General features: G+C 73.5%; 46 protein-coding genes, 1 tRNA gene and 1 riboswitch. Of the genes, 22 read left to right on the forward strand and 25 right to left on the reverse strand.

What is annotated here, in order from left to right:
• Both ACFVU9_RS21435 and ACFVU9_RS21440 read left to right on the forward strand, forming a co-directional pair.
• Positions 1–786 (forward strand): class E sortase (locus ACFVU9_RS21435; RefSeq protein WP_387595442.1); only part of this gene is annotated, 786 nt, incomplete at its 5' end.
• A gap of 34 nt (positions 787–820) precedes the next feature.
• On the forward strand, positions 821–1,618 hold the full coding sequence (locus ACFVU9_RS21440; protein WP_387595445.1) for a class E sortase: 798 nt from the start codon (positions 821–823) through the stop codon (positions 1,616–1,618).
• Between the two features lie 121 nt (positions 1,619–1,739).
• Here the strand turns inward: ACFVU9_RS21440 and pknB are convergent, their stop codons facing one another.
• From pknB to ACFVU9_RS21470, 6 genes are all read right to left on the reverse strand, one after another.
• The gene (gene pknB / locus ACFVU9_RS21445) at positions 1,740–3,860 is read right to left on the reverse strand and encodes a Stk1 family PASTA domain-containing Ser/Thr kinase (protein ID WP_380448649.1); all 2,121 of its coding nucleotides are present in this window, start codon (positions 3,858–3,860) and stop codon (positions 1,740–1,742) included.
• 260 nt (positions 3,861–4,120) lie between these two features.
• Positions 4,121–5,578 (reverse strand): peptidoglycan D,D-transpeptidase FtsI family protein, encoded by a 1,458-nt coding sequence (locus tag ACFVU9_RS21450; RefSeq protein ID WP_387595448.1) that lies wholly within the window; start codon positions 5,576–5,578, stop codon positions 4,121–4,123.
• On the reverse strand, positions 5,575–6,951 hold the full coding sequence (locus ACFVU9_RS21455; protein WP_380448659.1) for an FtsW/RodA/SpoVE family cell cycle protein: 1,377 nt from the start codon (positions 6,949–6,951) through the stop codon (positions 5,575–5,577). The genes ACFVU9_RS21450 and ACFVU9_RS21455 overlap by 4 nt, the downstream gene beginning before the upstream one ends.
• A gap of 160 nt (positions 6,952–7,111) precedes the next feature.
• Positions 7,112–8,770, reverse strand: a complete 1,659-nt coding sequence (locus tag ACFVU9_RS21460; RefSeq protein ID WP_387595451.1) for a PP2C family protein-serine/threonine phosphatase — start codon at positions 8,768–8,770, stop codon at positions 7,112–7,114.
• Between the two features lie 53 nt (positions 8,771–8,823).
• A complete protein-coding gene (locus tag ACFVU9_RS21465) occupies positions 8,824–9,375 on the reverse strand; it encodes an FHA domain-containing protein (RefSeq protein WP_387595454.1) in 552 nt (183 codons plus the stop codon).
• Between the two features lie 46 nt (positions 9,376–9,421).
• The gene (locus tag ACFVU9_RS21470; protein WP_387595457.1) at positions 9,422–10,276 is read right to left on the reverse strand and encodes an FhaA domain-containing protein; all 855 of its coding nucleotides are present in this window, start codon (positions 10,274–10,276) and stop codon (positions 9,422–9,424) included.
• Between the two features lie 435 nt (positions 10,277–10,711).
• On the opposite strand from ACFVU9_RS21470, the gene ACFVU9_RS21475 reads away from it, so the two are divergent.
• Positions 10,712–10,795, forward strand: a tRNA-Leu gene (locus ACFVU9_RS21475).
• A gap of 92 nt (positions 10,796–10,887) precedes the next feature.
• On the opposite strand, the gene ACFVU9_RS21480 is transcribed toward ACFVU9_RS21475, so the two are convergent.
• Both ACFVU9_RS21480 and ACFVU9_RS21485 read right to left on the reverse strand, forming a co-directional pair.
• Positions 10,888–12,045, reverse strand: coding sequence for a sensor histidine kinase (locus ACFVU9_RS21480; protein WP_380439725.1), 1,158 nt, complete (start codon positions 12,043–12,045; stop codon positions 10,888–10,890).
• Positions 12,042–12,695, reverse strand: a complete 654-nt coding sequence (locus tag ACFVU9_RS21485) for a response regulator (protein WP_380439735.1) — start codon at positions 12,693–12,695, stop codon at positions 12,042–12,044. The genes ACFVU9_RS21480 and ACFVU9_RS21485 overlap by 4 nt, the downstream gene beginning before the upstream one ends.
• 339 nt (positions 12,696–13,034) lie before the next feature.
• On the opposite strand from ACFVU9_RS21485, the gene ACFVU9_RS21490 reads away from it, so the two are divergent.
• Both ACFVU9_RS21490 and ACFVU9_RS21495 read left to right on the forward strand, forming a co-directional pair.
• Entirely contained in the window at positions 13,035–14,864 is a 1,830-nt protein-coding gene (locus tag ACFVU9_RS21490) for a phosphatidylglycerol lysyltransferase domain-containing protein (RefSeq protein WP_380439723.1), read from the forward strand.
• A gap of 281 nt (positions 14,865–15,145) precedes the next feature.
• The gene (locus tag ACFVU9_RS21495) at positions 15,146–15,859 is read left to right on the forward strand and encodes a hypothetical protein (protein ID WP_380497454.1); all 714 of its coding nucleotides are present in this window, start codon (positions 15,146–15,148) and stop codon (positions 15,857–15,859) included.
• Between the two features lie 60 nt (positions 15,860–15,919).
• Here the strand turns inward: ACFVU9_RS21495 and ACFVU9_RS21500 are convergent, their stop codons facing one another.
• Positions 15,920–18,706, reverse strand: a complete 2,787-nt coding sequence (locus tag ACFVU9_RS21500; RefSeq protein ID WP_387595461.1) for a SpoIIE family protein phosphatase — start codon at positions 18,704–18,706, stop codon at positions 15,920–15,922.
• 265 nt (positions 18,707–18,971) lie between these two features.
• On the opposite strand from ACFVU9_RS21500, the gene ACFVU9_RS21505 reads away from it, so the two are divergent.
• The 5 genes from ACFVU9_RS21505 (at position 18,972) to ACFVU9_RS21525 (ending at position 25,247) form a co-directional block, all read left to right on the forward strand.
• Positions 18,972–20,165, forward strand: a complete 1,194-nt coding sequence (locus ACFVU9_RS21505) for a rhodanese-like domain-containing protein (RefSeq protein ID WP_380439719.1) — start codon at positions 18,972–18,974, stop codon at positions 20,163–20,165.
• 104 nt (positions 20,166–20,269) lie between these two features.
• The gene (locus tag ACFVU9_RS21510; protein ID WP_380439717.1) at positions 20,270–20,929 is read left to right on the forward strand and encodes a DUF5819 family protein; all 660 of its coding nucleotides are present in this window, start codon (positions 20,270–20,272) and stop codon (positions 20,927–20,929) included.
• A 140-nt stretch (positions 20,930–21,069) separates the two neighbouring features.
• Entirely contained in the window at positions 21,070–22,278 is a 1,209-nt protein-coding gene (locus tag ACFVU9_RS21515; protein WP_387595465.1) for an HTTM domain-containing protein, read from the forward strand.
• Positions 22,279–22,287: 9 nt separating this feature from the next.
• The gene (locus ACFVU9_RS21520; protein ID WP_387595468.1) at positions 22,288–24,465 is read left to right on the forward strand and encodes an FUSC family protein; all 2,178 of its coding nucleotides are present in this window, start codon (positions 22,288–22,290) and stop codon (positions 24,463–24,465) included.
• Entirely contained in the window at positions 24,462–25,247 is a 786-nt protein-coding gene (locus ACFVU9_RS21525; RefSeq protein WP_380497461.1) for a TrmH family RNA methyltransferase, read from the forward strand. The genes ACFVU9_RS21520 and ACFVU9_RS21525 overlap by 4 nt, the downstream gene beginning before the upstream one ends.
• 19 nt (positions 25,248–25,266) lie before the next feature.
• On the opposite strand, the gene ACFVU9_RS21530 is transcribed toward ACFVU9_RS21525, so the two are convergent.
• From ACFVU9_RS21530 to ACFVU9_RS21550, 5 genes are all read right to left on the reverse strand, one after another.
• The gene (locus ACFVU9_RS21530) at positions 25,267–26,589 is read right to left on the reverse strand and encodes a peptidoglycan-binding protein (RefSeq protein ID WP_387595471.1); all 1,323 of its coding nucleotides are present in this window, start codon (positions 26,587–26,589) and stop codon (positions 25,267–25,269) included.
• A 219-nt stretch (positions 26,590–26,808) separates the two neighbouring features.
• Positions 26,809–27,741 carry a pyridoxamine 5'-phosphate oxidase family protein gene (locus ACFVU9_RS21535; protein WP_387595474.1) on the reverse strand — a complete coding sequence of 311 codons (933 nt, stop codon included), beginning with the start codon at positions 27,739–27,741 and terminating at the stop codon, positions 26,809–26,811.
• 13 nt (positions 27,742–27,754) lie between these two features.
• Positions 27,755–28,225 (reverse strand): VOC family protein, encoded by a 471-nt coding sequence (locus tag ACFVU9_RS21540; protein WP_387595477.1) that lies wholly within the window; start codon positions 28,223–28,225, stop codon positions 27,755–27,757.
• A gap of 218 nt (positions 28,226–28,443) precedes the next feature.
• Positions 28,444–29,481, reverse strand: coding sequence for a hypothetical protein (locus tag ACFVU9_RS21545; RefSeq protein ID WP_380439703.1), 1,038 nt, complete (start codon positions 29,479–29,481; stop codon positions 28,444–28,446).
• 275 nt (positions 29,482–29,756) lie between these two features.
• Positions 29,757–31,922: a protease pro-enzyme activation domain-containing protein gene (locus tag ACFVU9_RS21550; protein WP_380497466.1), complete on the reverse strand. Its 2,166-nt coding sequence runs from the start codon at positions 31,920–31,922 to the stop codon at positions 29,757–29,759.
• Between the two features lie 255 nt (positions 31,923–32,177).
• On the opposite strand from ACFVU9_RS21550, the gene ACFVU9_RS21555 reads away from it, so the two are divergent.
• A complete protein-coding gene (locus ACFVU9_RS21555; RefSeq protein ID WP_380503704.1) occupies positions 32,178–32,744 on the forward strand; it encodes a CGNR zinc finger domain-containing protein in 567 nt (188 codons plus the stop codon).
• A gap of 49 nt (positions 32,745–32,793) precedes the next feature.
• On the opposite strand, the gene ACFVU9_RS21560 is transcribed toward ACFVU9_RS21555, so the two are convergent.
• The 3 genes from ACFVU9_RS21560 to ACFVU9_RS21570 form a co-directional block, all read right to left on the reverse strand.
• Positions 32,794–34,287 carry an FAD-dependent monooxygenase gene (locus ACFVU9_RS21560; protein WP_380503707.1) on the reverse strand — a complete coding sequence of 498 codons (1,494 nt, stop codon included), beginning with the start codon at positions 34,285–34,287 and terminating at the stop codon, positions 32,794–32,796.
• A gap of 146 nt (positions 34,288–34,433) precedes the next feature.
• A complete protein-coding gene (gene paaN / locus ACFVU9_RS21565) occupies positions 34,434–36,131 on the reverse strand; it encodes a phenylacetic acid degradation protein PaaN (protein WP_380503710.1) in 1,698 nt (565 codons plus the stop codon).
• 160 nt (positions 36,132–36,291) lie between these two features.
• Entirely contained in the window at positions 36,292–37,557 is a 1,266-nt protein-coding gene (locus ACFVU9_RS21570) for a glycosyltransferase family 39 protein (RefSeq protein WP_380497470.1), read from the reverse strand.
• A gap of 349 nt (positions 37,558–37,906) precedes the next feature.
• Here ACFVU9_RS21570 and ACFVU9_RS21575 point away from each other — a divergent pair, with 349 nt between their 5' ends.
• Positions 37,907–38,491 (forward strand): TetR/AcrR family transcriptional regulator, encoded by a 585-nt coding sequence (locus ACFVU9_RS21575; protein ID WP_380497471.1) that lies wholly within the window; start codon positions 37,907–37,909, stop codon positions 38,489–38,491.
• Positions 38,492–38,546: 55 nt separating this feature from the next.
• Here ACFVU9_RS21575 and ACFVU9_RS21580 read toward each other — a convergent pair whose 3' ends face one another.
• Entirely contained in the window at positions 38,547–38,993 is a 447-nt protein-coding gene (locus ACFVU9_RS21580; protein ID WP_078859968.1) for an Lrp/AsnC family transcriptional regulator, read from the reverse strand.
• A gap of 163 nt (positions 38,994–39,156) precedes the next feature.
• On the opposite strand from ACFVU9_RS21580, the gene pdhA reads away from it, so the two are divergent.
• The 4 genes from pdhA to ACFVU9_RS21600 all read left to right on the forward strand — a co-directional run bounded on the left by pdhA (position 39,157) and on the right by ACFVU9_RS21600 (position 44,443).
• Positions 39,157–40,296: a pyruvate dehydrogenase (acetyl-transferring) E1 component subunit alpha gene (gene pdhA / locus ACFVU9_RS21585; protein WP_380439689.1), complete on the forward strand. Its 1,140-nt coding sequence runs from the start codon at positions 39,157–39,159 to the stop codon at positions 40,294–40,296.
• An 80-nt stretch (positions 40,297–40,376) separates the two neighbouring features.
• Entirely contained in the window at positions 40,377–41,339 is a 963-nt protein-coding gene (locus tag ACFVU9_RS21590; RefSeq protein ID WP_387595525.1) for an alpha-ketoacid dehydrogenase subunit beta, read from the forward strand.
• 5 nt (positions 41,340–41,344) lie between these two features.
• Positions 41,345–42,640: a dihydrolipoamide acetyltransferase family protein gene (locus ACFVU9_RS21595; protein WP_387595528.1), complete on the forward strand. Its 1,296-nt coding sequence runs from the start codon at positions 41,345–41,347 to the stop codon at positions 42,638–42,640.
• A 231-nt stretch (positions 42,641–42,871) separates the two neighbouring features.
• Positions 42,872–44,443 (forward strand): globin domain-containing protein, encoded by a 1,572-nt coding sequence (locus ACFVU9_RS21600; protein ID WP_387595485.1) that lies wholly within the window; start codon positions 42,872–42,874, stop codon positions 44,441–44,443.
• Positions 44,444–44,460: 17 nt separating this feature from the next.
• On the opposite strand, the gene ACFVU9_RS21605 is transcribed toward ACFVU9_RS21600, so the two are convergent.
• Positions 44,461–45,003 carry an NUDIX domain-containing protein gene (locus ACFVU9_RS21605; RefSeq protein WP_380439685.1) on the reverse strand — a complete coding sequence of 181 codons (543 nt, stop codon included), beginning with the start codon at positions 45,001–45,003 and terminating at the stop codon, positions 44,461–44,463.
• A 184-nt stretch (positions 45,004–45,187) separates the two neighbouring features.
• On the reverse strand, positions 45,188–45,568 hold the full coding sequence (locus ACFVU9_RS21610; RefSeq protein ID WP_380439683.1) for a phage holin family protein: 381 nt from the start codon (positions 45,566–45,568) through the stop codon (positions 45,188–45,190).
• 108 nt (positions 45,569–45,676) lie between these two features.
• Here ACFVU9_RS21610 and ACFVU9_RS21615 point away from each other — a divergent pair, with 108 nt between their 5' ends.
• The 3 genes from ACFVU9_RS21615 to ACFVU9_RS21625 all read left to right on the forward strand — a co-directional run bounded on the left by ACFVU9_RS21615 (position 45,677) and on the right by ACFVU9_RS21625 (position 47,062).
• On the forward strand, positions 45,677–45,994 hold the full coding sequence (locus tag ACFVU9_RS21615; RefSeq protein WP_380497488.1) for a cupin domain-containing protein: 318 nt from the start codon (positions 45,677–45,679) through the stop codon (positions 45,992–45,994).
• A 24-nt stretch (positions 45,995–46,018) separates the two neighbouring features.
• The gene (tenA, locus tag ACFVU9_RS21620; protein ID WP_380439681.1) at positions 46,019–46,681 is read left to right on the forward strand and encodes a thiaminase II; all 663 of its coding nucleotides are present in this window, start codon (positions 46,019–46,021) and stop codon (positions 46,679–46,681) included.
• Between the two features lie 180 nt (positions 46,682–46,861).
• A complete protein-coding gene (locus ACFVU9_RS21625) occupies positions 46,862–47,062 on the forward strand; it encodes a DUF5326 family protein (protein WP_380439679.1) in 201 nt (66 codons plus the stop codon).
• A gap of 85 nt (positions 47,063–47,147) precedes the next feature.
• Here the strand turns inward: ACFVU9_RS21625 and ACFVU9_RS21630 are convergent, their stop codons facing one another.
• A complete protein-coding gene (locus tag ACFVU9_RS21630) occupies positions 47,148–48,590 on the reverse strand; it encodes an SPFH domain-containing protein (RefSeq protein WP_380439678.1) in 1,443 nt (480 codons plus the stop codon).
• A gap of 174 nt (positions 48,591–48,764) precedes the next feature.
• Positions 48,765–48,965, reverse strand: a complete 201-nt coding sequence (locus ACFVU9_RS21635) for a hypothetical protein (protein ID WP_387595491.1) — start codon at positions 48,963–48,965, stop codon at positions 48,765–48,767.
• A 97-nt stretch (positions 48,966–49,062) separates the two neighbouring features.
• Positions 49,063–49,198: riboswitch (TPP riboswitch) on the forward strand.
• On the opposite strand from ACFVU9_RS21635, the gene thiC reads away from it, so the two are divergent.
• Positions 49,193–51,007 carry a phosphomethylpyrimidine synthase ThiC gene (gene thiC / locus ACFVU9_RS21640; protein ID WP_380439674.1) on the forward strand — a complete coding sequence of 605 codons (1,815 nt, stop codon included), beginning with the start codon at positions 49,193–49,195 and terminating at the stop codon, positions 51,005–51,007. (Overlaps the previous riboswitch by 6 nt.)
• 166 nt (positions 51,008–51,173) lie before the next feature.
• The gene (locus ACFVU9_RS21645) at positions 51,174–51,389 is read left to right on the forward strand and encodes a hypothetical protein (RefSeq protein ID WP_359964259.1); all 216 of its coding nucleotides are present in this window, start codon (positions 51,174–51,176) and stop codon (positions 51,387–51,389) included.
• Between the two features lie 55 nt (positions 51,390–51,444).
• Here ACFVU9_RS21645 and ACFVU9_RS21650 read toward each other — a convergent pair whose 3' ends face one another.
• The 3 genes from ACFVU9_RS21650 to ACFVU9_RS21660 all read right to left on the reverse strand — a co-directional run bounded on the left by ACFVU9_RS21650 (position 51,445) and on the right by ACFVU9_RS21660 (position 55,055).
• Positions 51,445–52,266, reverse strand: coding sequence for a hypothetical protein (locus ACFVU9_RS21650; protein WP_387595496.1), 822 nt, complete (start codon positions 52,264–52,266; stop codon positions 51,445–51,447).
• A 242-nt stretch (positions 52,267–52,508) separates the two neighbouring features.
• On the reverse strand, positions 52,509–53,783 hold the full coding sequence (locus ACFVU9_RS21655) for a metallophosphoesterase (protein WP_380439670.1): 1,275 nt from the start codon (positions 53,781–53,783) through the stop codon (positions 52,509–52,511).
• Between the two features lie 114 nt (positions 53,784–53,897).
• On the reverse strand, positions 53,898–55,055 hold the full coding sequence (locus tag ACFVU9_RS21660) for a LacI family DNA-binding transcriptional regulator (RefSeq protein WP_078859964.1): 1,158 nt from the start codon (positions 55,053–55,055) through the stop codon (positions 53,898–53,900).
• Between the two features lie 348 nt (positions 55,056–55,403).
• Between ACFVU9_RS21660 and hisC the strand changes: the two genes are divergently transcribed.
• Complete coding sequence (hisC, locus tag ACFVU9_RS21665) at positions 55,404–56,480, forward strand: histidinol-phosphate transaminase (RefSeq protein WP_380439666.1); 1,077 nt, start codon at positions 55,404–55,406, stop codon at positions 56,478–56,480.
• Positions 56,481–56,652 lie beyond the last annotated feature (172 nt).

The following is a 56,652-nucleotide window of genomic DNA, read 5'->3' on the forward strand; positions in this document are numbered from 1 at the left end:
CGGGCCGCCCAGGGGCGCACCTCGGTGCGCCCGGGCGGCGGGCGGCGCCGGGCCTCCGGCAAGGGCGCGGGGCCGCGGGCGCGGCCCAAGGAGTCCCCGGTCGTGATCGCGGCGCGCCTGGTCGGCGAGCTGTGCATCACGCTCGGCGTCGTCATGCTGCTCTTCGTCTCGTACCAGTTGTGGTGGACCAACGTGCAGGCCGACGCGGCCGCCGACGGCGCCCGCAGCCAGCTGGAGAAGCAGTTCGACGCCGCCCAGCCCGGCCAGCCGGGACAGCCGGCACCGGATCCGGCGAAACCCGAGACGTTCGAGCCCGGCAAGGGCTTCGCGATCATCTACCTGCCCAAGCTCGGGCTGAAGTTCCCGATCGCCGAGGGCACCTCCAAGTCGGCGGTGCTCGACAACGGCCTGGTCGGCCACTACACCGGCACCGGCATGCCGGCCGACAAGGCCGGCAACTTCGCGCTCGCCGCGCACCGCAACACCCACGGCGAGCCGTTCCGGTACATCAACAAGCTCGGCAAGGGCGACCAGGTCGTGGTGGAGACCGCCACCGCGTACTACACGTACGAGATCACCGGCGGCATCCCGGAGACCTCCCCCAGCAACGTCAGCGTGATCAAGGCCGTCCCGAACGGTTCCGGCTACACCGGCCCCGGCCGGTACATCACCCTCACCACCTGCACCCCGGAGTTCACCTCCAAGTTCCGCCTCATCCTGTTTGGCAAGATGACCGAGGAACGGCCGCGCAGCCAGGGCAAGCCGGCCGCGATCGCGGGCGGGTAGCCACCCGGCCGCAGGCGACGGAGGGGGAGCACCGGTGACGCAGGACGAGACGGCCGTGGAGGCCTTCCCGGAACCCGGTCCGGGCGGTGCGCCCGGACCGGAGCCGGCGCGGCGCGGGAGGGGCCGGGCGCCGGCCGTCCTCGGGGTCCTCGGCGAGCTCCTGATCACCCTGGGCCTGGTGCTCGGCCTGTTCGTCGCCTACTCGCTCTGGTGGACCAACGTCGAGGCGGACCGCTCGGCGTCCGAGGCCTCCGACAAGCTGCGCAGCGCCTGGGCCGCGGGCCCCACCGGCACGCCCTCGCCGACGCCCGGAGCGACGGCCGCCGCGCCCGCCTACGCGGCCGGGGACGGGGTCGGCTTCCTGCACGTCCCGGCGATGGGCAAGGACTACCAGGTGCTGATCCGGATGGGCGCCGACACCGACACCCTGGCCGAGGGCGTCGCCGGGGTGTACGAGCAGCCGTACCGCGCCGCGATGCCCTGGGACGCGACCGGCAACTTCGCGCTGGCCGCGCACCGGGACGGCCACGGCGCCAAGTTCCACGACCTGGACGCGGTCCGCAGGGGCGACGCGATCGTCGTCGAGACCAAGGACAAGTGGTACGTCTACAAGGTCGACAACACCCTGCCGGAGACGTCCAAGTACGACACCGGCATCGTCGCGCCCGTCCCGACCGGCTCCGGCTACACCGCCCCGGGCCGGTACATCACGCTGACCACCTGCACGCCGGTCTACACCTCGCGCTACCGGATGGCGGTGTGGGGGAGCCTGGTCCGGGTGGATCCCGTGGACGCCGGGCGGACCCCGCCGCCCGAGCTGCGGCACTCCTGAGCCGCTCCTGCCCGCCGGAGAACGCCCGAGGGCCCGCCGCAGTCGCTGCGACGGGCCCTCGGTGCTGTCGTGACAACCCCCACCAAGCCTCAGGACCCCTCAGAAGAAGGGGAAGAAGGGCTTAGGGGTTGTTCCCCCCTTTGGGGTTGGAGGGTGAGGGGCCGGGGTCCCCCCCTTTGGGCGGATCGGCCGGCCTCGTGACCAGGTTGACCTGGGTGTTCGGGTCCAGCATGGTGCCGGCCGGCGGGTTGGTCATGATGACCACGGCGTTCGGGTCCGACGGGCCGGTCACGGCGTAGCCGAGGCCGAGCTTCTGGAGCTGGCTGACGGCGTCCGACAGCTTGACGTTCTGCAGCGGCGGGACCTGGGCCTTGTCCGGCGCCTTGAAGACGACCAGCTGGATCTTCGTGTTGGCCGGGGCCTTGGTGTTGGCCGCGGGCGTCTGCGACGCGACCGTGTCGACCTTGGTCGGGTCGGTCGTCGCCACCGTCTTCGACATGTCGACCTGGAAGCCCGCGCCCTGCAGCTGGGCCGCCGCGGCGTCCTTCTGCATGCCGAGCACGGACGGAACGGCGATCTTGCTCTTGCCCTGCGAGATCGTCAGCTTGATCGGCGCGCTCGGGTCGGCCGGGCTGTTGGCGGCCGGGTCCTGGGCGGTGACGGTGTCCTGCGGGGCGGTGTCGTCGTCCTTGTACTCGGTGGTGACGTTGGTGAAGCCGGCCGCGCTGAGGGCCTGCGTCGCCTGGTCCTTGGTCTTGCCGGTCACCGGCGGGACGTTCGCCTTGGCCGGGCCGGAGGAGACCTGCACGGTGATCGTGCCGTTCTCCGCGACCTGGGTGCCGGCCGCCGGGTTCTGGGTGCAGACCTGGTCCTTCTTCACGTTGGCGTCCGGGCAGGCGATCTTGTCGCCCTCGGTCACCACGAGCTTGGGACCGGCCTGCGCGGCCGCCGTCTTCGCGTCGGCCAGGCTCTTGCCGACCAGGCTCGGCGCGGCGAGCTTCGCGGGCTCCTTGCTGCCGCCACCGCCGTTGAACATCGCCTGGGCGACGAAGAAGGTGCCGACCAGGACCAGTACGGCGGCGACCGCCAGCACGATCCAGGAGGTGTTGCTCTTCTTCGGCCGGTCCCCGCGCCGGCCGCCCTCGGAGCCGTAGCCGTCGTCGTGGCCGCCGCCCGCCGGGGCGCCGGCGTAGGTCTGGCCGTAGCCGTCGTCCGGGTAGCCGCCCTGCTGTCCGTAGCCGGGCTGGCCGACCTGCGGCAGGACGGTGGTCGGACCGCCGGGCTGCTGCGGCAGCACGTTGGTCTGGCCGTACGGGTCGTGCTGCGGGTAGCCGTTCTGGTCGTAGCCGTACCCGGCGGCGCCCATGCCGTAGGCGGCCGCCTGCTGGGCGGCGGCGACCGGGAGGCCGTCGAGGAAGCGCTCGATGTCGTCGCGCATCTCGTCGGCGCTCTGGTAGCGGTAGTCGCGCTCCTTGGCGAGGGCCTTCAGCACGATCGCGTCGACCTCGGGGCGCACCTCGGGGTCGAAGACCGACGGCGGCTGCGGCTCCTCCCGGACGTGCTGGTAGGCCACGGCCACCGGGGAGTCGCCGACGAACGGCGGGCGGACGGTCAGCAGCTCGTACAGCAGGCAGCCGGTGGAGTACAGGTCGGACCGGGCGTCGACCTGCTCGCCCTTGGCCTGCTCGGGGGAGAGGTACTGGGCGGTGCCGATGACGGCCGAGGTCTGCGTCATGGTCATCCCGGCGTCGCCCATCGCGCGGGCGATGCCGAAGTCCATGACCTTGACGTTGCCCTGCCGGGTCAGCATCACGTTGGCGGGCTTGATGTCGCGGTGGACGATGCCCGCCCGGTGCGAGTACTCCAGCGCCTGCAGGATGCCGATGGTCATCTCCAGCGCGCGCTCCGGCAGCAGCCGGCGCCCGGAGTGCAGCAGCTCGCGCAGCGTGGACCCCTCGACGTACTCCATCACGATGTACGGGATGGAGATGCCGTCGATGTAGTCCTCGCCGGTGTCGTACACGGCGACGATCGCGGGGTGGTTCAGGGACGCCGCCGACTGCGCCTCGCGGCGGAAGCGGGCCTGGAACGACGGATCCCGGGCCATGTCGGCCCGGAGCGTCTTCACTGCGACGGAACGGCCGAGCCGGGTGTCATGGCCGAGGTACACCTCGGCCATGCCGCCGCGTCCGAGGACGCCGCCGAGCTCGTACCTGCCGCCGAGGCGACGAGGCTCTTCCATAGTTCCGACCCTCTCCCTCACCCGCCGGTGAGGTTGTGACGTAGGTGTCCCCGCACGCTCTGGGTGACGCCGCGCGGCCCGCGACCGGTTCTCCGGCCGGGTCGTGCGCCGCCTCGCGGGCGGCAACGGGCACACCCGCTGCTGGCGGATACGCTACCGGTCGTACCACGTCGGACCGGAGTCACCCGTAGGCCGATACCAGACCGGTATCCGAACGGGGGTGCCGATCGTGACATTCCACTCACCCGCGGCCCTGCCCGTCACTTGCCGAGCACGGCCTGCATCACCGCCTTGGCGATCGGGGCCGCGAGGCGGCCGCCGCTGATGCCGTCGCGGTTCTGGGAGCCGTCCTCGACCACGACCGCGACCGCGACCGACTGGCCGTCCGAGGTCTTGGCCCAGGACGTGAACCAGGCGAACGGCAGGCCCGCGTTGTCCTCGCCGTGCTGGGCGGTGCCGGTCTTGCCGCCGACCTGGATGCCGGGGATCTTGGCGTTGGTGCCGGTGCCGTTCTCGACCACCGAGACCATCAGGTCCTGCATCTTCTGCGCGGTGGCCGGGCTCATGGCCTGGGAGAACTGCTTCTCGGTGTGCTTGGAGATGGTCGTCAGCGAGGCCGAGCGCTCCTGGTCGACCAGGTACGGCGTCATCAGGCTGCCGTTGTTGGCGATGGCCGCGGAGACCATGGCCATCTGCAGCGGGGTGGCGCGGGTGTCGTGCTGGCCGATCGAGTCCTGGGCGGTGCCGTCCAGGCTGGCGCTGTTCGGGAAGATGCTCTTCTCGGAGCGGACCGGGGTGTCGACGGTGCTGTTGAAGCCGAACTTCTCGGCCTGCGCCCGCATCTTGTCCTTGCCGAGGTCGGCGCCCATCTTGGCGAAGACCGTGTTGCAGGACTGGTCCAGGCCGGACTTGATGGTGGCGTTCTCGCACTTCTCGTTCGGGCTCTCGTTCTTGAGAACGGTGGCGGTGCCCGGCAGGGTGTACGGGTCCGGCGTGCTCGTCGCGTCGTCGACGTTCTGGTACAGGCCGTTCTCGAACGCGGCGGTCGCGGTGACCAGCTTGAAGGTCGAGCCGGGCGGATAGGTCTCCTTCAGCGCCCGGTTGAGCATCGGCTTGTTCGGGTCGGCGTTGAGGTCCGTCCAGGACTTGGAGTCCGAGTCCTCGCTGCCGGAGATGGTGCCCGGGTCGTAGGACGGGGTGGAGACCAGGGCGAGGATCGCGCCGGTCTTCGGGTCGAGCGCGACGACCGCGCCCTTCTTGTTGCCGAGTCCGTCCCAGGCGGCCTTCTGGGCCTTGGCGTTGATCGTCGTGACGACGTCGCCGCCCTTCTTCTGCTCACCGGTCAGCATGTCGAGGGTGTTGCGGAAGAACAGCCGGTCGTCGGTGCCGGAGAGGACGCCGTCCTCCAGGTTCTCCAGCCCGTTGGAGCCGTAGACCTGGGAGGAGTAGCCGGTGACCGGGGCGTACATCGGGCCGTCGACCCAGGAGCGCTTGTACTTGTAGCGCAGGCCGTTGACGAAGTCGGACTTCGTGACCGGCTGGCCGCCGACGACGATGTTGCCGCGCGGGTGGGCGTAGCGGTCGAACTGCTGGCGCTTGTTGTTGGCGTTGCTGGCCCAGGCGTCGGCCTGGACGCCCTGCACCCAGTTGGTGCGCAGCATCAGGGCCAGGATCAGCACGAGGCAGAAGATCGAGACCCGGCGGATCGGCTTGTTCATCTGGCGGGTCCTCCCTGGCCCTCGGTGGCGGGGGCGGGTTCGACCCCGGGTCGGCGGGCGCTGTCGCTGATCTTCAGCAGGATCGCGATGAGCGCCCAGTTGGCGACCACTGACGAACCGCCCTGGGCGAGGAACGGCATGGTCATACCGGTCAGCGGGATCAGCCCGGTGACCCCGCCGGCGACGACGAAGACCTGCAGCGCCATGGCGGAGGCGAGGCCGACGGCGAACAGCTTGCCGAACGGGTCGCGGGCGGCGAGCGCGGTGCGCAGGCCGCGCTGCACCAGCAGCGCGTAGAGCAGGAAGATCGCCATCAGGCCGGCGAGGCCGAGCTCCTCGCCGAAGGAGCCCAGGATGAAGTCGCTCTTGGCGGCGAAGTTGATCAGCCAGGACCGCCCCTGGCCGAGGCCGGAGCCGGTCACCCCGCCGGATCCGAGCGCCATCAGCGACTGGCCGATCTGCTCGGTGGAGCCCTTCGGCGGGTGCGGGGCGAAGGCGGCCATCGGGTCGATCCAGGCGTCGATCCGGGTCTTCACGTGGCCGGCGGTCATGGCGACGGCGGTCGCGCCGCCGACCGACATCAGCAGGCCGAACAGGATCCAGCTGGTGCGCTCGGTGGCGACGTAGAGCATCACCACGAACAGGCCGAAGAACAGGAAGGACGTGCCGAGGTCGTTCTCGAAGATCAGGATCAGCAGGCTGAGCAGCCAGATCACCACGATCGGTCCGAGGTCGCGCCCGCGCGGCAGGTAGAGGCCGGCGAAGCGGCGGCTGGCCAGGGCCAGGGCGTCCCGCTTGACCATCAGGTAGCCGGCGAAGAAGACGGTGAGGATGATCTTGGCGAACTCGCCGGGCTGGATGGAGAAGCCGCCCATCCGGATCCAGATCTTGGCGCCGAAGTCCTCCGCGCGGGCCGGGAAGAACGCCGGCGCGGCGAGCAGGACGAGGGCCGCGACCATCGAGATGTAGGTGTAGCGCTGGAGCACGCGGTGGTCCTTGAGGAACACCATGACGCCGATGAACAGCGCGACGCCGAGGCCGGACCACATCAGCTGGTTCTCGGCGGCCTTGAAGTTGCCGCTGAGCAGCTTGCCCGCCTTGTCGAGCCGCCAGATCATGACCACGCCGAGCCCGTTCAGCAGGGTGGCGAGCGGCAGCATCAGCGGGTCCGCGTACGGCGCGAAGCGGCGGACCAGCAGGTGTGCGACGAGGGCGAGCGAGCCCATCCCGAGGCCGTAGCCGAGCATGCCGCCGGGCAGCTCGGAGTCCATGGCGAGGCCCACGTTGGCGTAGGCGAGGACCGGGAGCAGGACGGCGAAGACCAGCAGGGCCAGCTCGGTGTTGCGCCGGTTGGGCGCTTCCTGCGGGGTGATGGTGGTGTTGCCCCGGCGCCGGCCGTCGAGCCGGGCGGCCGGCGTCCGGCGCCGGCCGGGCCGGCCCGCGCCGCTGCTCAGGTCGTAGGTGCTCACTGGTGGGCCGCTCCCTGCCGGCCGGCGGGCCGGCCGGGGGCGGGCCTATGTCGGGTCACGGGGGTCACTGCTTCGGGCAGGACTCGGCGCGCTGCCGGTCCTCGTCGCTCAGGCCGGGCACGTCGCCCGCCGCGCCGGGGGCCGGTGCGGGGGTGGTGACGGGTGGCGGGGTGGCCGGGGCGCTCGGGGTGGCCGAGGAGGTGGCCGTCGGGGTGGGCACCGCGGCCACGGGGGCGCGGTTCTTCTCGCTCGGCTTCTCGCTCGGCGTGGGCGCGGGCGCGGCCACGAACCCGGCGGGGTCGGCGTACGTCGTCTGGGTGGCCTGGGTGCCCGCGGGCTGCCCGGTGGTGCCGGCCTTCGCGTCGCTGACCTTCTTGCAGAGCTTGGCCCAGCCGTCGAGCTCCTTGATGGTCGCGTCGGCGTCGTTCAGGCTGTTCACCGAGATGGTCTTGGTGACGTGCGCCTGCTGGTCCGTCGGCAGGTACTTGAGCGCGATGTCCTTGTACTCGGTGTGCACCGAGGAGAGGCTCAGGCCGGCCAGGTTCTGGTTGATGCCCTGGTAGACGGCGACGTGCCCGTCCTCCGCGCCGACGTAGTACTGGCCCTGGGTCCACTGGTAGCCGAAGTACCCGCCGCCGCCGAGCACGCCGAGGGCGACCAGGACGGCCAGCGAGACCTTGAGCCCCTTGCGCTTGCGCTTCGGCGGCTCCTCCTCGTCGAAGTCCTCGGTGCCGTAGACCGAGGGCTCGGCGCCGTTGTAGCCGCCGTACTCGCCCTCGTAGCCCTCGGCGGGGCCGAAGCCGCCCGACGCGTCGTAGCCGCCGTCGTAGCCCTCGGCGGGGCCGAAGGCGCCCTGGGGCGCGCGGCCGAGGCCGGCGGCGCGGCCGGCCGGGGTGTCGGCGATGGAACGGTCGGTGGCGGCCGAGGACGGCGGGGCGTCGGCGACCGCGCCGACCACCACCGGGACGTCGTTGAACTGGCCGCTCATGGTGTCCGTGGCGCCGACGTCGATGACGTCCGCCACGATGCAGGTGATGTTGTCCGGGCCGCCGCCGCGCAGCGCGAGCTGGATCAGCTCCTGCACGGTCTGCTCGGGCGCGTAGTAGCTGCCGAGGGTGGCTTCGAGCGTCTGGTGGCTGACCGGGCCGGAGAGGCCGTCGGAACAGATCAGGTAGCGGTCGCCGGCCCGGACCTCGCGGATCGACAGGTCGGGCTCGACCTGGCCGCGGCCGTCCAGGGCCCGCATCAGCAGCGAGCGCTGCGGGTGGGTCTCGGCCTCCTCGGGCGTGATCCGGCCCTCGTCGACCAGGCGCTGCACCCAGGTGTGGTCCTGGGTGATCTGCACCAGCGACCCGTCGCGCAGCAGGTAGGCGCGGGAGTCGCCGACGTGCACGAGGCCCATCCGCTGGCCCGTCCAGAGCATGGCGGTGAGCGTGCAGCCCATGCCCTCCAGCTGGGGGTCGTCCTCGACCATCTGCCGGAGCCGGTCGTTGGCGCCCTGGACGGCGTCACCGAGCAGGGTCAGCAGATCGGCGCCCGGCACGTCCTCGTCCAGACGGACGATGGAGCCGAGCACCTCGGAGGACGCGACCTCGCCGGCCGCGGCGCCGCCCATGCCGTCGGCCACGGCCAGCAGCCGCGGCCCGGCGTAGCCGGAGTCCTCGTTCCCCTCCCGGATCAGTCCCTTGTGGGAGCCGGCGGCGAAGCGCAGCACCAGGGTCATGCGACCTGTGCCCCCCTCTGGGTCATGGACGGGATGCTGTCCCTCATGCGCTACTACTTCCGCAGTTCGATGACGGTCCTGCCGATACGGATCGGCATGCCCGGCTGGAGCGGGGTCGGCGCGGTCAGGCGCTGCCGGTCCAGATAGGTGCCGTTGGTGGAGCCTAGATCCTCGACCGTCCACTGCCCAGTCTGGTCGGGATAGATCCTGGCATGCCGGGAGGACGCGTAGTCGTCGTCCAGCACGATGGTGGAGTCGTGCGCCCGGCCCAGGGTGATGGTCTGGCCCTGCAGCGCGACGGTGGTCCCGGCCAGGGAGCCCTGGACCACGACGAGCTGCGTCGGGGCGCCGCGGCGCCGGCCGCCGCCCGCGGTCGGGGCGGCGGTGCCGGCGCCCGGGCCCGGGGTCGGCGCGGGGCGTCCGGCGGCGGGAGCGGTGGCCGCACCGGCTCCGGGCGCGGGCGCGGCACCGCCGCGGCGCGAGGAGCGGGGGTTCACCTTGGTCCCGAAGAGGTCGCTGCGGATCACCTGGATCGCGACGATGACGAACAGCCACAGCACGGCCAGGAAGCCCAGCCGCATCACCGTCAGGGTCAGTTCGGACATGGCCGCCCCGCGTGTGGGTGAGCGAAGCGCGCGAACAAATCGGACACTACCCTTCGACCTGTCGGTAGACGATGGTGGTGGAGCCCACGACGATTCGCGAGCCGTCGCGGAGCGTAGCGCGCTGGGTGTGCTGTCCGTCCACCACGATGCCGTTGGTGGAGCCCAGGTCGAGGACCATCGAAGGGTTGCCGGGGCGGATCTCGGCGTGCTTGCGGGAGACGCCCGGGTCGTCGATCCGGACGTCCGCCTCGGTCGAGCGGCCGAGCACGCACGTGCCGCCGGAGATCTGGTGGCGGGTGCCGTTCACCTCGATCCAGGTGCGGACCGAGGCGCCGTGGCCGGAGCCGGGGAACGCGCGGACGTTGCCGCCCGCGGTCGGCGGGGCCGGGGGCATGGCGGGGGGCGCGGCCGGCGGCGGGGGCGCGCCGTACTGGTCGGCGCCCGGCTGCTGCCACGGCGCGCCGGGGGCCGGGGCGGCCGGCGGGCGGTCGTAGCCGGGCTGCGGCGGCGCGTACTGCTGGGGCTCCTCGGCCGCCAGGGTGCGGCTGCGCACCCGGTACAGGCCGGTGTCGAGGTCGTCGGCCTTCTCCAGGTTCACCTGGAGGGGGCCCATGAAGCTGTACCGCTGGGCCTCGGCGTACTCGCGGACCATGCCGGCGAGCTCGCTGCCGAGCTGCCCGGAGTAGGGGCTCAGGCGTTCGTGGTCGTGCGGGCTCAGCTCGACGATGAAGTCGTTCGGCACGACGGTGCGGTCGCGGTTCCAGATGCTCGCGTTGTTGTCGCACTCGCGCTGCAGCGCACCGGCGATCTCCACGGGCTGGACCTCGGACTTGAACACCTTCGCGAAGGTGCCGTTGACGAGACCCTCAAGTCGCTGCTCGAACTTCTTCAGCACTCCCATGGGGCACCCCCTTCCAGGGTTCGTTCGCCTGCCTGCCGACCGGGCCCCGGAGAGCCGGTCGTGCCTACTTGCGGTACTTCCGTACTGATCGTATCCACGCCGGGCCCATCCGTACGGTTCCCAGAACGCGTCGTGCCCGGGGGTGGGCTCGGACACACAGGGTGACGCATATCGGGTACGGCACGCCAGGTGTGCCCGTCGGAAGGGGGTTCCACGCTTCGCCCGGACGTTCGGGGCGCATCCGTTCGGACGCGCTCGGGTGGCGGACCGGGGGTGGAACCGTCCCGCCGGAACGGATTCGGAGGACTCCCCCAGGTCGTGCTACTGTTTTCCACGTCGGAAGGGCCGCCCGAGAGGGAGGCCGGAACGAAGAACCACGAGGGCCGCGAGGCGCTGGTGGGTCGGGGATCCGGTCGGCACGGAAGACGCACCCATGCGCGGGTGGCGGAATAGGCAGACGCGCTGGATTCAGGTTCCAGTGCCCGAAAGGGCGTGGGGGTTCAACTCCCCCCTCGCGCACAGCGAAGCCCCGCAGATCTTCGGATCTGCGGGGCTTTCTCGTTCTCCGGCAGGACCGTCACCGGGCGGCGTTCCGGCGGTTGGCAGCCGGCTCAGGCGCGGGAGGCGGGGAGTTCGGCGCGGACCTCGAAACCGCCCTCCTGGGTGGGGCCCGCGGTCAGCGTGCCGCCGAGGAGCTGGGCGCGCTCGCGCAGGCCCACCAGCCCGTGACCGCCGCCCGGCAGGGTCAGGGCGTCCGCCCGGGCCGGCCGCACCGGCGGGGGGTCGTTGCGCACCTCGACCCGCAGCCGCCGGCCCTTCGCCCGCACCTTCACGTGCACGGCCGCGTCCGGGGCGTACTTGGTGATGTTGGTGAGCGCCTCCTGGACCGTCCGGTAGGCGGCCCGCTCGACCGCCTCCGGCCACGGGCGGTCGCCGGGCGCCAGCTCGGCGTCGGCGGCCAGGCCGCTCTGCTCGATCAGCCGGGGCAGGTCGGCCAGCCGCGGCTGCGGGGCGAGCGGGGTGTTGTGGCGCGGGTCGCCGGTGCGCAGCACGCCGACCATCTGGCGCAGCTCGTCGAGGGTGCGCACGGACAGCTCGCGGATGGTGCGGGCGGTGGCCACCGCGGCCGGGTCGGGGGTGCTCACCTGGAGCGCGCCGGCCTGGATGCTGATCAGGCTGACCTGGTGCGAGACGACGTCGTGCATCTCGCGGGCGAGCCGGCCGCGCTCGCTGATCAGCACCCGCTCGGCGAGCAGCCTGGTCTCCCGCTCCTGGCCCCGGATCAGCTCCTCGACCCGGGCCGCCAGCTCCCGCCGGGTGCGGGCGAGCAGGCCGGTGGCGGCGGGGCCGGCGGCGAGCATGATCGACTGGATGGCGTAGAGCGCGGTGTCGCGGCTCAGCCAGACGGTCTGGTCGGAGATCGGCCAGTGGAAGAACTCGACGAGGGTGAAGAGGGTGCCGAGGGGGATGACCAGACGGGGGTTGGGGCGTTCGGCCGCCAGCGTGTAGACGGCCGTGATCGGGGCCAGCCAGATGTCGGCGACGTAGCTGCCGGGCATGGTGAGCAGCAGCACCAGGACCGGGAAGCGGCGGCGCCAGAGCAGCGTCACGGCGGCCAGCACCGACAGCGCCACCTGCCACCACGGGGCGTCCCGGGCGACCAGGGCCGCGTCCATCAGGGAGTACAGCGCGGGCAGCAGCAGCATCAGCCAGGGCGCGGTGCACCAGGCCGGCAGCCGTCTCGACGGCAACTGGTCGGCGGCGGTCATGCCCCGTCGCCGGGTTTCGGCCGGACCAGTCCGGCCCGGTGGGCGACCACGGCGGCCTGGACGCGGTTCGCGGCGCCGAGCTTGCCGAGGATCGCGCTGATGTGGTCCTTGACGGTGCCGGTGCCGAGGAACAGCCGGTCGGCGATCTCCGCGTTGGACAGGCCCTCGCCGAGCAGCGCCAGGACGTCCAGCTCCCGGCCGGTGAGGGTGCGGGTGAGCGCGGAGGCCTCGGCGTCCGGGCCGCCGCCGTCCACGTAGCCGCCGATCACGGTGCGGGTGACGGTCGGGGAGAGGATGTTGCCGCCGGCCGCGAGCACCCGGACGGCGTGCACCAGCTGCTCGGGGGCGGTGTCCTTGAGGAGGAAGCCGGAGGCGCCGGCCCGCAGCGCGGTGCCGATGTACTCGTCGGTGTCGAAGGTGGTCAGCATCGCGACGGCCGGCGGGTCGGGCAGGGCGCGGACCCTCCGCAGCACCGAGATGCCGTCGAGGTCGGGCATCCGGATGTCGAGCAGCACGACGTGCGGGCGCAGCCGCTGGACGTGGTCCTCGGCCTGGCCGCCGGAGCAGTCGCCGACCACCTCCAGGTCGTGGGCGGAACCGACGATGAGGCCGAGGCCGGAGCGGACCAGGATCTCGTCGTCCACGATCAGCACGCGGGTGGTGGTGATGGTGCCTCCTCGGTTGGGGCGGCCGGGTGGGGGCGGTCCGCGCGGGTCGATGTCGAGGGTAGGGGTAGCCGGGTCGGGCCGCCGAACGCATGGCGGGTCCGCACCCCCGCCGTTCGGCGGGGGCTGGAATCCGCTACCCGGTTCACGCGATTCTCACGTGAGGTGGGGAACCATGTTGGTGGCTGCCCTTTCGTCGGCCCGCTCCCCGGTGCGGGGGCCGGTGGGCCCGGGGCCGCCGGTCAGTCCGTCGGGCCCGTGCGGGCGCCCGGCGCCGGGCCGTGTGCGGATGCGCCCCACCATCTGATCGTTTGGAATTGAGCTGTGTCGTCCACTGTGAAGTCGGAGCCGTCCGCCACGTCCACCGGGCCCCGGCCCGTCGGCCCGCTCGACCGCTGGCGCCCGCGGGCCGCCGCGGCCTCCGTCTGGTACCTGCGGCTGATCGCGCTGCTGAACGTGGCGACGGTACTCCTGGTGCCGTTCCGTGACCAGGTCAGCGAGCACAACGAGGGCGAGTACTTCACGCCGTACCTGATGACCTCGGGCCTGGCCAGCGCGGTGCTGTCGGTGTTCCTGGCGGTCGCGATGCGGCGGCGCAAGCGGGCCGCGTGGATCTTCAACGCGGCGCTGGCCGGGATGTTCGCCCTGCTCTACCTGGCCGCCATGGTGCTGCCCGACGAGCGCTTCAACCGGCACCCGCTGAACTACATCTCCACGGTGCTGACCTGCCTGTTCGTGCTGGCGCTGCTGATCGGGCGCAAGGAGTTCACCTCCAAGGGCGACCAGTCCAACCCGAAGACCGCCGCCGCGACCTTCGTCGGCGGGCTGCTGTTCGGCGGCGGGGTGGGCGCGTTGCTGGTGTGGCTGACCAACGACCTGGGCGGCGCCGGCTTCTGGGACCTCTTCCGCTACTCCGTCGGCCGGATGATCACCATCACCCCGTCCGAGCACCTGCGCTCCGTGATCAACGCGCCGACCTGGGTGAACGCGGTGATCAACGCGATGGGCGCGGTGCTGTTCCTGCTCGTGCTGTACGTCGCCTTCCGCAGCCCGCGCGGCAAGGAGCTGCTGAACCCCGAGGACGAGGCCAAGCTCCGGACCCTGCTCGACAAGCAGGGCGAGCGGGACTCCCTCGGCTACTTCGCGCTGCGCCGGGACAAGGCCGTGATCTTCTCCCCCAGCGGCAAGGCGGCCGTCACCTACCGGGTGATCGGCGGGGTGTCGCTCGCCTCGGGCGACCCGATCGGCGACCCGGAGGCCTGGCCGGGGGCGATCGACGCCTGGCTCGCCGAGGCCCGCGAGCACGCCTGGGCGCCGGCCGTCATGGGTGCCTCCGAGGAGGCCGGCGTGATCTACGCCCGGCACGGGCTGGACGCGCTGGAGCTGGGTGACGAGGCGATCGTCGAGCTGGACGAGTTCTCGCTGGAGGGCCGGGCCATGCGGGTCGTCCGGCAGGCGTACAACCGGGTCAAGCGGGCCGGGTACACCGTGCGGATCCGCCGCCACGAGGACATCTCCGAGGCGGAGATGGAGCGGCTGGTGGCCAAGGCCGACGAGTGGCGCGACGGCGCGACCGAGCGCGGCTTCTCGATGGCGCTCGGCCGCCTCGGCGACCCGGCCGACGGCCGCTGCGTGATGCTGGAGTGCCACGACGGCGACGGCGAGCTCAAGGCGCTGCTGAGCTTCGTGCCGTGGGGCCCGGACGGGCTCTCGCTGGACCTGATGCGCCGGGCCCGGGACACCGAGAACGGCCTGGTCGAGTTCATGGTGATCGAACTCCTCCAGCGCGCCGACGAGGTGGGGCTCAAGCGGGTTTCGTTGAACTTCGCGATGTTCCGTTCCGTTTTCGAGCGCGGTTCGCGGCTGGGGGCCGGCCCGGTGCTGCGGCTGTGGCGCTCGGTGCTCGGTTTCTTCTCGCGCTGGTGGCAGATCGAGTCGCTGTACCGCGCCAACGCCAAGTACCGGCCGATCTGGGAACCGCGTTACCTGCTCTTCGAGAAGAGCAGCGAGATTCCGCGGATCGGCATCGCGAGCGCCCGTGCCGAGGGCTTCATCGTCGCGCCGAGCATGCCCGCCCTCTTCCGGCGCCGGCACTCCGGGTCCGCCGTGGTGGCGCCCCGCGTGCCCGTGGGCGCGCAGCAGGGCGAGGAGTAGTCCTCCGCCCGCTCTCCGCCGGGGGGCGGGGGGCGGCGGACGGCCGGATGGGGGTGCCCTAGGGGGGATCCCCTCCCCCCTGAGGATGACCCTTATCCCCATCCATGCCGATGTGGATTTGTTAAGAGGCTTCTAATGTTGAGGTAGCTGAGAAAAGACTCAACGGTTCGGGGATTCGGGAGAGGACGGCTGTGATTCACAGGACCCACGCGGGGGGCGTGCGAAAGGGGCCGCTGGCGACAGCCAGAGCGGCCGCTGTCGCCGAGTGGGGGACGTTGTTCGTGACGGTCCGCGACCAGGTGGTGCGCAAGAAGTTCGCCGCCGTTCCGCTGGCCACCACGGCGACGTTTCTGATCCTGCTGTTCAGCATCGTGCAGCACCTGCCCGGCGGCGAGCGCTTCGTCAACCACATCGGTGTGGTGAAGGCCGCGCTGCCGCTGGACGTCTCCCTGCTGCGCACCCCGCTGTCGCTGTACGTCCCGGCGCTGGACCTGCCGGTCTGGGGGGCGCTGGCCCAGGTCTTCCTGGTCTTCGGCATCGCCGAGATCGTGCTCGGCCGCCGGATGACGCTGGTGGTGGCCTACGCCTGCACCCTGGCGGGCACGCTGTTCGCCCGGTTCGGCGTGGCGATCGGGCCGGACCACCTGTTCGGCTTCCCGAAGTGGGTCGCCTACGTGCGGGACACCGGGCCGTCGGCCGCGGTGGTGGCGCTGGCGATCTGCATCGCGTTCCGCTGCCGGGCCTGGTTCACCGCCGGGCTGGTGGTGGTCCTGATGGTCGGCGAGGCGGTCGTCCTGCCGAACCTGGCCGGTCTGGAGCACGTCGTCGCGGTGATCACCGCGCTGCTGATCGCCGTCTCGGTCGAGGTGTTCGGCGACTTCTGGCCGCGGGTGCTGGCCGGGGTCGGGGCCGCCACCTCGGTGGCGACGGCGGCCTCCCGCGAGGTCGCGGTGGAGGCCCGGCGGCGGACCTCGGCGGGCGCCGTCATCCCGTAGGGAGCACGGTTGCGGCCTTGAGCGGCCGGGTACCGGGCAGCGCGCCCGGTGCCCGGCCGCTCAGGCTTTCCGGGGGCCGTGGGGCAGCGGGAGCTCGAACCAGACGACCTTGCCGACCGCCTTGCGGGCGGTGCCCCAGCGCTCGGCGAGCTTGGTCACCAGGGTGAGGCCGCGGCCGGTCTCGCCGAGCTGCTCGGCGGGCTCCAGCGAGGGCAGGTTGTGGTTGTCGTCGCTGACCTCGACCAGGAGCTTGTCCACCCGGATCAGCTGCAGCCGGACCCGGTCCCTGGCCACCCGGACAGCGTTCGTCACCAGCTCGCTGACCAGCAGCTCGGTGGTGTCGCTGAGCGCCTCCAGGTGCCAGGCGGCCAGCTGCTCGCGGACCAGGGCGCGGGCCCGGCGGACCTCGCGGTGGTCGACGGTGAGGTCCCAGGTGGCCACCTCGGACGGGGCGACCCCGTCGAAGCGGGCCACCAGGAGGGCGACGTCGTCCTTGCGGTCGTCCGAGTGCAGGCGTTCCAGCACGACGTCGCAGGCCTGCTCGGGGCTCTGTCGCGGGTCGATCAGGTTGCCGCAGAGCGCGGCCAGGCCCGCTCCTATGTCGCCGCCCCTGACCTCGACCAGCCCGTCGGTGCAGAGCACCAGCATCGAGCCGTCCGACACGTCGATGGTCTTGGCGACGAACGGCACCCCGCCGACCCCGATCGGCGCGCCGGCCGGGATCTCCAGCAGCTCGCCGGTGCCGTCCGGGTGCACCAGGACCGGCGGGACGTGGCCGGCGCTGGCCAGCTCGCAGGTCCGGTTGATCGGGTCGTAGACCGCGTACAGGCAGGTGGCGAGGTGGTCGTCGCCGAGCTTGTGGGCCAGGTTGTCGAGGTGGCGCAGCAGCTGGCCGGGCGGCAGGTCGAGGGCGGCGAGGGTCTGCATCGCGGTGCGGAAGCGGCCCATCGCGGCGGCCGAGTGCAGGCCGTGGCCCATCACGTCGCCGACCACCAGGGCGACCCGGCTGCCGGGCAGCTGGATCGCGTCGAACCAGTCGCCGCCGACCTCGGCCTTCGGGTCGCCGGGCAGATAGCGGTGGGCGATCTGCACGCCGGGGATCTGCGGCGGGCGGGTCGGGATCATCGAGCGCTGCAGCGTGGTGGCGACCCGGGACTCGGCGCGGTGCAGCCTGGCGTTGTCGAGCGACAGGGCGGCGCGGACGGCCAGCTCCTTGAGGGTCGCGGCGTCGCTCTCGTCGAAGGGGGTGCGGTCGGGCAGCCGGAGCAGCTTGAGGATGCCGAGCACGGTGCCCCGGGCGGAGAGCGGGACGACCAGCATCGAGCGGCCGGAGACCACCGGGGCCAGCCGGACGCCGCCGAGCGCGATGGCGTAGTCGACCGCGACGTCGTCGCTGACCACCGGGACGAGGACCGGCTGGTTCAGCTGGAGGGCCATCCCGGGCGGGGTGCGGCGGGGCATGCTGACCAGCGCGCCCTCGGACAGGACGTGGTCCCAGGCGCCGCCGGTCTCGTTGTAGACCAGGGCGACCCGGCGGAGCATCGTGTCGTCGTCCGGCCGGGCGGCGGGCAGCTCCGAGTCGGAGATCAGCCCGTCCACGAGGTCCACGCAGGCGAAGTCGGCGACCCGGGGGACCAGCACCTGGCAGAGCTCGTGGGCGGTGAAGCCGAGGTCCAGGGTGGTGCCGACCTTGCCGCCGACCTCGTTCAGCAGGGCCAGCTGCTCGCCGGCGTGGCCGTTGGTCAGGAACGGGCCGAGGCGGCCGCCGTGGGGCGGGCCGTCGGCGCCGGCGGGGGCCGGGACGGCGGACGCGGTGGTGTCCGGGGCGGTGCCCGGGGACTGGTCGCCGCGGGCGCTCCGCCCGACCGGGGCCGGGGCGAGGGCCTGGTGCCCGTTGGCGGACGATTCGACGGCGGCCGGCTCGATGGCGGCGCCTCCTCCGGTGGGGGACGGGACGGACAGGGCGGCCGGCCTGGCGGCGGGCCGTTCGGCGCAGTCGCGCTGGCCGGGCAGCGGGCCGGCCGGGCGGCCGCGGACGGTCCGGGACGTGCCGGCCTGCTCGGGCTGGGGCGGCGGGCCCACCCGGGCGGCGCGCTGCTGGGCGGTGGGGTAGCGGCGGCCGATCCCGGCGGCGGCGTGCGCGGCGCCGCACTGCGGGTCGGAGGGCAGCACCGGGAGCACGGTGGCCGCGTCCAGCCGCAGGGCGGGCAGCCCGGCGAGCTCCAGCGCCGCCACCAGCGGTGCGCGGTGGGCGGCGGGCAGGAGCCGGGCCAGCGCCGACGCCGCGGCGGAACCGGCGGGTGCTCCGCCGGGCGGGGTGAGCGCGGCGACCAGCCCGTGGAAGCCGCCCCGGGCGGCGGGGGCGGGCGCGAACGGCAGCAGCCGCTCGCCCAGCGCGAGGCGTGGTCCCGAGGTGCGCAGCGGGCGGGCGTCCGCGGCCAGGGCGAGCAGGCCGCCGGACGGGCCGGGCAGCGGGTAGGCCCACCACAGCACGTCGCGCAGGTGGTCCTCGCGGTCGGTGACGGGCATCTGGCCGGCCCAGGGACGGCCGTCGGCGGTCAGCGCGGCCAGGGTGTCGAGGGCGTCGCAGCGGCGGCGGGCACAGGTGGCGCCGGCGGATCCGCGGGGCTCCATGGCGGGCAGCAGGCCCGAGGCGGGGCGGTCGCGGGCGACCTCGGCCCGGTGCCCGAAGAGCTCCTCGGCGGCCCGGCTCCACTGGGCGATCCGTCCGGCCCGGTCGACCAGGACGAGGGCGAGCCGGACCAGGGCGGCGACACCCGCCGGGTGGCCTCCCGGAACGGCCTCGGCGCCCGCCGGACGCGGTGTGGAGTTGGGCTCGTCCACCATGGATTCGGTCTGCTCCCGCCTGGCCGCCACGCCTGGAGGCGGCCGTCTCTCCGGAGGAAGGCACGCTGTGCGGATACCAGCGAAGCACGGACCGGGCCGGGCTCGATAGCGAAACGGGGAGATTCATCAGGATCGGTTGCACGCCACTTGCCTCGCGCCGGTTCGTACCCCCCTTCCGCCCGGTTGACGCTTCCCGCGCGGGGGTAGGGTGGCAGGCCGGGCCGCCCGGCGGCCGAACGCAGTAGGGACGAGACAGAGGCGAGAAGTGACCGCGCAGATCCCCGTCCGCTGGACGGACCCGGAGCAGCAGGAGCTGGAGGAGCGGGTCGCCGCCGCCGAACTCGCCTGGCTGAGCATGGACGTCGACGTGCAGACGCTGCGGGTCGAGATCGACAACTTCGCGCTGATCCACCATCAGCTGCTCGGCCCGCTCTACGCCCGGCTCGACGAGCTGGACGCCCTGGTCGCGGAGGCCGTCGCGGCCACGACCGGGCGCCCCGAGGACGTCCGGCGGGCCGCCGAGGCCAGGCAGCAGGTCGAGGAACTCCCCGACCTGGACGCCCTGTTCGACTCCGTCCAGGCGGTCCGCGAGGAGCGCGGCGGCGAGGAGGAGGCCGTCCCGCCGCCGCCCGCCGCCCCGGCCAAGGTCCGCCCCGGACGGGAGGCCCAGCGGATCTACCGCGACCTCGTGCGCCGCGCCCACCCCGACCTCACCACCGACCCGGCCGAGCAGGAGCGCCGGGCCGCGTTCCTCGTCCGGGTCAACGAGGCCTACGCGTTCGGCGACGCCGGCGCGCTGGCCGGCCTGGCCGCCGAGTGGTCCACCGCGCCCGAGGCGGCCCCCGCGCCGGACGCGCCGGACCGGCTGGAGTGGCTGCGCCGCCGACTGGAATGGCTCACCGCGAAGATCGCCGAGACCGCCGCCGAGCAGGTCCGGCTGGAGCGCACCCCGATGGGGGAGCTCCTCGCGCTCGCGCCGCAGGACCCGGACGGGCTGCTGGAGCAGCTCGCCGAGGAGCTGCTGGCCAAGGCCGCGGACCGGCAGGCCGAGCTGGCCCGGCTGCTCGGCGATCCCCGGCCCCCGGTGGGCGACAATGGCACGGACCCGATCGAGCCCCAGGAGACCCACACGATGTTCCCGCAGATCCCCTCCGCCGACGCCGCCTCCGTGCCCGCCGATGCCGTCCTCCTGGACGTCCGCGAGCAGGACGAGTGGGACGCGGGCCACGTGGACGGCGCCCTGCACATCCCGCTCGGGCAGGTCATCGCCCGGCTCGGCGAGCTGCCGGACGACAAGCTGTACGTGCTGTGCCGCGTCGGCGGCCGCTCGGCGCAGGTCGTCCAGTACCTGGTGCAGCAGGGCCGGGACGCGGTGAACGTGGACGGCGGCATGTACGCCTGGGAGGGCGCCGGCCGGCCCATGGTCAGCAGCACCGGCCAGGACGCGTTCGTCCTCTGAACCCCGCTCCGACCCGTACGCACCCTTTGGCCCGGTAGGGCAGGATGGGCGCGCGACCGACCCGGGACGGGCCCGGCGGCGCCCGTCCGGCAGGGGGAGTGCGCATGGCGGACAGCACGGACACACCGGCCGGCGCGCGGGTCCGGTCGCGGCCCGCGCAGCTCGTTCTGGGCCTGGCCGCCGTGGTGCTGCTCACCGGGACGGGACTGTTCCTCGGCGCGGTGTTCCTGCACGTCGCGCCCGCCAACACGGTGTCCCGGCAGTACCGGGAGCAGATCGACGGGGTGGTCTACCCCGAGTTCGAGCAGAACTGGAAGCTCTTCGCGCCCAACCCGCTCCAGCAGAACGTCAGCCTGGACGCCCGGGTGCGGACCGTCGCCGGCGGCGGCGCCACCGAGACCCGCGACTGGCTCGGGCTGACCGCCCGGGACATCGCCGCGATAAGGGGCAACCCGGCGCCCAGCCACGTCGACCAGAACCTGCTGCGGCGGGCCTGGGACTTCTACGACGGCTCGCACAACCCGCAGGACGAGACGCTGACCAACAGCCGGGGCAAGCTCGCCGAGGAGTACCTGAAGCGCATTGCGCTCCAGCGGATCGGCCGGAGCGTGGACGGCGAGCGGATCCTGGAGATCCAGTTCCGGGTGACCTCGGCGACCGTCCCGCCGCCGTCCTGGAGCGGGGAGGCCCCGCCGCCCGAGCCGAAGACGCGGGAGCTGCCCTGGTGGCCGGTGGACGACGCGGACTACCGGGGGCTCGGGTGAACGAGGTGTCGCAGCCGGAGGTCTCGCCGTCGGGGGTCTCGCCGTCCGGTGTCGAAAAGCCGCGGGAGGTCTCGCCGCCCGGTGTCGAACAGCCGCGGTTGGACGGGATCCCGCGCCAGGGCGGGCAGCAGGTCGTTGCCGTGTCCGCACCCGAGTCCGTGCCCACACCGGCCCCGGGTCCGCTCGCACGCGTCGGCCGGGCGCTGGAGGCGTTCACCGGGCGGGTGCTCGGCCGCCACCAGGCGGCCGTGGTGCGGATCGGCTTCGGGCTGGTCTGGCTCGCCTACCTGCTGCGCGAGTGGCCGAACCGGCGGGTGCTGTACGGCGACCGGTCGCCCTGGTCCCTGGACCTCGCCCGGCAGCTCCTCGCCGACAACGGGGCCTTCACCGTGCTGCCCTGGTTCGACGGGCGGCTCTGGTTCGAGGCGGTCTACCACCTGGCGGTGCTCGCCGCCCTCGCCGTGGTGCTCGGCTGGCGGACCCGGGCGAGTACGGTGCTCTTCCTGGTCACCGTGCTGTCGCTGCAGAACCGGGACGTCTTCCTCGGCGACGGCGGCGACAACGTCGTCCACCTGATGGCCGTCTACCTGGTCTTCACCCGCTGCGCCGAGGTGTGGTCGCTCGACGCCCGGCGGGGCCGTCCCGGGTGGGGCGGCGTCGTGCTCTGGGCCGTCCTCGGGGCCGTGCTGGCGGTCTGTCAGCTCGGTGGCTTCTCCGGGGACAGCCTGACCTGGACCTCCGCCGCGTTCCCGTACCTCGGGTGGGCACCGCTGTTCTGGGGGCTCTGGGCGGTGGCCGGGCTCTGGTGGGCGCTCGGCCGGCTGCGGCCGGACGGCGAGGTGCGGGCGGTGCTCGACGGGCTCGCGAACACGGTGCACAACTGCGCGATGCTGGTGATCGCCGCCGAGGTGGTGCTGATCTACGCGACGGCCGGCTGGTACAAGGTGCAGGGCACGCGCTGGCAGGACGGCACCGCGCTGTACTACCCGCTCCACCTGGACTACTTCGCGCCCTGGCCGGCGCTGTCCGCGCTGGTCGGCTCGGCGCTGGTGCCGGTGTTCCTGATCTCCTACGGCACGGTGATCGTGCAGGTCGCGTTCCCGTTCACGCTGCTCGACCGGCGGGTCAAGAACGTCCTGCTGGCGATCATGATGGCCGAGCACCTCGGGATCGCGGTGGTGCTCGGGCTTCCGGTGTTCTCGCTCGCGATGGTCGCGGCGGACGCGGTGTTCCTGCCGACCGGCGCGCTGCTCTGGGCGGAGCGGCAGGTGCGGCGGGTGCGGCCGGTCCGGCGGGGCGGTGCGGTCCCGCGGGAGCGAGAGCCGGTGGGAGCGGACGAGCCGCTCTAGGATGGCGCTATGTCCTGGTTCGCCGCGCTACGTGACACCGCGCGGACCGGACTCACCCTCGACCGGGCGCTGACCGACCCCAAACGGGCGGCGCGCGGGGCCGTCGCCGTGGGGCTCGTGCTGTTCCCGACCCTCGCGCTCGGCGGGCCCTCGCTCGCGACCTCGGCCGCGATGGGCGCGTTCATCGCCGGGACGGCCACCTTCCAGCGCAGCTTCCGGCCCCGGGCCAGCCTCGCCGTCGCCGCCGGGATCGGGCTCGGCACCAGCACCTTCCTCGGGTACCTGGCCGTCGGCGTCTTCGGGCTGTTCCCGGCGCTGCTCGCGGTGTGGGCCTTCGCCGCCGGACTCGCCTGGGCGATCGGGCCGACCGCCGGGGTGGTCGCGGCCAACACCGTCTCGGTGATGCTGATCGTCGTCCAGCTCCCGGTCGGCGTGCTCGCCGCGCTCGGCCACGGACTCGTCGCGGCCCTCGGCGGCGTCGTCCAGGCCGCCGTCATCACCCTGTGGCCGATCGGCAGTTGGACCGCCCAGCGGGCGGCACTCGCCGACACCTACGCCGAACTGGGCGACTACGCACGGCGGTTGCGACAGGACCCGACCGCGCACGTCGACCCAGCGCCGTTCATGACCGCCCGGCACGCCGCCGCCCTCACCCCCTGGCAGGACCGCCACCGGCCGCCCGAACTGCGCGGCCTGCGCGGCATCGCCGAACGCATCCGCCCCACCCTCGCCGCGCTCGCCGACCCCAAGGTCGGCGCGCCGGCGGAAGGGCCGCAGCGCGACCGCGCCCGGGAGGTCCTCGCCGCGTCCGCCGAGGCCATGGACGCCCTCGCCCGGGCCATCAGGACCGGTGATCCCGTCCGCCTCCCCCGCACCGCGCCCGTCTACGCGCTCGCCGCACCCGTCCCGCTGGCCGCACCCGAGGCGGACGGACGGCTGCGGGGTGCGGCCAAGCGCTCGGCCCGGCGGCTCGGCGGGCTGCTGCGCAAGGCCGCCGACACGCTGGACCGGGGCGACGTGGACACCGTCACGGTGCCCGTCGTCGGGGCCGGCGGCGCCCTGCACAAGCCGCCGCTGTTCCGGATGCTGCCCGCCGCGCTGCGGGCGGTGCGGCGGCAGGTCCGGCCGCGATCGGCGGTCTTCCAGCACGCCGTCCGGCTCACCGGGGTCGTCACGGCCGCGTACCTGCTGGCGCGGGCCGCCGGGTTCGAGCACGGCCACTGGGCGCCGATGACCGCCGCGATGGTCATGCGGCCCGACTTCGCCCAGACCTACAGCCGGGGCGTCGCCCGGCTCGCCGGGACGGTCGTCGGGGTCGCCGTCTCGACCCTCGTGGTCCAGCTGGCGCACCCGGGCGAGTGGGTGCTCGCGGCGCTGGCGGTGCTCTGCATCGGCGGGGCCTACCTGACGCTGCGGACCGGGTACGCGCTGATGACCGTCGGCATCTCGTCGTACGTCGTCTTCCTGCTCGGACTGCAGCCGGGCGACCCGCTGACGACCGCCTTCGAACGGGTCGGGCTGACCCTGCTCGGCGGATCCGTCGCGCTCGTCACGTACGCGCTCTTCCCGACCTGGCAGACCGCCCGGCTCGGCGAGCGGCTCGCGGAGTGGCTGGCCGCCGCCGGGCGGTACGCGGCGGCGGTGATCGACGGCTACGAGGACCCGGCGGCGCCGCGCGGACGGGACGTGCGGACGGCGCTGCTGGACTCCCGGGAGGCGCGCTCCGAACTGCTCCAGGCGATGGAACGGGCCGACGCCGAACCGGGACGGCACGCGTCCGGACTGCCCGGGGTGAGCCGGCGCCGGATCGACCGGGCCAGGGCCGCGGTCGGACGCCTCGGGCGGGCGGCCGTCCTGCTGGAGGCCCACCTGCCGGCCGGCGACGCCGAGCCGGTGCCGGGGGCGGCCGGGTTCGCCGAGGAGCTGCGGCTCGGGACGGCGCTCGCGGCGGGGGCGCTGCTGACCGGGCGGCCGGTGGAATTCGGGGCGGTGCGGGGGGCGCAGGCGCAGTTGGAGAAGCGGCTGGCGGAGGTGCCGGAGGGGGTGCAGCGGGATGTGCTGTGGGCGGGGGTGCGGTTGCTGATGCAGGCGTTGAAGGAGCTGGAGCGGGCTTTGCGGGGGCGGGAGGACGTTCGGGGGGCGGGCGCGGGTGGCGGTGAGCCCGCGGACGGCGGGGTGGAAGCATGAACGCCATGAACGGCATGAGCGGTGTGGACGACGTGGTGCGCGGCTGGCGGGCGGTGGAGCGGGAGCCGGGGACGGTCCTGCTGGACGGGTTCCACCCGCTGAAGCACGCGCTGCGCTTCGGCGGGGAGGTCCGGCAGGTGCTGACCGCGGACCGGGCCGCGCTGCTGGCGCTCGCCGCCGAGCTGGCCGAGGACGTCGGGCCGGCGCTGGCCGGCCTCGCGGTGGAGGTGCCGGAGACCGCGCTGCGGACGCTGGCGCCCCGGCTGCACCCGACCGGGGTGATCGCGCTGGCGGTGCGGCCGTCCGCCGGGGCGAACCGGGCCGCGCTCGGGCACCGGCCCCGCCGCGCGCCGGTCGTGCTGCTGGAGAACCCGCGCAACCTGGGCAACGTCGGCGCGGTGATCCGGCTCGCGGCGGGCTTCGGCGCCACCGGGGTCGTCACCACCGGCGACCTCGACCCCTGGCACCCGACCGTCGTGCGCGGCAGCGCGGGCCTGCACTTCGCGACCGCGGTCGAGCGGCTGGCCCTGCCGGAGCTGCCCGCCGGGCCGCTCTACGTGCTGGACCCCGAGGGCGCGGACATCCGCACGCTGGCGTTCCCGGACGACGCGCTACTGGCGTTCGGCACCGAGCGGCACGGCGTCTCGGCGGAGCTCAAGGCGCGTGCGGACCACCTGGTCGCGGTGCCGATGCAGCCGGGGGTGTCCAGCTTCAACCTCGCGACGAGCGTCGCGATGGGGCTCTTCCACTGGATGTCGGGGCGCCCGCCCGGCCGCGGCTGAGCGGGCGGGCGCCGGGGCGTCAGGAGAACAGCCGCCGCCACGTCTCCGGGCCCGGGTAGCCGTCGGCGTCGGTGCCGCTCCAGCCCTGGGCCTGCTGGAAGGACTGGACGTTGGCGCGGTCGCCCTCGCCCCACTGCGGGCCGGGGCCGACGGTGTAGGCGCCGCCGAAGCCCTTGCGGACGAGCTGCTCGCCGAGCTGACGGACGGAGTCGTTGTTCGCGCCGGGCCCGAACCGGTCGGCGCCCGGGTACGCGGGTGCGCCGCTCGCGGGCGGGGGCGGGGGTGGCAGTGGGGCGCCGGCGTCGATGTTCCGGCCCTTGCCGTTGACCAGGTAGTCCCAGGTGTCCTTGCCCGGGATGCCGTCGGCCTCGCCGCCGCGCCAGCCCTGGGCGAGCTGGAAGGCCTCGGTGGCCTTGCGGTCGGCCTCGCCCCACTGCGGGCCCGGGCCCTCGGAGTAGAACCGGGTGCCGCCGCGCTGCACGAGCATCCGGCCGAGCTCGGTGACGTATGCGTTGTTCGCGCCTGGGCCGAATTTGTCGGCGCCGGGGAAGACCGTCGAGGGGGTGCCGTCATTGCTGGCGCCGGAGAGGCCGGTGTAGCGGTACGGGACGTACGAGCCGGGGTTGTTCCAGTACGCGTACGGCGTGCTGCGCTTCGTCGTGCCGGGGGCGGTCTGCTCGTAGGCGACGTAGCGGGTGCGGGTGGAGTCGGTCCAGCCGCCGAAGATCGTCGCGTGCGAACCGGCCTGCGGGTTGGCCGGGTTGTTGTAGATCAGGACGTCGCCGGGCTGGAGGTCGGCCTTGCCGATCCGCTCGGCGAAGTTCGGCAGGGTCCAGGTGGTCTGGCTGCCGTCCAGGCCCCAGGCCATCGAGACGAAGCCGGAGCAGTCCTGCCGGTAGCCGTCCGACCAGTAGCGGCCCATGCCGTACGGCACCCGCTGGTCGACCCAGCTCTGCGCGCGCTGGATGATCCGGGCCCTCGTCACCGGTTGGGCGGAGGTGCGCGGGGTGGTGTCGGTGCCGCCGTCGTCCTCGCCGTAGAGGCTGCTGACCTCGCCCTGCGGGTTCTGCGGGGTGGCGCTGCTGCCGCCGCCCGGGTTGGGCGCGGGGGCGCCGACCGCCGCCGTCGCCGCGGCCGCGCCGCCGCCCATCGCGGTGCCGACGGCGGCCACCAGGACCGCCGCCCGGCGGCGGACGCTGCGGGCCGCGGCGTGCCCGCCCTCGTGCACCGGGGCGGCGTGCAGCCGGGCGCGGCGGCGGGCGTTGCAGCCCCCGCATATGCAGTCGTCGCCGGGTTCGACCTCGACGAACTCCAGCAGCGGGGACGGGTCGGCGCCGGTCATGGTCCACCTCTTCCTGGTCGGTCTGACGGTGTGGCAGGACTGACCTTCCCGGGCCGGTTCCGCGTGGTACCGGGACCAAGGTCCCAAAGCGGGCGGGCCGCGGCGCGGCGGGCTGGGCCGCGCGGGTGACGGCCGTTCGGCGGCCCGGGCGTGGCGGGGGTGGAGGGGAGACGGTAGTGCCGGCACCGGAGCTGACGGCGGCTCGGCCGGTCGGCGGGATCAGTCGGCGGCTCGGTCGGCGGGGTGCGGGTTGGCCGGGGAGTACTCGGGGTCGGTCCAGGCCAGCGGGGTGGCGTCGGCGAGTTCGACGACGCCGGTGACGGCCAGTTCGACCATCCGCTGGGCGCCGGGCACGCCCGCGCGGGCCCCGGGGGACCAGTCGGTGCGGGCCTCGCCGGTGACGAGCAGGGCGCCGCCGGTCTCCCAGTCGGGCAGGAGGAGGCCGGCCCGCGGGTCGAGCTCCAGGTTCCCGAGCGTCATGAACATGCTGTTGCCCTGGTACTCCGGCCAGACCAGCCGGTCGGGGGCCGCGGCCCGCAGGAAGCCGGGGAAGCCGCCCCGGTGGGACGCGTCCACGCCGCCGTCCGGGCCGACGGTGGCGACGAAGAACGTGTCGGCGGTGGCGGCGGTCAGCCGCTGCGCGGTGGAGAGCGCCGGCCCGGCGGACACGGCGCGCGGGGCGCCGGCGGACGGGCGGTCGAGCGGGGTGCGGCGCTGGATGTACTTCGGGCAGTTGGAGACGACCTGGTCGGCGGTGATCACCAGGCCGCCCCGGCGGTCCGGCACCGAGCGGCCGTTGAGCCGCATCCGGCGCCGCCCGGCCGGGTCGAGGGCGATGGTGCCGACCCGGGCGGGGCCGGCCAGGGCGGCGGCCAGCGGGTCGTCCCCGGCGGGGCGCGCGGCGACCGTCATGGTCCGCTCGTCGCCGGCCTGGAGGAAGCCCGGGGCACCGGCGAGCTGGGTGGCCCAGACCCGGCCGTCCGGGTCGGCGGCGCCGACCACGAGCGTCCGGCGCTCGGTGAGGAAGCGGGCGGCGACCGGCGGGATGGTGCCGCGGATCGCCCGGCCGGCGTGGTCGGCGCGCTCCCGCACGCCGGCCAGCGCCTGGGCGGCGAGCTCGCCGGGGTGGTAGGGCGTGACGGGGGTGGTCACGGCGGCCTCCGGCCTAGAAGAAGCCGCAGGTCGGGGCGTCCGCCGTGGGCGCTGCGGCGCCCGTCGCGGCGACTCCGGTGCGGGCGTAGATCTCCAGCCGGATGCCGTCGGGGTCGGTGAAGAAGATGCCGCCGGAGTCCGAGCCCTCGCCGTGCGGCACGACCCCGTCGTACGCGAACTCGGCGCCGAGCTCGCGCAGTCGGTGCTCGGTGGCGCGGACCTCGTCGAGGCTCTCGACCTCGAAGGACAGGTGGTGCAGGCCGGGGGAGGCGGTGGCGAAGGTGCCGGTGCTCTGCTGCCAGAGGGTGACCACCAGGCGGCCGTCGCGGCCCATCAGGGCGTAGCGGCGCTCGGCGTCGGTGCCCTCGTGCGTCACCTGGACGCCGAGGACGGCGCGGTAGAACGCGATCGAGCGCTCCAGGTCGGTGACGTTGAGGCCGACGTGGCCGGTCTTCAGGGTGTGGATCAGGGCGGGGCTGGACATGCCTGGACGCTCCCGTGGCTGGGTGGTCCGGAGGGGCTCGTGCCTAACCGGTACTCATGAAGTTAGTGGTTAGGTGATGGAGCGTCAACCAGTATCAGGGCATGCAGGGGTTAGGTGGTGGCGGCATGAGGGCGCGGCGGTGTGAGGGCGCGAGGGCGCGAGGGCGCGACTGAGCGGGAAGGGGGGAACGGAAGTGGGAGTGGGGAGCCGCGCGGCGGCTACTCCCACTCCCACCGGATGCCGATGTGGCCCGGCTGCTGGTCCGGGGAGAGCACGTGGGCGCTCGCGGAGGCGCCGATCCACAGCTGCTCGCGGCGGCTGTCAACGTCCTCGCCCGGGTCGCGGTCGTACCGCTCGCAGTGCACGGGGACGGCCGCGGGGTCGAAGTGGACCTGGAGCACGTACTCGCGCACCTGGGTCGCGAAGCGGCGGCTGTACTCCAGCGTCGGGCCGCCGGGCGGGATCTCCACCTCGTACTCGAAGACCGTGCTGTCGCCCAGGCCGAGCGGGCGGTCCAGCATGATCTCGCCGACGGTCAGCCCGGCCTCCGGGCGGCGGCGGACGCGGCCGAGCCGGCCGTGCCGGACCGAGGTGATCTCGGGGCAGCCGGTGGCCTCCTCGTCGGCCTTGTGCACGACCAGGCAGCGGCCGACGCCGGCGACGGTGGCGCGGACGACCTGGCGCATCCGCAGCAGGTTGCCGCGGCGATGGGCGTCGACGTAGTACGAGTCGTGGATGCTCAGCCGCTCCAGCTCGCCGGCCGGCGGGGCGTCCAGCTCGGCGAAGATGTCGGCGATCTCCTGCTCGCCGGGCCAGACGTCCTCCAGCCCGAGGTGGCAGGTGTTGGCGGCGGCGGCCCAGCGGCCGCGCGGGCGCGGCGGGCCGAGCAGCGAGGACAGCGAGCTGTGCGGCAGGCCGAGCAGTTCCTCCAGCAGGTGGACGGCGCGCAGCGAGCTGGCCCGCTCGGGCTGGCTGCGGCCGCGCCGCCAGTAACTCAGCGTCGTGACGCTGACCCTGACGCCGCGTTGGGTGAGCGCCGCCCGGATCCGGTCCAGGCTGAGGCCGCTGGCCTCGATCGCCAGGTGCAGGGTGTCCGCGAAGCCGCCCGCGGTGGCGGGCCGGCCGGCGGCCGGCGATCCGGCGGGCGGCAGGGCCGCCGGTACCGGCGCGGGCGCGAGTACGGGCGGGCCGGTGCGCTCCGGGCGCTCTTCGACCAGCCGGAGTCGCGCGGCGTCCTGGGGCTGCTGTGCGGCCATGCGGTAACCCTCCCCACCAGGTGAGTTCGGCGGGACCGGGTCGGCGCCGGGGCGCGCCGCCAGCGGCTTCACCGAGCTTTGGGGAACCCTATGCACGGTCGAGAGGCTACGTCATCCGTCGTGCGTATGACAGTGGTCACGGGAGGTGAACCGCAGGGTTAGCGATCTTGAAACATTGCGGAAACACGCATCGTCCCAGGTGGTGACGTATAACACACCGCCGGGGCGGGCCCTGACGGCGCCGCCCCGGCGGGGTCTCGGTTACCAGAAGGTGATCAGCCGACGTTCAGGGCGACGTCGTCGATCACGAAGCTGGTCTGGTTCGAGCCGTCCTCGGTGCCGGTGAACTTGAGAGTCACGGTCTGGCCGGCGAAGGAGGTCAGGTCGACGGTGCGCTGCACGTAGCCGGCGGCCGCGTCCACGTTGGACCAGGTCTTCAGCGTGGTCGAGTTGGCCTGCAGGGTCAGCGTGTCGTACGCGGTGCTGCCGCTCTCGGCGGTGTCGATGTGCAGCCAGAACGTCAGCGACGCGGACGTGCAGCCGGCCGGGATCGAGACGGTCTGCGACAGGGTGTCGGTGTGCGAGCTGCCGTAGCCGTCCAGCCAGGCCTTCCAGCTGCCGCCGTGGGCCGGCTGCGAGCTGCTGTTGTCGACCACGCCGCTCGACGTCGTCCACGGGGCCGCGGTGCCGGACTCGAAGCCGCCGTTGCCGATCAGCTGGGCCGCGGTGCAGCCGCCGGTCGGGGGCGGGGTCGGGGTGCCGCCGCCGCCGAGCAGGGCGGTGGTCAGGGCGTCCGCGACCGGGGAGCCCCAGCCGGTGACCTGGTCGTAGCCGGTCTTGGCCGGGAAGTCCTGGTTCGAGCCGGTCTTCACGTCGTGGAACGTGCTGCCGTAGCTGCTGCTGTTGGCGACGGCGTACAGGCGCGGGCTGGCCTCACCGAGGGCGGACTGCCCGGCCGCCTTGGCCTTCTGGTTGAACTGGGCGGCGTAGCCGGACCACAGCGGGGCGGCCGCGCTGGTGCCGCCGTAGACCTGCCAGGCGCCGGCGGTGTAGATCGCGAAGCCGCTCGCCGGGTCGGCGTTGGAGGCGACGTCCGGGACGGTGCGCATGGTGCCGTTGACGCCGGTGCCGGTCTGCCAGGTCGGCTTGCTGAAGACGGTGGACACGCCGCCGCCGGCGGTGCTCCAGGCGCTCTCCGAGGAGTAGGCGTTGCCGGAGACCTTGAGGTTGGTGCCGCCGACACCGGTCTGGTGCGGGCTGGAGGCCGGGAAGTCGACGGCCTTGACGGTCGAGCCGCTGGTCGAGCGGGTGCAGTCGCGCGAGCCGTCGTCGCCGGAGGCGGAGAAGATCGAGATGCCCTGCGCGGCGGCCTGCTTGAAGGCGTTGTCGACGGCGGTCATCGAGGCGGCCGTGGTGTCCGGCTCGCAGGAGCCCCAGGAGATCGAGATGACCGAGGCCTTGTTGTCGGCCACGATCTTGTTGGCCATGTCGATCTCGCCCTGGTCCGAGTTCGGGGCCTCGTAGATCAGCTGGGTCGCCTTGGGGGCGGCACCGCGGACGATCTCGCTGTCCAGCTCGACCTCGCCCTGGCCCTGGCCGGGGGCGGAGTCGTAGTTGGCACCGTCGACCGAGACCGTGGAGACGGCCGGGCCGGAGAGGCCGTACTGGCTGTCGTAGGTGGTCAGGTCCGAGGACGTGTAGCCGTCGAACTCCCAGAGGGCGACGGTGACGCCGGTGCCGTCGGCGCCGGTCTTGTCCAGGTTGTAGGCGCCGTCGTACTGGGCCGGGCCCACGCCGTTCGGGGTGGCCGAGGCCGCGTTCGGGGTGACGGCGTGCGGGGTCGCCAGGCGGTTCTTGCGGACCGCGTGGTTGTCCAGGCCGTGCACGCCCTGGACGACGTCGGCGAGGTCGGCCGGGACGGAGGCGGCCGCGTCGTTCGCGTAGAACGCGCGCTGCAGCTGCGGGTCGACGTAGGAGCTCTCGTGGGTGCCGAAGGCCTGCGAGACCTGGTCGTTGGTACCGCGGGCGCTGACGACCTGGCGGTTGGCGCTCACCTCGGTGACCGTCAGGCCCTGGCCGGCGAGGTAGGCCTTGACCTGGTCGACGGCGGCCTGGGTCGGGCCGAACCGCTGGTTGAACTGCTCCGGCGTCAGGTAGTGGCCGTACTCCGGGGTGCCCGGGGTGGTGACCGCCGCGAGGAAGCGCTCCAGCTCGTCGGCGTTGCGGAGCTTCAGGCTGACGGCGACCGAGATCTGCTGCTCGGCGGGCACGTCGCCCTTCTTCTCCGAGTGGGCCACCGCGGGGTTCACGGTGTTCGGCAGCTCGATGCGGGGAGCGGCGTGGGGGGTGGACGCGGCCTGCGCGGTCGTGACGCCGAGCGAGACGGCGGTCAGCGGCAGCACGGCTATGGCGGCCGCGAGGGCGAGGGTGCGGGGGCGCAACGGATCCTCCTCTGGCCGGATGTGGGGTCCGGCAAGGGGCACTTGACGCTCTGGGGTAGAACGCTGGCTAGAACATGACAGAACAACTCCGGGGATTGGCTCATGGTCAGGCAATTCGTTGCTAAAAAACAGTCAAGTGTGGAACGGCGGAACGGCAGGTGTTTCATACAGTGAATGATCGGAAATTCGGCGGTGGTCCACACCAGTTGGGGCTTCCGGGACGGCCGTAGAATCGCGTGGAGCCGAGGGAGAACGATGACTGACGTGAAGGCGGACCCGAGGGACCCCCGCCCGCTGATCGGCGAGCCGCTGGCGCTCGACCTGCTCAACACGCGCTGGGCCGGCACCCCCCTCAACGACCTGCTCGGCGAGCCCGACGGGTACGGGATCTGGCTCTCCTCCGCCGGGCTGGGCGAGCGCTGCGAGGCCGACGCCGCCGGGCTGGCCGCGGTGCTCAGGGCCCGTGAGGTGCTCGGGGCCGCGGTGCGGTCGCTCGGTGAGAACGGGGAGTTGGGCGGGGCCGCGCGGGCCGGGCTGGACGAGGTGCTCGCCCACGGACGGATCCGGCGGACGGCCGGCGCGGGCGGCGCGGAGGACCGGATCGAGGTCGACGAGCCGCAGTGGCTGGCGGCCTGGCTCGCGGTGGACGACTTCCTCGGGCTGGTCGCGCAGGGGGCGCACCGGGTGCGGCAGTGTGCGCACGACGCCTGCATCCTGCACTTCTTCGACGCGTCGCAGAACGGGCGGCGGCGGTGGTGCCGGATGGCCGTGTGCGGGAACCGGGCGAAGGCGGCCCGGCACTACGTGAAGGCGAAGGGCTAGCGCGGCGTTCTCCCGCGCCCTGCACGGGGCGCGGGAGAACGAAGGGTCCTCAGTTCGTCGTCGGGGCGCCGAGGTGGGCGGTGAGGGCCTCGGTGACGTCGCGGTGGCCCGGGTCGACGGCGGCCCAGGCGGCGTAGCCGTCGGGGCGGATCAGCAGGACGGTGTCGCGCAGCTTGCCGTGCGGGTCGGCGGGGGCGGTGGTGACGAGCCGGCCGGCCCAGGGGGCGGCGGCGCTCTGGACGTCGTTGCTGACCAGGACGAACTTCCCGGCGCGCAGCGCCTCGTAGAGCCGCTCGGGTGCGGCGGGCTCGTCGTCGCGGGGCTTCTCGATCGCGGTCAGCCGCAGGTCGGGGACGCGCTTGCCGACCAGCGGGTGGGCGTCCTTCGGGGCGGGGTAGGCGATGTCGATCCCGGAGACCAGCCGGGCGCCGCGCTCGGTGACCGGGTCGAGGTGGCCGCCGAGCGCGGTGAGCGCGCCGCGCAGGGCGCGGGTGGGCGCGGACTCGGCGAGGGCGAGCCGGATCAGGGCGCCGGAGGTGCGCAGGACCATCTTCCCGACCGGGTGGCGCTCGGTCTGGTAGCTGTCGAGCAGCGCGTCGGTGGCGTGGCCGCGCAGCACGGCGGCGAGCTTCCAGGAGAGGTTGGCGGCGTCCTGGAGGCCGGTGTTCATGCCCTGGCCGCCGGCCGGCGAGTGGCAGTGCGCGGCGTCGCCGGCCAGGAAGACCCGGCCGGAGCGGTAGTTGGGCACCTGGCGCTCGTCGCTGTGGAAGGTGGAGGCCCAGCGGGCCTCGTGCATGCCGAAGTCCTCGCCGATGGCGGCCTCGGTGATGGCGGCGATCCGCTCCAGCGAGGGGGTGGTGCCGTCCGGGACGCGCTCGGTGCGGTCCCAGGCGATGACGCGGTGGTAGCCGTCGCCGAAGGGGGCGAGGAAGGCGAAGCCCGCGCTGCCGGCGCCGACGGTGATGGTGTTCTCGGGCTCGCGCTCCAGCCGGACGTCGGCGAGCAGGACGGAGTCGACCACGGACTCGCCGGGGTACGGGACGCCGAGCAGCTCGCGGACGGTGGAGCGGACGCCGTCGGTGCCGACCGCGTAGCGGGCGCGGTGGGTGGTGCCGTCGGCGGTCTCCAGCGTGACGCCCTCGGCGTCCTGCCGCAGGCCGGTGACCTCGCTGCCGCGCACGATCGTCGCGCCGGCCCCGACCGCGCGCTCGTGCAGCAGCCGTTCGACGTTGTACTGCGGGGTGATCAGGACGAACGGGAAGCGGGTCGGCAGGTTGCCGAGCTCGACGCCGAAGCGGTTGAACATCTTCAGCGAGGTGAGCGGCCGGCCGGTGGCGATGAGGTCGTCGGCGAGGCCGCGGGCGTCGAGCATTTCGAGCGTGCGGGCGTGCACGGCGAAGGCCCGGGTGAGGTTGGACTCGGCGCCGCGCTTCTCCAGGAGGGTGACGGCGAGGCCGGCGGCGGCGAGGTCGCCGGCCAGCAGCAGGCCGGTCGGTCCGGCGCCGACGATCAGGACGTCGGTGACGGTCTGCTTCGCGGTCATGTGTCAGCTCCCGGTGGTCGGAGGGCGGTTGGACGCGTCGTTCGGCGTCCCTCCAGCCTCCATCATCCCCCGGCCCGGGCGCGGGGTGTGAACCGCCGGGCCCCGGCGGTCGGTGACCGCCGGGGCCCGGTGACGTGCCGGAAGGCTCAGCCCTGCCGGCGGATCTCCACCGTGCGGAACCGGTTGGCGACGAACGCGCCGTCGCAGTAGGCGGCGTTGGCGGCCGGGTTGGCGCCGGTGCCGTGCAGGTCGGAGAAGGCGGCGGTCTGGTTGGGGAAGACGCCGCCGGTCAGGTTGAGCGAGAGCGAGACGCCGGCGTCCAGCACGGCCTCCACCAGCAGGGCCTCGACCTCGGGGGAGGTGGTGTAGCCGGTGGCCGTCATCGCGCCCTTCTCGCGGACGGTGGTGCGCAGCAGCTCGACCGCGGCGGCGGTGGACTCGACGGCGACGGCGAAGGAGACCGGGCCGAAGCACTCGCTGCGGAAGACCGCGCGGTCGTCCGGCTTGTCGGCGTCGAGCTTGACCAGGGCGGGGGTGCGCACGGTCGCGCCGGGGAACTCGGCGCAGACGACCGCGCGCGGGGCGAGGACGAGTTCGCCGTACTCGCCGCCGGCCGCGGCGGCCGAGCGCTGGAGCACGCCGGGGTTGACGACGGCGCCGAGGACGGCGGCGGCGCGGGCGTCGTCGGACAGCAGGCCCTCGATCGCGCCGGCGAGGTCGGCGACGACCTGGTCGAAGGACTTGTCGCCCTGGTCGGTGCCGATGCCGCCGCGCGGGATCAGCAGGTTCTGCGGGGTGGTGCACATCTGGCCGCTGTAGAGCGAGAGCGCGAAGGCCAGGTTGCCGAGCATGCCCTTGTAGTCGTCGGTGGAGTCGATGACGACGGCGTTGACGCCGGCCTTCTCGGTGTAGACCAGGGCCTGCCTGGCGTGCTCCTCCAGCCAGTCGCCGAAGGCGGTGGAGCCGGTGTAGTCGATCATCCGGATCTCGGGGCGGACGGCGAGGTCCTTGGCGACGGTGCCGCCCTCGTGCTCGGCGGCCAGGCAGACCAGGTTCGCGTCGTAGCCGGCCTCGGCGAGCACCTCGCGGGCGATCGCGACGGTCAGCGCGAGCGGCAGGACGGCCCGCGGGTGCGGCTTGACGAGCACCGGGTTGCCGGTGGCCAGCGAGGCGAACAGGCCGGGGTAGCCGTTCCAGGTGGGGAAGGTGTTGCAGCCGATCAGCAGCGCGAGGCCGCGCGGGACGACGGTGAACTCCTTGCTCATCACCAGCGGGTCGCGCTTGCCCTGGGGCTTGGTCCAGCCGGCCTGCCGGGGCAGCCGGGTCTGCTCGGCGTACGCGTAGGCGACGGCCTCCAGGCCGCGGTCCTGGGCGTGCGGGCCGCCGGCCTGGAAGGCCATGCCGTAGGCCTGGCCGGTGGTGTGCATGACGGCCTGGGCGAACTCGTGCGAGCGGGCGTTGATCCGCTGCAGGATCTCCATGCAGACGGCGGCGCGCTCCAGCGGGCTCGCGGCGGCCCAGGCGGGGCGGGCGGCGCTCAGCGCGGCGATCAGCGCGTCCGGCCCGGCGTGCGGGTAGGTGATGCCCAGCTCCACGCCGTACGGGGAGGTCTCGCCGCCCACCAGGTCGCCGTCGGTGGGGTGGCCGTCGAGGGCGAACGGGGCGCCGAGCAGCGCGTCGAACGCCGCCTTGCCGTCCGCGGGGCCGCTCTCGCCGTACGCCTTCGGGAACTCGGGGTAGGGCGACCAGTAGTCGCGCTTGGCGGCGGCGTCGAGCGCGGCGTCCAGGGTGGCCTGGTGGCGCGCGACCAGCTCGCTGACGAGGGGGTGGGTGACCGCGGACATCTGTTCGCTCCTCAGAGAGCCTCGGGGAGGAAGACGGGACACGTCACAGAGTAACCGAACGATCGGTCGGCTCAAGAGGGGGAAGGGATTTGGTTCCGGAGAAGAGAACGGGGGCGCGTCCGTGGCGGACGCGCCCCCGGAAGCGGGGAGGACGGGCGGTCTACGGCACGCCGAGCTCGAAGATGACGTACCCGGCGTACCAGCCGGACGCCGCCGCCGCGGTGCCCAGCACCGTCGCCAGCACCGGCCAGCTCAGCTTGCGCATGCCGATGGCGAGCGCGATGAACAGCGGGAACGCGGGCAGCAGGTAGCGCGAGACGTTCCCGAAGATGCCCAGGCTGCCGAGCACCGAGACGATCGTGGCGAGGGTGTAGGCGGTGAGCACCAGCGGCGGGCGCAGCCGGACCAGCAGCACGATCAGGGCCGGCAGGGTCAGCACGATCAGGGTCGCGAAGAGGTCAGGCAGGGCGAAGGCGAACGGGTAGTCGTTGCGGCCGAGCATCACGCCGCGGATCGCGTGGAAGGTGCCCTGGCCCCAGTCGAAGTAGTGCAGCCAGGCGTCGTGCTGGAGGCGGAAGTAACCGCCCCACTCGCCGGTCCGCCACCCCACCCAGCCGACGTAGCCGAGCAGGCCGAGCGGGGCGAGCAGCATCGCGGCGAGCGGGCGCAGCACACCGCTCTCCCGCCGCCACAGCTCGACCAGCGCGGCCAGGCCGACGGCGCCGATCAGGGCGGCCGCGGTCGGGCGGTTGAGGCCGGCGAACAGGGTGATCACGCCGGCCGCGACCCACTGCCTGGTCATCACGCAGTAGCAGGCCCAGGCGGCCAGGGCGACGAACGTCGAGTCCGAGTAGAGCGCCCACTCGGCGCCGGAGCCGGGGGCGACGGCCCAGATGCCCGCCGCGATCACGCCCGCGCGGGGGCCGGCCAGCCGGTCCACCACGGCGTAGATGCCGGCGGCGGCGAACAGCGAGGCGAGCACCGACACCAGCATCCCGGCGCCGTACAGGCCGAGGCCGGTGACGTCCGAGGTCAGCCGCATCAGGCCCGGGTAGAGCGGGAAGAACGCGGCCGAGTTCTGCTCGATGCTGAAGCCGACCTGGCCGCCGGGGACCGGCACCAGCGCCGGGTGGTAGCCGAACTGCGCCACCTGCTGGTACCACCAGCCGTCCCAGCTGGCGAGGACGTCCCAGGGGTTGGCACCGCCGCCGAAGCGGGGGTGCTTCTTGGCGTACTCCCCGGAGAACGACAGCAGCTTCATGAAGACGGTGAAGCCGATCAGCTTGAGCACCGCGTAGCACCACACGGCGGGCCCGAAGCGGACGGCCAGGGCGCGGGCGCGTCCCTGCCAGCCGGCGGCGGGTGCGGCCGGTTCGTCGTTGCGCTGTTCTGGCACGTCGGACTCGACTGCCGGTATTGCGGTCATCGGACTGGACCCACCCTGCTGGCCGTGGACGATCGTCCGGAGATTCTAGGGCCTGGCGCCCACCTCCCGTCGTGCCCGAAGGGCGCCTGGCGGCGTTGGGGTGCGTGGATTGCAAGGCGGAGGAGGGAGGCGATGCGGTGGGGGCACCTCCCGGCCGCCAGGCTGGGGGACATCGGGCGACCGACGACAACGCGGTGAGGCGCGTGCCCCGGCGCCGCCAGGCAGGCGGGAGGTGGGCGCCAGGCGCTAGGGGCCTGTGCCCATCCTCCTGGTGCGGACCAACGAGGCGGCCGCGGCCGGGCGGAGACCCGATCGCGTGGGGCCGGGTGGGGCCGGGGATACTCGGGGGATGGCCGATCACACCACGCGTCCCGCCTACACCGTCGAGTCGCTGCTCGCCGTGACCGTCGACGTGTTCAACGAGCGCGGGTACGACGGCACCTCGATGGAGGACCTCTCGCGGGCCGCGGGGATCTCCAAGTCCTCGATCTACCACCACGTCCGCGGCAAGGAGGAGCTGCTGCGGCTCGCGGTCGGCCGGGCGCTGGACGGGCTGTTCGGGATCCTGGCCGAGCCGGCCGCGGTCACGGGTCCGGCCGTGGTGCGGCTGGAGCACGTGGTGCGGCGCACGGCCGAGGTGCTGCTGGCGGAGCTGCCGTACGTCACCCTGCTGCTGCGGGTGCGCGGCAACACGGCCACCGAGCAGTGGGCGCTGGAGCGCCGCCGGGAGTTCGACCACCAGGTCGCCGAGCTGCTGCGGGCGGCCGTCGCGGACGGCTCGCTGCGCGCGGACGTCGAGCCGCGGCTGGCCACCCGGCTGCTGTTCGGCATGATCAACTCGATCGTCGAGTGGTACCGCCCCGGCCTCAAGGCCGCGGACGGCGTGGCCGACGCCGTCGTCCACCTGGCCTTCGACGGGCTCCGCGCGCGGTAGCCCACTGGGGCGTGTCTGTCGGGTCGGGCCGGGTGCCACGACGCCGGGGCACGCCCTAGTCCGGCGGAACCTGGTCGGTCTCCTCGAACACCAGCATCGTTCGTGTACCGAGCACCTGTGGGATGGACTGGATGCGGTTGAGCACGAGCTCCCGCAGGGCGTGGTTGTCGGCGGTGTGCACCAGCAGGAGGACGTCGAAGTCGCCGCCGACGAGGGCGATGTGCGCGACGCCCGGCAGCTCCAGCAGCTGCTCCCGCACCGTGCGCCAGGAGTTCTGGACGATCTTCAGCGTGATGTACGCGGACGCGCCCTGACCGGCCCGTTCGTGGTCGACCCTGGCCGTGAAGCCGCGGATGACGCCGTCCTCGACCATCCTGGAGATCCGGGCGTAGGCGTTCGCCCGGGACACGTGCACCCGCTCGGCGACCGAGCGGATCGAGGCGCGACCGTCCTGCTGCAGCAGCCGCAGGATCGACCGGTCGACACGGTCGAGTCTGGACATCTGTTCAGCCGACATGACCCCCCACCCTCACCGATTGGACGCACTGCCACCAGTCGACCTCCGCTCAGGCCGAATGTCCACCACCTTGTCACGCTTCTGGTCAAGATGAACAGACGACCGAACAATCGGTAGGGAGCCCCCACCACCCCCGGAGGTGCCCGAGATGACCGTTCTCGACCACAGACACTCCACGGCGGTGCCCGGCTGGATGCCCGGGGCCACCGCCCCCCGCACCGACCCGGCCCCGTTGCTGCCGGACGCCTCCCCCGTCCGCGTGCTCGGCACGCCGGCGCTGGAGAAGCAGGACCCCGCCCTGCTGCGCGAGCTCTACCGCCGGCTCGTGATCGGCCGCCGCTACAACCAGCAGGCCACCACCCTGACCAAGCAGGGCCGGCTCGCGGTCTACCCGGCGTCGGCCGGCCAGGAGGCCTGCCAGATCGCCGCCGCGCTGGCGCTCGGCGAGCAGGACTGGCTGTTCCCCAGCTACCGCGACACCCTCGCCGTGGTCTCCCGCGGCGTCGACCCGCTGGAGGCGCTGACCCTCCTGCGCGGCAACGCCCACACCGGGTACGACCCGCGCGCCACCCGCACCGCCCCGCTCTGCACCCCGCTCGCCACCCAGGCCCCGCACGCCGTCGGCCTGGCGCACGCCGCCCGGCTGCGCGGCGAGCCGGTGGTCGCGCTCGCCATGCTCGGCGACGGCGGCACCAGCGAGGGCGACTTCCACGAGGCGCTGAACTTCGCCGCCGTGCTGCGCGCCCCCGTGGTCTTCCTGGTGCAGAACAATGGCTACGCGATCTCCGTCCCGCTCACCGCGCAGTCCGCCGCGCCCAGCCTGGCGCACAAGGCCGTCGGCTACGGCATGCCGGGCCGCCTGGTGGACGGCAACGACGCGCCCGCCGTGCACGGCGTGCTGGCCGAGGCCGTCGAGCGGGCCCGCACCGGCGGCGGCCCGACCCTCGTCGAGGCGCTGACCTACCGGATCGACGCGCACACCAACGCGGACGACGCCACCCGCTACCGCACCGACGACGAGGTGGCGGCCTGGCGCGAGCACGACCCGATCCTGCTGTTGGACCGCGCCATGCGCGAGCTCGGGATCCTGGACGACGAGCTGGTCCGGCGGGCGGCCGACGAGGCGGAGGAGCTGGCGGCCCGGATGCGGGCCGAGTTCCACGCCGACGCCGAGCTGGACCCGATGGCGCTGTTCGCCCACGTCTACGCCGAGCCGACCCCGCAACTGCGCGAGCAGGCCGCCCAGTTGTCCGCCGAGCTGGCCGCCGAGGCCGAGGTGCAGCACTGATGAACTCCGCCCACCCGTCGCCCGCCCCCACCCTTGGCCGAGCTGCTGCGCAGCGCACCTCTGGCCCGCGCACCGCCTCCATGGCGCAGGCGCTCAACACCGCGCTGCGGGACGCCATACGCGACGACCCGGCGGTGCACGTGCTCGGCGAGGACGTCGGCGCGCTCGGCGGCGTCTTCCGGATCACCGACGGGCTGACCGCCGAGTTCGGCCCGGACCGCTGCCTGGACACCCCGCTGGCCGAGGCCGGCATCCTCGGCACCGCCATCGGCATGGCGATGTACGGGCTGCGCCCGGTCGTCGAGATGCAGTTCGACGCCTTCGCCTACCCGGCGCTGGAGCAGCTGTTCTCGCACGTCGCGAAGATGCGCAACCGCACGGCGGGCAGGCTCCCGCTGCCGATCACCGTCCGCATCCCGTACGGCGGCGGCATCGGCGGGGTCGAGCACCACAGCGACGCCTCCGAGGCGTACTACACCAGCACGCCCGGCCTGCACGTCGTCACGCCCGGGACGGTGGCCGACGCCTACGGGCTGCTGCGCGCCTCGATCGCCTCGGACGACCCGGTCGTGTTCCTGGAGCCCAAGCGGCTCTACTGGGGCAAGGACGGGTTCGACCCGACCGCGCCGGTGGAGCCGATCGGCCGGGCCGTGCTGCGGCGCACCGGCACCTCGGCCGTCCTGATCACGTACGGGCCCTCGCTGCCGGTCTGCCTGGAGGCGGCCGAGGCGGCGAAGGCCGAGGGCTGGGACCTCGCGGTGCTGGACCTGCGCACCCTGGTGCCGTTCGACGACGAGACGGTCGCCCGCGTGGTGCGCTCGGTCGGCCGGGCCGTCGTGGTGCACGAGGCGAGCGGCTTCGGCGGCACCGGCGCGGAGATCGCCGCCCGGGTCACCGAGCGCTGCTTCCACCACCTGGCCGCGCCGGTGCTGCGGGTGACCGGCTTCGACATCCCGTACCCGCCGCCGATGCTGGAGCACCACCACCTCCCCGGGGTGGACCGGATCCTGGACGCGGTCGCCCGGCTGCAGTGGGAGGACTGAGGATGATGCCCGTCGTGCGCGAGTTCACCCTGCCCGATCTCGGTGAGGGACTGACCGGGGCGGAGGTGGTGCGCTGGATGGTCGAGGTCGGCGAGGTGATCGCCGTCGACCAGCCGGTGGTGGAGGTGGAGACCGCCAAGGCCGTGGTGGAGGTGCCCTGCCCGTACGGCGGGGTGGTCACCGCGCGGTACGGCGAGCCGGGCGAGGAGATCGCCGTGGGCGCGCCGCTGGTCACCGTCGCGGTGGCCGCCGCGGGCGGGCCGGCGGACGCTCCCGTCGCCGCGCCGTCCGCCGAGGTGGAGCGCCCGCTGGTCGGGTACGGGGTGGCGGAGTCCCGGGGCGCACGGCGTCGCCGGGTGGGGGCTTCCTCGGCTCCGGCTCCGGCTCCCGTTCCCGTCCCCGTTGCCCCTGTGGCGGTCGCCGCGGCGCCCGCCGTGGTGCCGGTGATCTCGCCGCTGGTGCGGCGGCTGGCCCGGGAGCAGGGGGTCGACCTCGCGGCGGTCGCGGGCAGCGGGCCGGACGGGCTGATCATGCGGTCGGACGTCGAGCGGGCGGTCGCGGCCAAGGTCGCCGCTCCGGTCGCCGCTCCCGCCGCGGTCGCCTCCGCCGCGGCCGAGGGTGTCGTCCCGCTGCGCGGGCTGCGCAAGGCGGTGGCGGAGAAGCTCAGCCGCAGCCACCGGGAGATCCCCGCCGCGACCTGCTGGGTGGACGCTGACGCCACCGAACTGATGGCGCTGCGACGGCAGTTGAACGCCACGCCCGGTCCTAAGGTGAGCGTGCTGGCGCTGCTCGCCCGGATCTGCACGGTCGCGCTGGCGCGCTTCCCCGAGCTCAACTCCAGTGTGACGGAGGACGGTTCGGGCATCATCCGGCACTCGGTGGTGCACCTGGGCTTCGCCGCGCAGGCCGAGCGCGGGCTCGTCGTCCCGGTGGTGCGGGACGCACACGCGCGGAGCACCGAGCAACTCGGCGAGGAGCTCGCCCGGTTGACCGAGTCGGCCCGGAGCGGCTCGCTGACCCCGGCCGAACTGACCGGTGGCACCTTCACGCTGAACAACTACGGCGTGTTCGGCGTGGACGGCTCCACCCCGATCCTCAACCACCCCGAGGCGGCGATGCTCGGCGTCGGCCGGATCGTCGCCAAACCGTGGGTGCACGATGGGCAGTTGGCGGTGCGCGAGGTGACGCAGCTGTCCTTCACCTTCGACCACCGGGTCTGCGACGGCGGCACGGCGGGCGGGTTCCTGCGGTTCGTCGCGGACTGCGTGGAGCGGCCCGGGATGTTGCTGCGGCAGCTCTGACCGGGCCCTTCTCGAACCGCGGTCGCCCTGAATAGACGGGGGAGCCACTCAGGGCGACCGTGGAATGAGTGACACTAGCGCGTTCCCGGGCCGGGCGTCCGGGCTTCGCGTGATTTGTCGGATGAGCACTTCGGGCGTGCCACGCTGCCTAGGCGTCAACAGGGACAAGCCAGGTGGTGGCGTAGGCCGGCCGGAGGCGAAACGATTCTCTTGGGTACTCGAAACGTTGCGGTGAAGCCCCGCAGAACACTTCTGGTCCGCACCGGGCACGGCTCGGCGGGGGTCTCCTCCGTCCCGGGCCTGCCGGAACTCCCCCCGGACCACCCGGCCCCCGGACGGGCGCAGGCCCCCGTGCCTCCCCCGATGCCGCTCGACCCGCCGGACCTCCCGCCCGTGGAGGCGCCGACGGCCGTCCTGCCGGTGCTGCCGGACCTGGTCACCGGGCCCGTGCGGCCGGCGAGCCCCGAGCCTGCGGCCCCGCTCGCCGCGCCGCCCGCGGCCCCGCCCGCCGCCCCGCCGTTCCGGCCGCTGTTCGCCGACGCTCCCGGCCTCAACTGGGCCGGACCCGGCGACAGTTGGAGCCAGGCCTGGGCCGTGCAGGCCCTCGCCGAGGGTGGTCCGGCGCCCGCCGCGCTCGCCGGCGGCACCTGCTCGGCCGCCGAACTTCCGCCCACCGCACGGGACATCGAGCTGATCCGGGCCAGTCTGGCGGTCGTCGAGCCGGTCGCCGACCGGGCCACCGCGCACTTCTACGCGCTGATCTTCCTGCACCACCCCGAGGTCCGCGCCCTCTTCCCGGCCGCCATGGACGTCCAGCGCGACCGCCTCTTCCGCGCCCTGCTGGCCGCCGCCCGCGGTGCCGACGACCCGGCGGCCCTGCGCGCCCACCTGAGCGCGCTCGGCCGCGGCCACCGCCGCTACGGCACGCTGACCGGCCACTACGGCCCGGTCGGGGAGTGCCTGGTGCAGGCCCTGGCCAGGTACGCGGGCAGCCGCTGGGACGCCGCGACCGAGCTGGCCTGGCGCCGGGTCTACCGCCTGGTCTCGTCGATCATGATCGAGGCCGCGGAGGAGGCCGCCCGCACCTCGCCGCCGTGGTGGCACGGCGAGGTGGTGCGGCACGAGCGCCGCACCCGGGACGTCGCGGTGATCACCGTCCGCCCGGACCAGGCCTACCCGTTCCGCGCCGGGCAGTACACGAGCCTGGAGACGCCCTGGTGGCCGCGGGTGTGGCGGCACTACTCGTTCGCCTCGGCGCCGCGGCCGGACGGGCTGCTGACCTTCCACGTCAAGGCCGTCCAGGCGGGCTGGGTGAGCAACGCGCTCGTCCACCGCGCGGCGCCGGGGGACGTCCTGCGGCTCGGCCCGGCGGCCGGGGCGATGACCGTCGACCACGGCTGCGGCACCGACCTGCTCTGCCTCGGCGGCGGCACCGGCATCGCGCCGATCCGGGCGATGGTCGAGGAGGTCGCCGAGCACGGCGGTCCCGGCCGCCGCGTCGACGTGTTCTACGGGGCCCGCAGGCCCGCCGAGTTGTACGACCTGGACGGGCTGCGCGAACTGGCCGGGCGGTGCCCGTGGCTCACCGTGCGCCCGGTGGTCTCCGGCACCGGCCCCGCCGGGGGCGCGCTGGCCGGTGAACTCCCCGAGGTGGTGGGCCGGTTCGGACCGTGGGCGGGCCGGGAAGCGGTGCTCAGCGGGCCCGCCGCGATGGTCCGCCGGAGCGTCGGGGCGCTGGTGCGCGCCGGGGTGCCGGTGGAGCGGATCCGGCACGACCTGGTGGGGGACCTGGCCGCGGGCTGAGGCGCCGCCGGCCGGGCTCAGCCGAGGTCGGGGGCGAGCAGGGCGCGGATGCCCTCGATGTTGGCCGCCAGGTAGGCCCGCAGCCGGGGCGGGACGACGTTGACCGACGTGACGCCCTCGCGCGTGAACGGCAGCCGGACCACCTCGTACTCGCCGTTCGGGTCGTCCACCTCGGGCCCGTGCCGGCGGCTGAGGTCCATCGAGGCGAGCCGGCACACGAAGAAGTGCTGCACCTTGACCCCGTGGGGGTGGAGCAGCGTGCCGTCGTCGTGGTGCGTGTGGCTGATGGTGTCGACGAACGCGGGCACGACGTCGACGACCTTGCCGCCGAGCTCCTCGTCCACCTCGCGGTGCAGCGCCTCGACCACCGTCCGGTCGCCGCGCTCCACCCCGCCGCCGGGAGTGATCCAGTACGGGTGCGGGGAGCCGGGGCGGACCCGGCGGATCACGACGAGGCTGGCCGGGCCGTGCGGGTCCGCCGGGTCCAGCTCCAGCAGGATCGCCCGGGCGGTGCGCTTGACGACCGGGCGGGGTGGCGGGGTGCGGTTGTCGGGACCCATGGCCACCTCCGGGGCGCGAGCGTTGTGCGGGAGTCTGCCGCAGCCGGGCCGGGACGAAACGCCGACCCGCCGGGGTGCCTCCGATCGGGGCGCGGCGGCCCGGGGCGGCCGGAGAAGGGGGAGGGCCCGTCCCCGGTGAACCACCCGGGTACGGGCCCTTCCCACGACGCGGCGGCCGCCGCGCTCAGTCGTCGTCCAGGGCCAGGTGCAGGCCCCACGAGACCAGGCTGATGATCAGCGAGCCCAGCAGCGCCGGCACGAAGCCGGTGACGTGGAAGTCGAGGCTGAGCCGCCCCGACGCCCACGAGGTCAGCAGTAGCATCAGGGCGTTGATCACGAAGGTGATCAGGCCCAGGGTCAGGATGAACAGCGGGAACGAGAACAGCTTGACGACCGGCTTGACCAGCCAGTTGACCACGCCGAAGACCAGCGCGACGGCCACTACGGTGATCGCCTTGTGCTGCCAGTCGGTGTTGGCGTCGGTGAGTTGGATGCCGGTGACGATCCAGGCGGCGACCCAGATGGCCACCGCGTTGATCAGCGTTTTGAGAACGAAACCCTTCATGGCGACCAGCCTGGCAGGCCGCCGGGGGCGCAGGGAAGCTCCCGCCGGGCATGTTGGTGTTGAATGCCGGTGGTCCCGGAGGTGGACGGAGAAGGGAAGACGGCACCGGTGAAGCTGTTCCGGCTGGACGAACTCGACGCCGAACGCGCGGCCAACGACGGCGCGTACCTGCGGTTCCTGCGCGAACCGCGGATGTCCGCCGGGCTGTACGCGCTCTCCCCCGGCGCCACCGACCCGCAGACCGCGCACGACCAGGACGAGATCTACCAGGTGATCAGCGGCCGGGCCGAGCTGACCGTGGGCGGCGAGACCGCGACCGTCGGGCGCGGCACCGTCGTGTACGTGCCGGCCGGGACGCCGCACCGCTTCCACCACGTCACGGAGGAGCTGCGGGTCCTGGTGGTCTTCTCGCCCCCGGAGGACTGACCGGCAGGCTTTAGGGTCGGACGCATGCGTCTCACCGAAGAGCTCTGGTCGGCCATCGAGCCGGTCTACGCCGAGATCCTGGCCCACCCCTTCATCGGCGGCCTCACCGACGGCACCCTGCCGCGCGAGGCCTTCCGCCACTTCGTCGTGCAGGACTCGCACTACCTGCGCGACTACGCCCGCGCGCTCGCCGTCTGCGCCGCCAAGGCGCCCGGCGAGGAGGACGTGCGGGCGTTCGCCGCCGACGCGGTCGGCGCGATCGCGGCGGAGCAGGGCATGCACGCCGAGTTCATGACGGCCTTCGGGGCCAGTGCCGAACAGGCCGCCGAGGAAGCGGTGCTGCCGACCACCCGGGCCTACACCAGCTACCTGCTCGCGACCGTCTACGGCGGCTCCTTCGCGGAGGCGCTCGGCGCGGTGCTGCCCTGCTACTGGATCTACGCCCGGGTCGGCGAGGCACTGCTCGCCCAGGGATCGCCGGATCCGCTCTACGCCAAGTGGATCGCCACCTACGGCGACGAGGCGTTCCAGTCGGTGGTGCGGCGCGTGCTGGCGCTCGCGGACCGGATCGGCGAGGAGCTCTCCCCCGTCGAGCGCCGCCGGGTGGTCGAGCACTTCACGACGACCTCGCGCTACGAGTGGATGTTCTGGGACGCCGCGTGGCGCGGCGAGCGCTGGCCGGTCTGACGCTTCCGGGGCGGTTCCCCAGGGTCATCCCCGGGGGCCGGGGTCGGGGTGATCTCGGGGTTCTCTCCGGGCCGTTGGGCCTCGTTCCGGCACTGGCGCCCCCGTACGATCGACGTATCGAAAGCAAGCGGGATGCGGCACCGAAGGGGCGGCCGGCCCGAGGGGAGAGAAGGAACGGACATGGCTGAGCTCTGGAAGTCGCTGCCCTCCTGGGTGCGCAACATCGTCGTGCCGGTGCTGGTCCTGGTGCTGGCCTGGAACGTCGTGACCTTCGTGTTCGGCGTGGTCGGCGCGCTGCTGGGCCTGCTGATCAAGCTGCTGGTCGTGGTCGGCATCGGGGCGGCCGTGGTCATCCTGGTGAAGAAGGCGGCGAAGCTCTGACGACGCTCCGGCGTCGACGCCGAGGCCCGGCACCCCGTCGTGGGGTTGCCGGGCCTCGGCCGTCGCGGCGCGGGACCGCTCCGGGTCACTCCTCGATGCGGACCTGCTGCACCACCGGCGCCTTGGCGTCGGCCGGCGCGTCGGCCGGGGCCTCCTTCATGGTGCTCAGCAACTGGCGGGCCAGGCCCAGGCCGGTGCCGCCCATGGTCAGCGCCTTCGCGAACATCTCGCCCATGCCGTCCGCGCCGTTGAGCAGCACCATGTGCTCGACGTTGCCGAAGGACTCGGCCGCGGCCCGGACGATCTCCGGCCACTTCTCCGCCAACTCCTGCGCCACGACGGCGTCCTGGTTCTCGGCGAGGGCCGCGGCGCGGGCCCGGATGCCCTCGGCGTTGGCCAGCCCGAGCGCCCGGGCCGCCTCGGCGTCCGCCAGACCGCGGGCCTCGACGGCCGCGGCCTCCGCCTGACCGGTGGCCCTGGTCGCCTCGGCGGCGGCCAGGCCGCGCAGCTTGGTGGCCTCCGCCTCGGCCGCCGCGGCGATCTTCACCTGGCTGGCGTCGGCCGCCGCCCGCAGCTCGGTCTCCCGGGCGTGCGCCTGGGCCGAGGAGATCCGGGCGTCGCGGTCGGCGTCGGCCTTGGTGCGGGTCTCGTACGCCTTGGCGTCGGCCGGCTTGCGGACGTCGATCTGGAGCTGCTGCTCCTTGCGCTGGGCCTCCAGCTCGGCGACCTTCGTCTCCTGGACGACGACCTCCTGGCGGGCGGCCGCCTCGGCGAGCGGTCCGGCCTGCCGGGCGCGGGCGCTCGCGGTGTCCATCTCGGCCTGGTAGGAGGCCTGCTGGATCTCGCTGTTGCGGGTGGCCTCGGCCTTGCGGGCGAACGCCTCCTGCTCCGCCTCGGTGGCCTCGCGGTCGGCGGCGGCGGCCGCGATGCGGGCGTCGCGCTGGACGGCCGCGGCGTGCGGGGCGGCGAGGTTGCGGATGTACCCGGTCGGGTCCAGGATCTCCTGGATCTGCAGCGAGTCGATGATCAGACCGAGCTTCTCCATCTCGGCGCCCGAGGCGGCCCGGGTCTCGCCGGTCAGCCGATCGCGGTCGCGGATCATGTCCTCGACCGTCAGCCCGCCGACGATGGAGCGCAGGTGACCGGCGAACACGTTGTGCACCCGCTGGCCCATCATCTTCTGCTGGTCCAGGAAACGCCGGGCGGCGTTGGCGATCGACACCGAGTCGTCGCCGACCTTGAAGATGACGACACCCTTGACGTGCACCGGGATGCCCTGCTGCGTCACGCACTCGACGTCCAGCTCGGCCTCGTTGAGGTCCAGCGACAGGCGGCGCACCGCCTGCATGCCCGGGACGACGAAGGTGCCCCGCCCGGTGACGATCCGGAAGCCCAGGCCGTCCCCGTGCTTCGACCCGGAGATGATCAGTGCCTCGTTCGGCTCGGCGACCCGCCACATGAGCTTGAACAGGATGATCACAACGATGATGGAGGCCACCACGGCCCCCGCGACGACGCCGATAACCATCGGCCGACTCCCCCTTCAAGGCACACCGCTCCGTGGCTGCGCGTGGTTGTGCAGGAGTGCGCGGACGCGGTGGCAGCGGAGATTCTGCGCCTGTTCGTGCGCGTGCGCCAGTAGGTGACGTCGTGACTTCGTCCCGGTCCTGTCACGGGCCCCGTGACGAGGGAGGATCGTCCGTCAGAGCGGCGACACGAACACCGTGCGCGGCGCCTGGTACTCGACCACGATCACCTGCGTGCCCGTCGGCAGCGGATCCCCCGGCACCGCCAGGTACGCCAGGAACGCCTCCGTCCCCTGACGCTCGGGCACGTGCACCAGCACCTCCCCGACCAGGCCCGCGCCGATCTTCCCCGTGACCCGCCCCGTCAGTCCGATCATGGGCTTCAGTCTGCGCTCGCCGCCCGCCCACCGGAAGCCCTCTGGACCTGCGGCGATCCTCTCGCTACGGTGTTGGGCGTCATGTGCAGGCAACACCGCCTGCGGACGCGGGAGCTCGGAGCACCGGGCTGAGAGGGCGCTGAACGGTCCGTCGACGGACGGCCGGGACGCTGCGCCGACCGCAGGAACCTGGACCGGGTAATGCCGGCGTAGGGAGTGAAGGTCAGATGACCACGTTCGACGCACAGCCGCAGTCTGCCCAGAGCGCCCCCAGCAGCGAGCGCACCGGCTACCCGACCCCGGCCTGGCGCAAGGCCCACCGCGAGGGATCCCGCCCCGATCTGCGGGTCCCGTTCCGCGAGGTGGTGCTCACCAACGGCAAGACCGTTCCGCTGTACGACACCTCCGGCCCGTACACCGACCCCGCCTACGAGCCCGACGTGCGCCGCGGCCTGCCCGCCCTGCGCGACGCGTGGATCCGCCAGCGCGGTGACGTCGAGGAGTACGACGGCCGCGAGGCCCGCCCCGAGGACGACGGCATCAAGCACACCTCGCCGCGCGGCGGGAACCTGCGCAACCTCGACGCCGTCTTCCCCGGCCGCCCCCGCCGCCCGCTGCGCGGCCGCGGCGGCGCCGCCGTGACCCAACTCGCCTACGCCAAGCGCGGGATCGTCACGCCGGAGATGGAGTTCGTCGCCCTGCGCGAGGGCCTGGCCCCCGAGTTCGTGCGCGACGAGGTGGCCCGCGGCCGGGCCGTCATCCCGGTGAACGTGAACCACCCCGAGGTGGAGCCGGCGATCATCGGCACCAACTTCCTGGTGAAGATCAACGCCAACATCGGCAACTCCGCCGTCACCTCCTCGATCGAGGAGGAGGTGGAGAAGATGACCTGGGCCACCCGTTGGGGCGCCGACACCGTCATGGACCTCTCCACCGGCCGCAACATCCACACCACCCGCGAGTGGATCCTGCGCAACTCCCCCGTGCCGATCGGCACCGTGCCGCTGTACCAGGCCCTGGAGAAGGTCGACGGCAGGGCCGAGGAGCTGAGCTGGGAGGTCTACCGGGACACCATCATCGAGCAGTGCGAGCAGGGCGTCGACTACATGACCGTCCACGCCGGCGTGCTGCTGCGGTACGTCCCGCTGACCGCCCGCCGCAAGACCGGCATCGTCTCGCGCGGCGGATCGATCATGGCCGCGTGGTGCCTCGCGCACCACAAGGAGAACTTCCTCTACACGAACTTCGAGGAGCTCTGCGACATCCTCGCCGCCTACGACGTCACCTTCTCGCTCGGTGACGGCCTGCGGCCCGGCTCCATCGCCGACGCCAACGACGAGGCGCAGTTCGCCGAGCTGCAGACCCTCGGCGAGCTCGGCCGGATCGCCCGCGAGCGCGACGTCCAGGTGATGATCGAGGGCCCGGGCCACGTCCCGATGCACAAGATCAAGGAGAACATGGATCTCCAGAAGGAGATCTGCGACGAGGCGCCGTTCTACACGCTCGGCCCCCTCACCACGGACGTCGCCCCCGGCTACGACCACATCACCTCCGGCATCGGCGCCGCGATGATCGCCTGGTGGGGCACCGCGATGCTCTGCTACGTGACGCCCAAGGAGCACCTGGGCCTGCCCAACCGGGACGACGTCAAGACCGGCGTGATCACCTACAAGATCGCCGCCCACGCCGCCGACCTCGCCAAGGGCCACCCCGGCGCCCAGGCCTGGGACGACGCCCTCTCCGACGCCCGCTTCGAGTTCCGCTGGGAGGACCAGTTCAACCTGGCCCTCGACCCGGAGACCGCGCGCGACTTCCACGACGAGACCCTCCCCGCCGAGCCGGCCAAGACCGCGCACTTCTGCTCGATGTGCGGCCCGAAGTTCTGCTCGATGAAGATCTCGCAGAAGATCCGCGACGAGCACGGCGACGGCTCCACGGCCGTCGGCACCGAGTTCGACGCCGAGGCGCTGGCCGGTATGCAGGCCATGTCCGAGGAGTTCAAGGCCCACGGCAACAAGGTCTACCTGCCGATGGCGGACTGACCGCCGCCGCCCCAGAGCCGGCCCGCGTTCCTCCGGGGGGAGAGCGCGGGCCGTTTTCCTTTCCACCCGGCGGCCTCGGACGGGTTCCGGTCTTTGCCGCCCCGCCATCGTGCGTCCGGGGGAAAACGGAGGCACCCTGGGGGGAAGGCCGACCAAGGAGGCAGCGATGGGCAGCCCGATCAAGGGGACCGATCCGAGCGACGAGACGAACCGGGACGCCAAGGCGTCCCCGCGGCAGCTGTACAGCGGTGGCGAGCGGCCCTTCGACCCCGAGGACCTGGTCATGGCGTCCGGGCAGGACGTCACGCCCGAGCGCCTCGCGTGGGCCAGGCGGCAGATCGACGAGAAGGGCGCGGCGGCGCTCGAACGCTACCTGCCGTAGCGGCCGCTCCGGGGTCCTGCGCGCTGCCCCGGGCGTGGCCCGGGGCAGCGGTGCGTCAGCCGACCTCGTCGGGGCCGGTGAAGCCCGGCGGGGTGTAGCCGGGGGTGCTGAAGTCGGGCGGGGTGAAGGCGGCGGGGCGGGAGGTGCGGCCCTCGGGGTCGGTGAGGCCGTCGGGGCCCGGGCTGGTGTAGCCCGGCGGGGTGTAGCCGGGGCTGGTGAAGTCCGGGCGCTGGGCGGGGACGGCCGGGAGGCCGGCGTGCAGGTAGGGGAGGAGGCCGTGGTCGCGCAGGGCGGTGCGCCAGGCGCGGCGGGCGGCGGCGAGCTCGGCGGCGAGGTCGGGGTCGGTGCCCGCGGGGGCGCCGGAGCCGTCGCGTAACGCGGTGAGGACGAGCCCGACGAGGCCGACGGTCATCGCGACGATCCCGGCCGCGAGCGCGATCCAGCCCGCGGTGAGCAGGGAGCGGGCGAGGACGAGCCCGGGGTCGGCGGCGCGCAGGGCGTACCCGAGGAGCAGCAGGACCAGCGCCGCGGCCCAGGCCAGGATCGGGGTGAGCACGGTGAGGACCGGGAAGAGCCCGGCGCCGCCGTCGGCGGAGCGCAGCTGGGAGAGCAGGCCGGGGGCGGCCGGCTCGGCGCCCTCGGCGGGCGGGGGCGTGCTGCGCAGGCTCTCGCGCAGCCCGGTGTAGTGCTCGTACTCGGTGGCGGCCGCGGCGGCGATGGCGTCGGCGTCGCGCAGGGCGCGGGCGCGCAGCTGGTCGGCGGTGAGTGCGCCGGGCGCGCGGAGGGCGGTGCGGACGGTGCCGTCGCGGAGGGCTTCGGCGAGGAGGCGCTCGTACTCCGGGCGGTCCTCGGCGAGCAGCGGCGGGGGGTTGGTCATGGGGACCCCGTTCATGCGGACCCCGGTTCGCTCCGCCTCGCGGGCTGGGTGGGCCCGCAGGGGCGCCGAATCGGGCGCGGAGGCGGGCCGCCGGACGGGCGGCCGCTCGTGGTGTGCCTCATGGTAGGGGCGGGTGCGCCCGCGCTGACAGTCCGATTCCGGAATTTCGCGCCCCGGGCCGCGCGCGTGCGACGGCCCGGGCGCCGGGAACACCCGTGCGACGGGTGGGCCGGCGGGTGACGTCAGTTGACGGGCAGTCGGGCGATGAGCAGGCGCCCTTCCATGGTGACGCCGCCGTCCATGGCGACCGCGAGGTCGTCGGCGTACACGTACGGCCCGGGGATGTGCGGCGGGGCGCCGTCGTCGGCGTGCACAGCGCCGGTGAGGTACGGGATCGGGCTGTGGCCGTGCACGATCCGGCTGCCGCCGTAGGTGTCGAGGAGCTCGTGGACGGCCGTCGGGCCGGCGTCGCCGCGGAAGGCGAAGCGCTTGGTGAAGCGGCGGAAGCAGTCCCACCACTCGTCCACGCCCTCGTCGGCGAGCAGGCTGTGCACCGCGTCGTTGACGTCGGGGATGGACTCGCCGTACTCCAGGTAGGCGGTGGTGTCGGAGTGCAGCAGCAGGTGGCCGTCCTCGATGGCGATGGCGGGCAGCCGGGAGAGCCAGCTGATGTGGTGCGCCTGGAGCCGGTCGAGGTCGTGCTGCTGGCCGCCGTTGAGCCGCCAGGCGGCGAGGAAGGAGGCGGTGCCGGCGGTGGACTGGACGGGTTCGTCCCCGTACCTGGCGGCGCCGAGGAAGAGCAGTTCGTGATTGCCCATCAGGGCCCGGCAGTAGCCGCCCGCGGCGGCGGCCTCGGCGGCGAGCTGCATGACGAGGTCGATGACGCCGATGCCGTCGGGGCCGCGGTCGGTGAAGTCGCCGAGGAACCAGATCCGGGAGCGGCCGGCGCACCAGTGGCCGTCGGCGTCGATGATGCCCTGGTGGCGGAGTTCGGCGACGAGTTCTTCCAGGTAGCCGTGGACGTCACCGACGACGTAGAGCGGGCCGGGCGGCTCGTCCGGGCCGGGGGCCGGGTACGGGTAGCTGGGCACGGGCTCGGGCAGCGGCGGGCCGAGCTCGATGGTCGGCGGGTCGTCGCGGCCGGGGAACTGGTCGGCCGGCCGGTCGGGGTGTCCGTCGGCCAGGGGGTCGGGCACCGCGTCGGGGAACTGGAGGGCCGGCGAGGGCCGGTCGGGCAGGGTCGGCTCGTAGCCGGGGTGGTCCTGGTGGTTGAACGCCGGCGCCTGCCCGGGGGCGTGCATCGTGTGTCCGTGCGCCTGGCTGTCGGCGGGCCAGTGCTGTTCGAGGTAGCGGGCGCCGCCGTAGCCGCTGTAGGTCTCCGCTTCGTACGGCGTCCCGGCGTAGCCGGCGGGTTCGGGCTCGTAGTAGGTGCCGTACGGCAGCACGTCGAGGTCCGGCTGGTGGCGGGGGCCTGAGGAGGGGTGTTCAGGCCCGGGGAAGCGGTCCTCGGGTGTCATTCGCCCATCATAGGAAGACCACTCTCCCGGCGTCGTCACCTGGTGGGTATCCAATCCTCCGGAGCGTCAGCCGGGCCGTCCCGCAAGGTCCGTTTTGTCCCGGCTCGGTATGGTCTAGACCTCGCCCGGGGGTCGGGGAGGACTGACGGTGGTGCGCGGACTGCGGCGCTGCGAGGAGGCCCGGACGATCAGCTCGGTGGGCATCAGGGTGCCGGGCGGCGGGCCGGTTCCGGCGGTGCGGAAGCGGGGCGGGAAGAGCCGGGCGATGTCGACGCCCGTCCCGGAGTCGACGCCCTCGATGGCGTCGATGAGGAGGTTGACGACGGTCGTGCCGATCCGGCGGGGCTTCAGTGAGAGCGTGGTGATCGGGGGCTCGGTGGCGGCGTAGACGTCGCTCTCGCTGCAGCAGACCAGCAGGAGGTCGTCGGGCACCCGCAGCCCGTAGCGGCGGGCGGCGGCGAGCAGGTCGGTGCCGTTGGGGTCGAACAGGCCGTAGACGGCGTCGGGGCGGTCGGGGCGGGCGAGCAGCCGGTCGGCGGCGACGGCGCCGGCGGCCGGGTCGTGCGCGGGGTAGGCCTCGTACACCGGCTCCTGGCCGACCTTGGCGCACCAGCCGAGGTAGGCCTCGGTGGAGAGCCGGGTGTAGGTGTCGGTGCTGGTCCCGGTGAGCAGGCCGATCCGGCGGGCGCCGGCTTCGGAGAGGTGGTCGAGGATGCCGAGCACGGCGGCCTCGTGGTCGTTGTCGACCCAGGCGGTGACCGGGCAGTTGCCGGGCTTGCCGTCGCTGACCACCGGGACGCCGGACCGGTAGAGCTCGCTGACCAGCGGGTCCTGGTCGGGCGGGTCGATCACCACGGTGCCGTCCAGGGCGATGTTGCCCCAGACGTCGTGCCGGGAGGACGCAGGCAGCACCACCAGCGCGTAGCCGCGGCCGAGGGCGGCGCTGGTGGCGGCGCGGGCCATCTCGGCGAAGTACGCGAACTCCGTGAAGGTGAACGGCTCCTCGCCGTAGGTCGTGACGGTCAGCCCGATCAGGCCGGACCGTCCGGTGCGCAGGGTGCGGGCGGCCGCGGAGGGGCGGTAGCCGAGGCGCTCGGCGACCTCGCGCACCCGGCTGCGGGTCTCGTCGGGCAGGCGGCCCTTTCCGTTCAGCGCGTCGGAGACGGTGGTGATCGACACTCCGGCGGCTGCTGCCACATCCCGGATGCCGGCCCGCTCCAGACGCCGTGAGGTGGTGGGTCGCCGACCGCTCTGGTTGGCTGCTGCTGTCATGGCGGACCGATCGTATGGCTCCTGACAAGGTCCTGTGACCGGCGCATCGGGAGCCTTTGGAGATACGTTTCTCCACGAGTGAGCCGGGGCGCGCCCCTTCGATACCGGCCCAAAACCTGGCGTCTTACCTCTGACATGTGCCAAAGGAACCCGGCAGAATGGCTGATCTGCACCGGTGGGCCGACCGGCCAACTCACTCCTACGGGTGAGCGCGGTCGGTATGGTGCAAGGCACCCGACCGGGGTGGTCCGGGCGTGTGCACCGGAGGACCCGCACCGGAGGACGCACACCCGGACATCGCGCGTCCACCCGACGCGGAGATCGAGAAGATCGAGAAGGAGCAGGACCGTGAGCGACACGTCAGCGCAGGGCCCGCGGCTGCGGCCGACCCTGGACGGCATCCCCACCTACAAGCCCGGCAAGCCGGCCGGCGCCGACGCCTACAAGCTGTCCTCCAACGAGAACCCGTACGGGCCGCTGCCCGGCGTCCTGGCCGCGGCGGTCGAGGCGGCCGGGTCGTTCAACCGTTACCCGGACATGGCGGTCAACGAGCTCACCGAGGAGCTGGCCAAGCGCTTCGGCGTGCCGGCCGAGCACATCGCCACCGGCACCGGCTCGGTCGGCGTCGCCCAGTCGCTGATCCTCGCCACGGCGGGTCCGGGCGACGAGGTGATCTTCGCCTGGCGCTCCTTCGAGGCGTACCCGATCATCACCCAGGTCGCCGGCGCCACCCCCGTCCCGGTCCCGATCACCGCCGGCGGCGACCACGACCTGGACGCGATGCTCGCCGCGATCACGCCGAACACCCGGCTGATCTTCGTGTGCAACCCGAACAACCCGACCGGCAACGTGATCCACCGCGCCGAGCTGGAGCGCTTCATCGACGCGGTGCCCGGCGACGTGCTGGTCGTCGTCGACGAGGCCTACATCGAGTTCATCCGCGACCCCGAGGTGCCCAACGGCATCGACCTCTACCGGGACCGCCCGAACGTCTGCGTCCTGCGCACCTTCTCCAAGGCGTACGGCCTCGCGGGCCTGCGCGTCGGCTTCGCGATCGCCCACGAGCCGGTGGCGACCGCGCTGCGCAAGACCGCCGTCCCGTTCGGCGTGAACCAACTCGCGCAGGACGCCGCCGTCGCCTCGCTGCACGCCGAGGACGCACTCAAGGTGCGGGTGGACGCGCTCGTGGAGGAGCGCGCCCGGGTGGTGGCCGGACTGCGTGCCCAGGGCTGGGACCTCCCGGACTCGCAGGCCAACTTCGTGTGGCTGCCGCTCGGCGCGCGCTCGGCGGACTTCGCCGCCGCGGCCGCCGCGGCCGGTGTGATCGTCCGGCCGTTCCCCGAGGGCGTGCGGGTGTCCATCGGCGAGGCCGAGGGCAACACGATCTTCCTCGCGGTGGCCGAGGAGTTCCGCAAGACGCTCTGACGTCCGCGTCCGTACGCAGGGGCGTTCCGCACGCGCGGTGCGCCCCTGCGGCGTTCGGGAGGCGTTCGGGAGGCGTTCCGGAGGTGCTCACGACGTGCTCGCGGGGTGCTCCGGGCGCTTTCGGGAGGCCCGGATGCCGTCGGTGTGGTGCCGGGCGCTGCCGGATGCCTGG

It is taken from the genome of Kitasatospora sp. NPDC057936, from assembly GCF_042887525.1.
In the GTDB taxonomy this organism is placed as follows: Bacteria; Actinomycetota; Actinomycetes; order Streptomycetales; family Streptomycetaceae; genus Kitasatospora.

Excerpts from the sequence above, each read along its gene's own strand:
- pknB (WP_380448649.1), bottom strand. The coding sequence starts at position 3,860 with ATGGAAGAGCCTCGTCGCCTCGGCGGCAGGTACGAGCTCGGCGGCGTC.
- ACFVU9_RS21450 (WP_387595448.1), bottom strand. The coding sequence starts at position 5,578 with ATGAACAAGCCGATCCGCCGGGTCTCGATCTTCTGCCTCGTGCTGATC.
- ACFVU9_RS21460 (WP_387595451.1), bottom strand. The coding sequence starts at position 8,770 with ATGACCCTGGTGCTGCGCTTCGCCGCCGGCTCCCACAAGGGACTGATC.
- ACFVU9_RS21465 (WP_387595454.1), bottom strand. The coding sequence starts at position 9,375 with ATGTCCGAACTGACCCTGACGGTGATGCGGCTGGGCTTCCTGGCCGTG.
- ACFVU9_RS21470 (WP_387595457.1), bottom strand. The coding sequence starts at position 10,276 with ATGGGAGTGCTGAAGAAGTTCGAGCAGCGACTTGAGGGTCTCGTCAAC.
- ACFVU9_RS21480 (WP_380439725.1), bottom strand. The coding sequence starts at position 12,045 with ATGACCGCCGCCGACCAGTTGCCGTCGAGACGGCTGCCGGCCTGGTGC.
- ACFVU9_RS21500 (WP_387595461.1), bottom strand. The coding sequence starts at position 18,706 with ATGGTGGACGAGCCCAACTCCACACCGCGTCCGGCGGGCGCCGAGGCC.
- ACFVU9_RS21510 (WP_380439717.1), top strand. The coding sequence starts at position 20,270 with ATGGCGGACAGCACGGACACACCGGCCGGCGCGCGGGTCCGGTCGCGG.
- ACFVU9_RS21520 (WP_387595468.1), top strand. The coding sequence starts at position 22,288 with ATGTCCTGGTTCGCCGCGCTACGTGACACCGCGCGGACCGGACTCACC.
- ACFVU9_RS21525 (WP_380497461.1), top strand. The coding sequence starts at position 24,462 with ATGAACGCCATGAACGGCATGAGCGGTGTGGACGACGTGGTGCGCGGC.
- ACFVU9_RS21530 (WP_387595471.1), bottom strand. The coding sequence starts at position 26,589 with ATGACCGGCGCCGACCCGTCCCCGCTGCTGGAGTTCGTCGAGGTCGAA.
- ACFVU9_RS21540 (WP_387595477.1), bottom strand. The coding sequence starts at position 28,225 with ATGTCCAGCCCCGCCCTGATCCACACCCTGAAGACCGGCCACGTCGGC.
- ACFVU9_RS21545 (WP_380439703.1), bottom strand. The coding sequence starts at position 29,481 with ATGGCCGCACAGCAGCCCCAGGACGCCGCGCGACTCCGGCTGGTCGAA.
- ACFVU9_RS21555 (WP_380503704.1), top strand. The coding sequence starts at position 32,178 with ATGACTGACGTGAAGGCGGACCCGAGGGACCCCCGCCCGCTGATCGGC.
- ACFVU9_RS21560 (WP_380503707.1), bottom strand. The coding sequence starts at position 34,287 with ATGACCGCGAAGCAGACCGTCACCGACGTCCTGATCGTCGGCGCCGGA.
- paaN (WP_380503710.1), bottom strand. The coding sequence starts at position 36,131 with ATGTCCGCGGTCACCCACCCCCTCGTCAGCGAGCTGGTCGCGCGCCAC.
- ACFVU9_RS21570 (WP_380497470.1), bottom strand. The coding sequence starts at position 37,557 with ATGACCGCAATACCGGCAGTCGAGTCCGACGTGCCAGAACAGCGCAAC.
- ACFVU9_RS21575 (WP_380497471.1), top strand. The coding sequence starts at position 37,907 with ATGGCCGATCACACCACGCGTCCCGCCTACACCGTCGAGTCGCTGCTC.
- ACFVU9_RS21580 (WP_078859968.1), bottom strand. The coding sequence starts at position 38,993 with ATGTCCAGACTCGACCGTGTCGACCGGTCGATCCTGCGGCTGCTGCAG.
- pdhA (WP_380439689.1), top strand. The coding sequence starts at position 39,157 with ATGACCGTTCTCGACCACAGACACTCCACGGCGGTGCCCGGCTGGATG.
- ACFVU9_RS21590 (WP_387595525.1), top strand. The coding sequence starts at position 40,377 with ATGGCGCAGGCGCTCAACACCGCGCTGCGGGACGCCATACGCGACGAC.
- ACFVU9_RS21595 (WP_387595528.1), top strand. The coding sequence starts at position 41,345 with ATGCCCGTCGTGCGCGAGTTCACCCTGCCCGATCTCGGTGAGGGACTG.
- ACFVU9_RS21605 (WP_380439685.1), bottom strand. The coding sequence starts at position 45,003 with ATGGGTCCCGACAACCGCACCCCGCCACCCCGCCCGGTCGTCAAGCGC.
- ACFVU9_RS21610 (WP_380439683.1), bottom strand. The coding sequence starts at position 45,568 with ATGAAGGGTTTCGTTCTCAAAACGCTGATCAACGCGGTGGCCATCTGG.
- tenA (WP_380439681.1), top strand. The coding sequence starts at position 46,019 with ATGCGTCTCACCGAAGAGCTCTGGTCGGCCATCGAGCCGGTCTACGCC.
- ACFVU9_RS21625 (WP_380439679.1), top strand. The coding sequence starts at position 46,862 with ATGGCTGAGCTCTGGAAGTCGCTGCCCTCCTGGGTGCGCAACATCGTC.
- ACFVU9_RS21630 (WP_380439678.1), bottom strand. The coding sequence starts at position 48,590 with ATGGTTATCGGCGTCGTCGCGGGGGCCGTGGTGGCCTCCATCATCGTT.
- ACFVU9_RS21635 (WP_387595491.1), bottom strand. The coding sequence starts at position 48,965 with ATGATCGGACTGACGGGGCGGGTCACGGGGAAGATCGGCGCGGGCCTG.
- thiC (WP_380439674.1), top strand. The coding sequence starts at position 49,193 with ATGACCACGTTCGACGCACAGCCGCAGTCTGCCCAGAGCGCCCCCAGC.
- ACFVU9_RS21645 (WP_359964259.1), top strand. The coding sequence starts at position 51,174 with ATGGGCAGCCCGATCAAGGGGACCGATCCGAGCGACGAGACGAACCGG.
- ACFVU9_RS21650 (WP_387595496.1), bottom strand. The coding sequence starts at position 52,266 with ATGACCAACCCCCCGCCGCTGCTCGCCGAGGACCGCCCGGAGTACGAG.
- ACFVU9_RS21655 (WP_380439670.1), bottom strand. The coding sequence starts at position 53,783 with ATGACACCCGAGGACCGCTTCCCCGGGCCTGAACACCCCTCCTCAGGC.
- ACFVU9_RS21660 (WP_078859964.1), bottom strand. The coding sequence starts at position 55,055 with ATGACAGCAGCAGCCAACCAGAGCGGTCGGCGACCCACCACCTCACGG.